This is a genomic window from Microcoleus sp. D2_18a_D3 (genome assembly GCF_036702455.1).
Lineage (GTDB): Bacteria > Cyanobacteriota > Cyanobacteriia > Cyanobacteriales > Microcoleaceae > Microcoleus.
In genome coordinates this window covers 1-57671 of record NZ_JAUBTK010000010.1, presented here as the reverse complement: position 1 = coordinate 57671, position 57671 = coordinate 1, and the positions used below count along the sequence as shown (strand labels likewise).

Sequence of the window (57671 nt, the reverse complement as noted above, 5' to 3'; positions counted from 1 at the left end):
TCGGTGATAATTGTATCGATGTTTAAGGTGGTGGCATATTCGATTTCGGCTATGTTTGTACTGCCGGTATCGCAGGTAATAATTAAGCTAATTCCAGATTTTGCTAAGGCATCTATTCCCGCAATATTGAGTCCGTGAGATTCGGTTAAGCGGTTGGGAATGTAATAAATTAGTTGGTCATTTTGAGCAAAAAATTCTCCCAGTCCGTCCCAAAGTACGGAGGTTGAGGTAATGCCGTCAGCGTCGAAGTCTCCCCAAATTGCTACTTTTTCGCCGCTGTTTCGTGCTTGCTGGATTCTTTCTATCGCCCAGTTCATTTCTAGTCCGAATTCAAAGGGACTTGCTGGTTTGTAAAGTTTGGGATTTAAGAAACCGGGTATTTGTTCGGGGTTTTGAATTCCTCTATTCCACAGAAGTGCGGCGGCATAGTTTCCGGGGAGTTCGGGTGCATGGTTTCTGACAGCTTGGATCAACCAATCTGGGGGCTGAGATAGGGGTTGAGTTGGCAAATTTTGAAGTAGTTCTGTCATAAGTTATTTCATTAATTCCTGTAGGGGCGGGTTTACCAACAATCTTTCATTCACATCCACAATATCTATAAACCCGCCCCCACCGGGCGACTAATAGTTGCATAGTACAAGATTTGAATTAAATAAATATTTCGTCGATTATAGCAAGATTTGGCAACCAATCTGTGGGAGTTTCTGCGGAAAGATTGGGTGAGGAAGCTGTGTTGTCTGTTGTGCGGTTGCAGCGAGTGGCAAATTGACAGGAATCGCAAAGATTGGAACTAATTTCTACTTGGGGTAAGAATTCGCCGCCTTCGGTATAGCGCTGTCGCCACTCGGTTAGCTGCTGCAATAGGTGGGTTAAATCTTGTTTTGTGCGATCGTGTTCTGTTTGGTTGTAATCAAATGTGAGTTTTTGCGGCGGTTCTTCTCCTTGCAATTGTACGAACCAGTATGTCATGGAAACTTGTTCGGGGGAATAGTCGCTGGTTTCTACTAAGACGTATAAATAGAGGCGAGTTTGCCAACTTTCGGCTATCCATTTTGATTTTTGAGGGCGGGGATAGGTTTTCCAGTCGAGAATTTGGGCGGCGTTTGGTTCGGCTATTAGCAAGTCATAGATAACGGTGAATAGGTAGTCTTGTAAAATTAGGGTGCGGGGGTGTTCGGCTTGGCGGAAAATTCTATCGCTATTTTCTGAATTGGCGAAAAGTTCGGGTGCGGTGTTGATAAATGCTGCCACACAGCGTCCCAGTTCGGGGTCTTGTTGGATGATGAATTCAATGGGAAGTCCGAGTTCTCGCTGCTGCATTAATAGGTGAAAGTGGCTTCCCCATGTGAGTTTTTCTTTGTGTTCTGGGGAGGCGGTGGTGGCTAGGAGTTCTAGGTAGCTATGTTGGAATTTGCGGGGGCATTCTTCGAGAATTTTGAGTTGGGTTTGAGAGAGTCGGAGCATTTTCTTAGGATTTTAGATTTTATATTTTTTATGCTGGTAAGCGAGGCGATTAATCTTTTTTTTGACCGCAGATTGAGGCTGATGACGCAGATGGACGCCGATAATTTTGATCGCATTTTTGGAGGAGAGTGCGAGATCCCTACACTTACCATTATATAATGATTCATACCGTTAACGGCGAAGCCAATGCGTTTTGATACCTACATCCAGTCAATTCAGAGCAATCTCCAACGGGGAAGCGAGCGCACCCATTACCCCAGTATCAAGAATTTACTCGATAATCCGGCTGCTAGTTTGGTAGCAATCATAGAAGAAAAAGGTAATAAAGCTGGTGTTCCAGATTTTACTGTCAGGCGCAGGGATTTACTCGTCGGTTATGTGGAAGCTAAGGATGTCGGCTTAGATTTGAATCCTGTTGAAAAAACCGAACAGTTGCAGCGATATCGAGAATCGTTAAACGGTAATTTAATTCTCACGAATTATCTAGAGTTTCGCTGGTATGTTGAGGGGAAAGTCAGATTAACCGCAGTTTTAGCCGAAAGAACAGGAAACGAAATTACTCTCTGCAATTCTGACAAAACTCTTGAATTAATCGAGGGATTTCTTAATTACGCCGGTGCAGCCATTAACAGTCCTGAAGATTTGGCAAGACAGATGGCGCGATTAACCAAATCAATTTTACTCGCTACAGAATCAGCTTTGCAAATCGAAACTGAAACCGGAGAGTTACATCAACTCAAGCGTGGATTTAATGAGATATTGCTGCCGGATCTCAATGATGCGGCTTTTGCAGATATGTACGCTCAAACTATTTCCTATGGTTTATTTGCGGCGCGAGTTGGTCATGCTCAAAATCCCGGAAATCAACTTTTTGATCGCCGGACAGCGGGCACGTACATCCCAGCTACTAATCCGTTTTTGCGCCGATTATTTAACAGTATTATCGAGACGGATTTACTCGGTAAGATTAACTGGGCAATCGATGATTTAGTTGAGCTACTAGGGCGAGTTGACATGACTGCTATTCTGGAAAATTTTGGTAGTCGCACTCGCCAATCCGATCCAGTTGTTCATTTTTACGAAACCTTTCTTGCAGCTTATAATTCAGCTTTGCGGAAAAGTCGCGGGGTTTACTACACTCCTGAACCCGTTGTCTCATATATTGTTCGCTCTGTCGATGCTATCCTGAAAAACCGTTTTAATCTACCTTTAGGATTGGCAGATAATAGCAAAAATCCAGATACGCAACAGCCGCGAGTTCAAATTCTAGATCCGGCAACTGGTACGGGTACTTTTCTTTACGGAGTTGTCGATCGCATTTATCAAAATTTGGAAGATATGGGAATATCTGGGAGTTGGAATCAGTATGTACAGGAGAATTTATTAAACCGATTATTTGGTTTTGAGTTGTTAATGGCTCCCTATGCCATAGCACACCTCAAACTCGGTTTGCAACTGCAAAATCTCGGCTATGAGTTTAGCAGCAAGCAGCGGTTAGGAGTTTATCTCACCAATACATTAGATGAAGCTTTAAAAAAATCAGAGGTTCTCTTTGCTCAATTTGTGGCGCAAGAAGCTAATGAAGCTTCCGCAATTAAGCGGGATGTCCCGGTGATGGTTGTGTTGGGAAATCCGCCTTATTCTGGTCATTCTGCTAATAAGAGTGAATGGATAGCAGGATTGGTAAAAGATTACTATTATGTGGACGGTGTACCGCTGAAAGAGCGCAATTCTAAATGGCTGCAAGATGATTATGTAAAATTTATTCGTTTTGGACAGTGGCGAGTTAGTCAAACGGGGTTTGGTGTTTTGGCTTTTGTGACTAATCACGGTTATCTCGATAACCCGACTTTTCGGGGAATGCGTCAAAATTTGATGCAAACTTTTACGGATATCTATGTTTTAGATTTGCACGGTAATTCTAAAAAGAAAGAAGTTTCTCCTGATGGTTCGCCTGACCAAAATGTGTTTGATATTCAGCAGGGAGTCAGTATTGGCATTTTTATCAAAGAACCTGGTAAGTCTACTCCGGCAAAAGTTCATCATGCCCAATTATGGGGAAGTCGAACTTCTAAATATGAAATTCTCAACCAGTTAGATATCGAGACAACTGAATGGGTGGCTGTTGAGCCTCGCTCACCGGAATATTTATTCATTATACAGAATATCGATTTAAGAACCGAGTATAACAGCGGTTGGAAGTTGACCGATATTTTTCCAGTTAATACGCTGGGATTTCAAACTCATCGCGATCACTTTGCCATTGATTTTACAAGGAAAGAAATGGAGGATAAAATTAAGGATTGTATCAGCAATCAACTCTCAGATGTACAAATAAAGACTAAATATGAACTGAAAGATACTGAAACTTGGAATGTACAAAATGCAAGGATACACGTTCGCCGAGATGAAAACTGGCAACAGTGGCTTATAGAATGTCTTTACCGTCCCTTTGACTGGCGTCTTTGCTATTTTAACACTGTGGCAATGGATCGCCCAAGAACAGTTTTGCAACAGCACATGATGAAAGAAAACCTCTCTCTAAATGTAGTCAGACAAACCAAAGGTGCTGAATGGGGACACGCACTGGTTGCTGATAAACCAACTCCTGCATTATACGTTGAGATCAAAGATGGTTGTAATGCTTTCCCCCTTTACCTCTATCCTGACACGGAAAACGAACAGGGTAATTTATTCACCGATCGCACTCCCAATTTCTCCCAAAACTTTCTCAGTGCGATTCGTGAAAAATTAGGCTATGTACCAACTCCCGAAGCAATCTTTTATTACGCATATTCTGTCTTTCACATTCCTACCTACCGCCAGCGTTATGCAGAATTCCTGAAAATAGACTTTCCCCGCTTACCCTTAACTTCCGACAATGAACTTTTTCAAACACTCGCTAAAAAAGGTGAGGAATTGGTAGCACTGCACGTGATGAAATCGAAAAAATTAAATAAGGTAATTACTAAATATCCTGTCATTGGCGATAATGCTGTTACTCAAGTTACTTACAATGAATCTGAACGGCGGGTTTATATTAACAAACAGCAATATTTTGAAGGTATTACCCCAGAAGTATGGGCGTTTAAAATAGGTGGATATCAAGTATTAGATAAATGGTTGAAAGACCGCAAAAAAGCAAATCGCAGTTTATCTTTTGATGAGGTGCTGCACTATCAGCGCGTCGTGGTTGCTTTGAAAGAGACTATGCAAATTATGGCTGAAATTGATGAGGTGATACGGGATTTCCCTTGGGAATAGATGTTGAGTTATGGCTGGAATGTCCTTGATATCTCACATCTGCCATCCCAAATCCAAAAGTACGCGCGTGCGTAGCTATCCCGTAGGGAATCGCCCTTTGCTTCCCCAAGTGCTATCGCTTTATACATATAAAAGCTGATTAGCGATTTCATCAGCCGTTAGCGTATTTAATAAAATGGCAACCCGTTGAGCAATCTCATAGGCGTTCTTTTGAGGTATCACAATAATCCCAGAATGTTGTTTTCCTTCTGTCATATAATCTAGATGCAGTCGCTCAAAGTCTACGCGATTATGGGTGAGCAAACATCGCTCAATAGATGCTGCGTAAGCTAATTGTTGGCTATCGGATTTACTCAGCATTCCCTGTTCGCTGGTTGTCGTCACATCGAACCCTCTAGCCAGCAGTAAAGTAGCGACAAGCCTAGAAACATCTTCATCGGTATAAATAGTTGCAAACAGTTTCACGGCTTTCTCATTGCAGCTTTAACAGCAGGATGAATCAAGTCTTCAGGAATTCGATTGCGCTCAATATAAGTATTTATTTCTTCCTGGTTATCCAAATAAAAGCTCAGCGCGTCAAAAATTTGAGCTAATTTCAGGTGAGGTAAGTGCATGGGGATTTCTTCAGGAGTAATACCCAAACGCCACAATTCCACGATCGCCCGAACGGAAGTCCTGGTTCCTGCGATTATTGGTTCGCTTTGCAAGATTTCAGGGTGACGTGCGACATAACGCGAAACAGATTGTACATTCATGGCAGATTAACAGGGCAGATATATTTTTATTATATGTTATTATTTAAGCTAAAAGTGTGCCAAATCTTGAGAAGCATTAAGCACGATCGCCCTTTTTTCCAAGTGCGATCGCCCGTTCAGATATATTCAAAGCTAATTAATCTTCCCCTAACTCTGAAAACAATAATTCCAAGTCTCGATCGCCCCGCAGCACGCGAGCAATATCAATCCCGTCCGATCTCGGGTAATAAAAAATTAAATAATCCCTAACAATAAATCCGCGCAAGTTGGGGGATAACCTCTCATAGCGTTTGCCCATATTAGGAAATTCGGCGACAAGTTTACATTTTTGACGAATTGCATCAAAAAGCTCGCTGGCGGCCCTGGAACTATTGCCAGCAATTCACAAATCTCATTCAAGTCTCGGACGGCTTCATCTGAAAATGTATAACTGTTCATGCCCCTGACTGTTCTCTTCGATCTATTTTTTCTTGAATTTTGGCAAACACAAGTTCTCCATCTGTCACTTGTCCCTTAGCAATTTGTGCAGTTCCCACTGCTATTTTCTGGCGGAGTTCTTCGATGCGTTGTTTTCGTTCTCTTAAAAGTGCGATCGCTTCTCCAATTAGTTCTTCAGCGCTGCCATATTTTCCGCTTTGAATTTGCGCTTGAATAAACTCTTCGTATTCCGGCTTTAAGACAATATTCATTGACTTGCTCCTTTAAATCACAGAAAGGTTACTGCACGATAGTGACATCTTTTGTAGATTAGCTTAGCACAAATATCAACATTCTCAGAGATTGTGGCCGCCCTAGAGTCGAGCTTGAAAAAAATATTGTGAATCGCGTGCGATCCTCTTCGTTGGCGTAGCCCCCGTAGGGGCGGGCTTCGCTAACGCACTTTTCGCCAACCTCTCTACAACTTCCCAATTTGTTGAGCAAACCACATCGCCGCCGTGCCATTTCCCTCACCCAAAAGTTTCAAAGTCTCCGATAGTAAAGTAATTGGCAATCCTTCAAGGGCACCGGAAATTTCGCATTCCTGATATTTCCCGTTTTCCTGCAAGCGAAATGCCAAAACTCTCTCGCCCTTAATATCTACTACCCAATACTCAGGAATTCCTAAAGCAGCATAAAGGCGCTTCTTTTCATCTAAATCGCTGGCCAAAGTAGTATCGGCTATCTCCCCGACTAAATCGGGAACTCGCGACTGATTCAGATTAATTCGGCGGGGTTCCCCTTTTTGCCATTGGTGGAAATCTCCGCCGATGTATAAAACTTTATCTGGTGCACCCGCTCCCACTTTAGGTTTCTCAATTACACAACCGCTGAGAGAATCAAAAGTTTGTCCTATTTTGGTAGTAAACCACACGAAAAATATGATAGTAAACAGATCGTTAAATCTGGCGTGCTGAGACCCTTCATTACCCATGTCTATCCAAAGATATCCTTCATAAAAAAATATTCTCGCTTCCTCCAAAGACGGATCTTCGCAGGCTGCTAGATAATCTTCCCACCTCGCGGCTTGCCATTGAGGAATTTCCCCCACTTGAGACACGATGAATTTTGCAGTTGTAGAAGTCATGATTTAAAAGCAAATTGAGGATAAAATTATCCTAACTTAAGTCGCTATTTATAGCCGAAGGAAGAAGGAAGGCACTACAGGGATACACGGATGAATTATCGAGTCTGAGTCATTCTTAAAAAGGAAGAAAATACAAGAAAGATCGACTTGCAGTCAGACGAAGGGGGCGGGCACGGGGGCACCGCCCCTACAAATGGCGATCGCAATCCTTCTGCTTATCGAATTGCTGTGGGCGCCGCAATTGGTACTTCTAAGTCTGGTTGCAAGTCAAAAACTACGACAAGCGTTGCTTGAGGCATGAGTTGACGCAGACACAGCAAGTGCCCCTCAGCATCCGATCGACTGCGAAATCGCCCCACAATCGCCCGCTGCATACTGGGCATGAGTTTGGCGATCGCCCAAGGGTAAAGGCGTTTTTGGTACGCGATCGCACTAGGATTCGCTGCGAATCCCTGTTGATAACCGTTTTGTGGCATAATCGTGTTGTATTCGTAAGGAGTACACAAAAGGCGTTAGTAAGTTTCTTGGCGGGAATGTACTAACGCCTTTTCCATTAAAATTCAAGCACATATCACAAGAATTGTCAATTGTCAATTCTTAACGCTAAGTTTTAACGGTTATTGTATCTGAAGCTTTTATCGGCTAGGGATTTGAGGGTTTTAGTAAGTGTTGAATTGTTTGCCAAAGTGATAGATTTTTGATTTTTAACCGCAGATGCACGCGGATAAACGCGGATGAAGGAAAGATAAATTTAGTATAAGTTAAGGGGCGATCGCACTTAATCACCCATCACAAAATCACTCTTTTGTCAAGACAAAAACACTGTCTTTATTCCCCCGTCCAATCCGCAAATCTTTATCCAAATAAGTGATGTCAAGCCATCCCTGCTGTTCACGAGTATCCAGCCCGAAATCTACAGCAGCGAACTTTTTACCCGACTCAATCTCATCGATAAACTTCCCCGGAAATTCATAGCCAATCAACCTGCTTAAACCTACTATAGACCGCTCAAACTTCACCTGCACTCGCCGTTCGGAAGTTGGCTCAAATCTCGCGGCTACACTGACAATTCCTTCCAAATAAGGCAAGCCGTAAAGTTCGCCAATGTTGTAAATTTTAGATTCTTTGACGCGGATAGATTGATAAATTTGACCCAATTTTACCAAGGGAAAACTGTCAAGATTCAGCAGTTCGCGGCTGGTGGTGTACAATAACCGCCAATCACCATTTAAAAGCTCTGCAGCTTCGACAGGGCGAGGCGTGGGGTTGTAATCTTCCAATTGGGCGATCGCGCTTAAAATCGCTTGTTTGTCGGTGGGAGTAGCCAGCAAACCTCGATTCTTACCAGCAATTATCTCTAATAGTGAAGATTTTCTAAGCATGATTTTTTAAGAAGGAAGAACACGGATTTTGACACGAATACACGGATTAATTATCGAAGGTGAGGCAAAAGTCAGACCGCTCTTTTCTTCTGTCTCAAGCGAGAGGGAGGAAATTTTGTGTAGTAGCGATTTTAATCGCCGAGTCCGCAGAGTATTAACAACTAATAACTAAGATACCAAATTTCACCAAATAAAGCAGAGTCCGATACAGGTAGGCTAATTGTTGCTCGTTTTTAACGTAGCGTCGGATAACTTCCCCCACGCTGATCGCACCTTCCTGCTCGATCGCATCCAATATCTCCATCTGAATGTTAACAGAGATTCTTCTGTCCTGACCGAAGCGGGTAAACCAAATTGTTTGCAACTCTCTGTGCAGTTCTGGTGTGGCGATCGCCCCCAGACTCAGCATCATCTCATTGCTTAAAGTTCTAGTCGCATAATGGCCCAATACCCGAAACGGATCGTCGCCTAGGGGATAAGGTGGCTTCCCAGCTTTTAAAGGTGCTGACTCCGGTGCCCCCAGGCGAATTTCTGCTAATTCCCGCCACAATTGTTCGTAAGCAGCAATTACTACTTTCCAATCATAAATTTCCCACGCCCTTTGTCGGGCATTTTCCCCCATCCGCTTTCTCAATTCGGGGTTTTCAATTAATTGGCACAACGCCAGGGTGCAAGCATCAATGTCAACTGCTGTCGCGAGGGAAGTGTGACCCATGTAAGTTGGCCAATTTAAGCTGTCGTCGAGATAATTTAGGGCTAAATCTAAACAAGATTCGGGGGGCGGGATGAGTGTGGGAATTCGGAAGCCGTCTATTTCGTGGCGTACAGATTCTTTGTATCCGTTCCAATCGGAGACTATGGCCGGCAGTCCGTTCGCCATAGCTTCAATTGGCGTTAGCCCAAAGGTTTCTTGAACGTTGTCCGAAAGCGAAATGAAAATATCGGCCGCCGACCAAATATTAATTCTAATTTCCGGCTTTCTCCCATCTAAAAAAATAGCATTCACGGAGGGACAAAATATTTGCGCGCTATTTTTAAAGTCGGGTTCTTCTCTCGGATCTTCGATCCAACCTGCTTGAATTAAGTGGATTTTGGCTTTTGTCTGTTGTGCCGCGCCCTCTAGGGCGATGTACATCGGTACCGGATGAGCTTTTGCAGAAAAAATCAATCGACCGACAAATAACACAACAATATCTTCGGGAGAAATGCCCAGTTCTTGTCGCAGTTGGCGGCGACTATTAACTGCTTCCACACCCTGCGGAAACGCGCTGCAATCCACTCCTAGGGGAATAACCGGCAATTTGACTAAAATTTCCGGTTTACCGCCGTTGCGCTGGGCTAAATATTCAGACCACTCCGTCATAACTCCTTCTACTGCTGTTTTCACCGCTGCAGAGGTGCAGATCAGGGCGTCCCAAGGCTGCATGGGTGCGGTTATCAAATCGCCGATCGCCCCCATGATGTATTTTGTACCGATCGTGTGAGTAACGCCGCAAACGCTGTAGGCCCGCTGATCGAAAAATCTGCGCGCCCACACCATCTGCGACAGAACCGGATCGGGTCGATAAATTGTGCCCGGTTGAGATAGCAAATCCGGTCGTTCTGTGGGAATCCAGCGGACTTTCCGAGGTTTTTGCAGCCAAGGTTGGATGTGCGAACAAAACTCCTTAAAGGTTGTTTTGCTATCGGCGTAACAGTAGAGAGAGTCAGCGGTTCCGTGTTGGACTAAGCTTTTGAGAAACCCTTCTCCGGCTGAATGACGCCCCAGAAGTTTTTGCCCTCCGGTGTCGTAGCCCTCTTTGTTGTATAAAACCGCTGCCGTTATATCCATTCTGAGATTTATTGCTTGAGAGTTGACTGAAGAAGCCAGAGGGCATTCGATCTCAGGCTTTGATGAAAAACCAGGAGACTGTTGTGAATCAAACCCTTGCCGTTAGCGAAGCTTGCAGAATACGATCGCCGCTTGTCCCGCGATATCTTAAAGACGATCGTCTTAGATTACAATGCTTACGGCTAAAGAAGGATTGGCAAGAGCGGATTTTAGTGTTATCCTCATGCCCATGCTTGGGGGCGATCGCCTTTTCGGTCTCCCATCTTATCCGATCCGGAACCAAACAGTGCCTGTGGTATAATGCTTTAGCCTTGCTAAATGCCCGATTTGCAAGTGCTTGATCAAATGAGCAGTTCGTCGGCAAAACGTTACCTCTACTCGATCGCGTCTTTGTCTTTAAAAACCGATAATCATGTACAACCCATCTCTGCGTCAAATTCCTCGCCACTTACCTGCGGATGTAATTCCATTAAAACAGCAATCTTCTCTTTTAGACTGGTTGGAATCTAACAATCGCCTGTTAGCAAGGGATGTCCAAGAACCCGACTATCTGCACGAAGAAGAAATTTCTGAACTTATGGCAGTTGACGACAGTCCTTACGATGATTTAGAAGAGGAAGTAGAAGAGGATGTGAGTGTAGGCGAAGAATAACGGGTAGAAGGGTGAAGAAATCAACCGGAAACAGGGAAGAAAAACTAAGAGATTTCTCAATCTCCTGTATCGCACCCTATTCCCCATTGTCAATTGCTTATTCTCAAATAGTGTGTGGTGAGGAGTGTTATGGATAACTTTTTGGATGAGAAAATCCCTTTTAGTCTGCCTTTCAAACTTACAGGCAGCAATTTATTCCGGCTGCTGGGTGTGGGACTCTGCACTGTAGCGATCGGTTTAGATGTAGCAGCGGATAGATTTTTGAATTTACCTGCATCGCTATTTATGCCGCTAATTGTTTGTGCTTTAGTTGCGTCGGGGTTGGGCTATGCAGTTGTGCCCGTACTCCAGCAACTAAAAGCAGGACAAATAATTCGCGAAGACGGCCCCCAAGCCCATTTGAAAAAAGCGGGAACGCCGACAATGGGAGGCATCTTTTTTATACCTGCTGGGGTAGCAGTTGCTTTACTTTGGTCTAAGTTTAACTCAGATGTTGTTGCCGTATCGGCTTTAACTTTAGCTTACGGTTTCATTGGCTGGATTGATGACTGGCAAATTCTGCGACGCAAGTCGAACAAAGGTATTTCACCTCGGATGAAATTGGCTTTGCAAATAAGTTTTGCTGCTCTATTTTGTCTGTGGCTGATGTTTCATCAACCAGCAATTTCTACGAATGTTGCTTTGCCTTTCGGTTGGGTATTGCCATTAGGTTTGCTGTTCTGGCCGCTGGCGGGTTTTGTGCTAGTTGCCGAAAGCAATGCTACTAATATTACCGATGGTGTTGACGGGTTGATGGGAGGTTTGGGGGCGATCGCACTTTTAGGATTGGGCGCATCGGTAGCCTCAACTTCGCCAGAATTAATGATATTTTGCGCCTGCACCAGCGGCAGTTGTCTCGGTTTCTTAGCACACAACCGCAATCCAGCCAAGGTGTTTATGGGCGATACAGGTGCTTTAGCTTTAGGCGGTGCGTTGGGTGCGGTAGCTTTATTAACAAATAGCCTTTGGATATTATTAATTATCAGCGGGATTTTCTTTATTGAAACGCTGTCAGTAATTGCTCAAGTAGGTTATTACAAAGCTACAAAAGGCCCGGATGGAATCGGCAAGCGTCTGTTAAGAATGGCTCCACTGCACCATCATTTAGAGTTGTGCGGCTGGTTGGAAACTCAGGTTGTTGGCATTTTTTATATAACTAACGGGGTGTTAGTGTTAATGATTTTGATGTTTACTAGCAACAGTTAACAACGGATTTGGTAACGGATTGTGCAGGGGATGCAAGAGATATTTTCTCCTATTTCAAAGAAACAGGCAAGATGCCTGTTCCACAATAACTGAATGCAGTTGTGGAACAGGCATCTTGCCTGTTTAAGGCTTAAGCAACACGCTTTTGGGCTGTTCCAGATTTCTTAGTCTCTTAGAGAGGGACTTCGTTTCTGTAGTAAGTAGCAGTTTCAACCGCCGAACAATCTATGATATCCCTAGTTAATGCAATGGAAATAAAAAAAATCAGGGGCAATATTGGAAGAATTGTTTCATCTACAAGCCTTCTCTTGCTGGCTGCTAGCTCAGTTTTTTACTGGAACCTCGTTAGGCTGGGTTATGCTGTTCCAATTCCCTACATTTTAGACGTTTTCTGCTTAAATAAATGTCCGGCTGATGAGTTAAATATTTTGCATACCCAATTCCCCCCCGATAATTTATTAAACTACGACAAGCCGCTAAGACAAATTTTAGGCGAACCAGATAAGTTAGATAAAAACAGAATTTCCATCCTAGTTGAAAAATCAAAATACAGGCTGACTGTATACGATAGCAAAAAGCCAGTAAAATCTTATCCTGTAGTATTTGGTGGCAATCCCACAGGTGATAAATTAAAAGCAGGGGATTTGCGGACGCCGGAAGGTGTTTTTAGTATTAAAGATATGTACCCTCACGAAACTTGGTCAAAGTTTCTGTGGCTGGATTATCCAACTAAACAATCTTGGCGCAAACACGTAAAAGCCAAGCAAAACGGTACAATTGGCTGGGGCGATAGCGTGGGCAGCGAAATCGGGATTCACGGCGTTCCTGCTAATTCGGATAATATTATAAAATCTCGATCGAACTGGACTTTGGGCTGCGTTTCGCTGCAAAATAAGGATGTTGAGGAGTTGTATGGGTTTGTGCAGAAGGGAACGGCAGTAGAAATTAGTCCGTAGTCAGCAGTCAGTAGTCATTAGGAGGAAGTACAAACATTAATCCGTGTATCCGTGTCATAATCCGTGTTGTGCCTCCTTCCCCATGAACAACAAAATGTTTTTACCGGAAGTTTCGGTGGTAGTGCCAGTTTACAATGGCGAGATGGATTTGCCGGAGTTGATCGAGTGCCTGCGATCGCAAACTTATCCGCCACACAGTGTAGAATATCTCTTAGTAGACAACAACAGTCGCGATCGCACTTCAGCAATCCTCGAAACAGCAGCCTCTAACCCCCCCTCACTCCCGCCCTTGGTAAAGGGGGGAAGCAATTTCAATCAAATAACCATTCGCCACCTCACCGAAAATCAGATTCAAAGTTCCTACGCCGCCCGCAATCAAGGAATTCGCGCATCCACAGGCGAAATCATTGCATTTACCGATGCAGACTGTCGCCCGGAATCTGACTGGCTGGAAAATTTAGTTAAGCCATTTGTTGACTTAGAAGTAGGAATTAGCGCTGGGGAAATACTCGCATTCCCCGGTAAAACTATTTTAGAACAACACGCCGATCGCCAAAATACTTTATCTCAAAAACATACACTCGCTCACCCTTTTTGTGCTTACGGCCAAACAGCCAACTTAGCTGTACGGAGGCTAGTTTTACAACAAATAGGATTATTTCGCCCTTACCTCAGCAGTGGCGGCGATGCGGACTTATGCTGGCGGATTTTGCGGGAAACATCCTATAAAATGTATTTTGCCGAAAATGCGATCGTCCGACACCGCCACCGTTCTACAATAAAACAGTTGCAAAGTCAATGGTATCGGTACGGCGAATCTAATAAATATTTGCACGAACTCCACGGTGTCGATTTGATGCGAGAATTCACAACAGGGGAATATTTTTATCGCCTGGCTAGGTGGCTGTTAAAGGAATTTCCGGTGGCAGCGGCCAAAAGTGCGATGGCCCAAGCCGATATGGTAGATTTGTTTAATACGCCGATCGGTCTTTTGAATGTTAGGGCAAGGTCGATGGGACAGCGCCAAGCCAAACTTCCCGAATCAGCTTGGCAGATTGAGCGGTTTTAATCGGTTTTAATATTTTAGAGCAATAAATTATTGTGCGATCGCACTTGCGATCGACAAATATTCGTTTGTACACAATCCGCCCTTATATACATATAAGTATAGTTTATCAGTACAGATAAATAAGCTGAATCCGAAATATGAAAATTTAACGCAATACTTAATATAAAATTAATAAGTCTATTCTGAAGCGCTCGGTTTGACGAGGAGAAGAAACTCAGAGGCAAACCCCAAAATTTTCTTTACTTCTGCCTTCGGGCTTTTCACTGCTGTCGTCAGCGCGTTGGGAATTATTCTCATAATTTTAAATTTTTGTAACCTTTACAAGTAATGCCAATGGCTCAAATCTTACTCCAGACCGTTTGGTTTATACCTTGCTATCCACTCATCGGCGGAGTTCTGTCGATGCTGTGGTTTCCGGCAATTACCCGTCGCACGGGGCCAAGACCATCCGGTTACGTGAACGCCATCTTAACCTTGTTCGCTTTCTTACACGGCGTCATAGCCCTGACAGCTATCTGGAACCAACCGGCACAGCACCAGTTAATTCCCTGGCTGAATGTAGCAGGTTTAGACTTAACCATTCCCGTAGAAATCTCTACTGTCACCGTCGGCGCGACAGTTTTGATTACCGGACTGAACTTGCTGGCGCAGATTTATGCTTTCGGTTACATGGAAATGGACTGGGGCTGGGCGAGATTGTTTTCCCTGATGGGGCTGTTTGAAGCAGGGATGTGCGGCTTGGTACTGTGCAATTCCCTGTTCTTCAGCTACATGATTTTGGAAGTTCTGACTTTGGGTACTTACCTGCTAGTCGGGCTGTGGTTCAATCAGTCTTTGGTGGTGACAGGAGCCCGCGACGCTTTCTTAACAAAGCGGGTGGGAGATTTATTCCTGCTGATGGGAGTAGTCGCAATTCTGCCGCTGGCTGGAACTTGGAATTTTGACGAGTTGGCTGTTTGGGCTCAGACTGCAAAGCTTGACCCTACTGTAGCGACGCTGTTGAGCTTAGCCTTGATTGCCGGCCCGATGGGCAAATGCGCCCAGTTTCCCTTGCACCTGTGGCTGGATGAGGCGATGGAAGGCCCGCTACCGGCGACAATTTTGCGGAACACCGTAGTTGTGGAAACTGGTGCTTGGATATTGATTAAGTTGCAGCCAGTGATTGCTTTGTCGCCGATCGGACTGAAGACAACTATTATTGTAGGCGCTGCGACGGCGGTGGGTGCTTCATTAATTGCGATCGCCCAAATCGACATTAAGCGCACGCTTTCCTATATAGTCAGCTCATACATGGGCTTAGTATTTATCGCCGTCGGCACCGGACAAGCCCAGACAGCCCTGACATTGATATTTGCCTACACCTTGGCAATGGGTTTGTTGGTGATGAGCATCGGTTCGGTAGTTTGGAACAGCATCACTCAGGATGTCCGCTCTCTCGGCGGTTTGTGGGGAAAGCGGCCAATATCGGCAATATCGTTTATTGTCGGTAGCGCTGGATTGGTGGGACTGCCGCCCTTCGGCTGCTTCTGGGCTTTAGAAGACTTCACATCCGGGCTTTGGCAAACTCACCCTTTCTTGTTAGGAATAGTGCTGTTTGTAAACGGCGTCACTGCTTTTGGCTTGGTGCGCGTCTTCGGTTTAGTTTTCGGCGGCAAACCAAAGCAAATGACCGAACGCTCGCCGGAAGTTCACTGGCCTTTTATCTTACCGATGACTGTTTTAATGGGCTTTACTTTGCACGTTCCGCACTTGCTGGCTGCGTGGCATTTATTGCCGGGGGCAAGTTTGAATTATACCGCAACTGGACTGCTAGTTTTGTCAACCGCGATCGGCATCGGTGCCGGAGCATTTGTTTACCTGAACGAGAAATGGGAAAAACCAGTGCGAATTGGTTCTCAAGCCCTGCAAGACTTTTTTGCTTACGACTTTTACACCGCCAAACTTTACCGCGTGACAGTGATATTTGCAGTTGGTTTGGTTTCGCAAATCATCTCCTGGGTCGATCGCAATATTGTTGACGGTTTCGTGAACTTAATCGGTTTTGCAACGGTTTTCGGCGGGCAGAGCCTCAAATACAACGTTAACGGTCAAACTCAATTTTACGCCCTGACAATTCTGTTCGGTGTTGCACTTTTGGGACTGCTGATAAGCTGGCCGCTGCTAGCTCGTCTGTCGCTGATTGTAGGCGGCTAAAAAGATATAAAATTTAAGATTTTAGGTGACAGTTTTAATCTAAAATCTTAAAAACATGAAGTCTTGAACAAAGATTTCACACTCGTTCAAATAAGGCATCATACATGAACTTAAACCACAGACAATTCAATCTTTCCCGACGCAATTCCCTCAAATTTGTCGCAGGTGCCATTGGTACAGGGATACTCGCAGCAGGAGCAGGCGCTGATTTGGCCGCACCCGAACCGGCAATTGCTCAAAATGACTTGAGTCCCGATGGAGCTCTGCAAAAGTTAATGGAGGGGAACAAGCGGTTTGTTAACAGAAAACGCCAAAGTCCCAACCAAGACTTACCCCGCCTCGTCGAAGTCGCCAAAACTCAAAAACCCTTTGCTGCTATTCTCGGCTGTGCAGATTCTCGCTTTCCTTCCGAGATTATCTTCGATCAAGGATTGGGAGATTTATTTGTCTGTCGCGTGGCCGGAAATGTTGCTACTCCAGAAGAAGTTGGCAGCCTGGAATTTGGCACGCTGGTATTGGGGGCAAAAGTGCTTGTGGTAATCGGGCACAAAAGGTGCGGTGCGGTAGAGGCTACCATCAAAGGGGCTCAAGTTCCCGGTCAAATTGGCAGTTTGCTGGACGCAATTAAGCCTGCTGTCGAAAGCTCGAAAAACCAAGCGGGCGACAAGCTAGAAAATGCCTGCAAAGCCAATGTTGTGCTGCAAGCTAACAAGTTGAAAGCCTCTCCAGTTATCTCTCAGTTAATTGCGGAGAATAAACTGAAAGTTGTGGGTGGATATTACGATTTAGACACGGGCGCAGTCAATATTTTGGTTGAGTCTTGAGGCAATTTGAAATTGATAATTGGGGAAAAACTAACATTTAAACTCTCAAGTTATCAAACCATAAAAGCGTGCTAAATTGAGAGTTAATATCAAATAAGTTAGCATCGGAATAGTAAATTCGAGTTAACTGTCAACCGTCAACCGTCAACAATTATTCCGGTGCAACCGGAATTGATATTACTCTTCACTCTTCACACATTATGCTTAGTGCCTTGCTCTGGTTGCCCGCCTTGGGCGCTGCGGTAGTCGGGTTCCTGCCCGGAAATATCAATGGGATGCGTCTGCGTTCAATAGCCTCGGCTTTTGCTGCAGCTATTTTCATTTTGAATATCTGGCTGTTGACTCAATTCGATCCAGCAAATTCGGGACTGCAATTTCAAGAATATTTACCTTGGATTCCACAATTAGGTTTGAGCTACAACTTGGGCATTGACGGCTTGTCCTTGCCTCTGCTGGTTTTAAGTGCTTTGCTGACGCTATTAGTCATTTATGGCACTGGCGAAAAGATGGAGCGCCCCCAGCTTTACTACGCTTTGATTTTGCTAATCAATGCGGGTGTGGCGGGAGCTTTGATGTCTCAAAATTTGCTGCTGTTTGTACTGTTTTACGAACTAGAATTAATTCCTTTTTACCTGTTGATTGCGATTTGGGGCGGAAAGCAGCGGGAATACGCTGCCATGAAGTTTTTGATCTACACGGCAGTTTCGGGACTTTTAGTGCTGGCAGCATTTTTGGGTGTGGCTTGGCTGAGCGGTTCTTTAAATTTCGATTACAGTGCCATTACCACTCAAGAATTGCCGAGAAATTTGCAGTTAATCCTGCTAACAATTTTGCTAATTGGGTTGGGAATTAAAATTCCTTTGGTGCCGCTGCATACTTGGCTACCGGATGCTTACGTGGAAGCTTCGCCAGCAACAGCAATTTTGCTGGGAGGGATTCTGGCGAAGTTGGGAACTTACGGTTTAGTGCGGTTTGGCTTGCAGATGTTTCCCGAAACTTGGTCGATTATAGCTCCCGGTTTAGCGATTATCGGGACTGTGAGCGTGATGTACGGGGCTTTGAGCGCGATCGCCCAAAAAGACATCAAACGCATGGTAGCCTATAGTTCGATCGGGCATATGGGTTACATCCTCGTTGCCTGCGCCGCAGGTACGAAGCTGGCATTAATCGGCGCTGTCGGGCAAATGGTAAGCCACGGCTTAATTTTAGCTTTGCTGTTTTATTTGGTAGGTATCATAGAAACCAAAGTTGGCACGCGGGATTTGGACGTGCTCAATGGTTTGATGAACCCGATGCGGGGTTTACCTACTGCCAGTTCCCTGTTAGTTTTGGGCGGCATGGCAAGCGCTGGAATTCCCGGTTTGGTGGGTTTTATTGCTGAATTTTTAGTATTTCAAGGTAGTTTCTCAGCATTTCCAATTCCAACTTTACTGTGCATTTTAGCCTCCGGGTTAACAGCAGTTTACTTTGTAATTCTGCTCAACCGCACCTGTTTTGGGAAGTTGGACAATGCCACGGCTTACTACCCTCCAGTTACCTTTGGTGAAAATATGCCGGCGCTGGTTTTGGCGGGCGTCATTTTTGTGTTGGGAATTCAACCTGCTTGGCTGCTCAAGTGGAGCGAATCTACTACAAATGCGATCGTAGCCACTCTGCCGGTTGACAGAAATACCCAAGTTGCTATTAGCTATCCCCTTGAACACTCGGATATGGAAATCGCATCTACACAAACGAAGTCCGCCTCCACGGACTAAGAAATTAACTTCCCGGCATAGCCCATTGGTAACAACTTAACGTTCAACCGACCGTCTCTATTGTTAGTGTCGAAGTCTAGATCCCCCCTAACCCCCCTTAATAAGGGGGGGACAAGATTCTTCTCAAAGTCCCTTAATAAGGGGGACAAAATTATTCTCAAAGTCCCCCTTATTAAGGGGGATTTAGGGGGATCGAGACTCAGGTAAAAGCGAAATTTATCAGGGGTTTCAGTCTTAATTTGTCACCAATAGGTAGAGCCTGGAAGTAGAATGAGTAGATAAATCTTCAATTTCACTCAATCAAAGGAAGAAACAATGGTACAAACCCCTAATAAACCAGCAACTAAACTACCTCCTTCCAAACACGAATTTGCCGAAATAATTCACAGGCTAGAAGCTGGCGGCGCAATGATTCCAGATACGCCGGAAAATCTGATGCAAATCATCGCTATCTGGAAAGCTTACGCGGTGCCGATGGACTTTTACTGGCGGGATTTGCTTTACATCGCCGAACGGGTATTTTTACACCCGCTTCCCTTCTTTAAATACTTCTTGCCCCAGGAGTATTTAGACTTGCAAAATCACTATTCGGGCGACGGTGCAGATTTGCGGGTGTGGCGGGGGACTGGAAGCGCCCACCCGGAACTTTTGGAGTTCATGGAAAAGGGAGAAACTGGCAAACTCCCGCGGCTGTTTCACCATTTGTGGCACGATCGCATTAACATGGAATTTGCGGAAGAGTGCATGAGGGCGATGCTGTGGCACCGGGGCTTGTACGTCCCAACCAATCAATTCGACCCTTATTTGGACAGTGACGAATATAAGGCGAATGCCGATCGGGCAATTAAAGCTTACTTCAAAAAAGACCCGTTCATGCTGGCACTGCACAAAGCATTTCCAGAAATGTTTTTAGAACAGTGCCGCCAAATGTCTTATTACAGCAATCTCGGTTTATTCTGGGAAGTCATGGCGCCGGTGTTCTTTGAGGTTTCCGACTTGTACGACGAAGGGAAAGTTACCACTGTCCCGGAGGCGATGAATTTCCTAGTAAATGGCATATTTGCGATCGCCGGACGCCCGATTTACCACCACGTTTACATCGACGGCGAGAAGTACGAAATTATCCCCAAATCTAAAGGTTTCACTTGGCTTTACGAAGCAGCGTTACCTTACGTAGAAGCTGTATTTTATCGCACTTCGCCATTCCGAGGCACCAAATCTTACAACGCTCAAGCTAGAGAAGTTCCTGACGACCAAAAAGACTTCCACTACGGAGTGCTTTATGCAGACAAATTCCCCGTAGGTACGGCGGGGATTCCGCCGACTTTGCTAGCACAAGATATGCTGCATTTCCTGCCGCCTTATTTGAAGGATTTCTACAAACAGCGCTGTCGCGGCGAAGATGATATCCTCAATCAAATTGGGGTGACATTTCAGCGATCGATGTATTGCGTAACTTCGGCGGTGATTCAAGCTTTGCGGACTGCTCTTTTGTATCCTTTAGATGATCCGAATCCAAAGCATTTGAAGGCAAATCGGGCTTTCTTTGAGTCTCAGATCGATCGGTTCTGTCGCCCGGAATACGGCATGAAATATGCTGCGAAGTTGAATAATATTCAGACTTCGGATTATAGGTAGTCATCGGGCATGGGGAATGGGGCATCGGGCATCGGGAATTTGTTATTGCAAAAACTCCTAAGCTGTTCGGCATTTAAAAGACGATAGTATGGTGCGTCAGTACAGAAGTGTTTCCCGCATAAGCGCGTAAGTATTCACTCCTGACGCACCCTACAAGCCTCGTTAGTGGTTTAAATGCTCCACAGCTTAATGATTACCGATTACTATGCCCCATCCGATTTTAGATTAAAATTACCAATTGATCTAAAATGTAAAATTGTCCAATGTCCAATGCCCGATGCCCGATGCCCTATGCCCCTTCCCCAATAACTATGGACAGCAAACAGCTAGCCAAATATATCGAAGCAACCGATGGGATTTCCAAACCTTGGCTGTTGGTGCAACTGCGGCTGAAAAAATTGCAAGAAAGGCGATCGGAGATTTCTGCTGAAGAGTATATGACAGAACTTACGGACATTCACAAAGACTTAATGAATCTGGGGGAATGGTGGCTGGGAATCGAAGATGAAGTGTTTTAAAATTTAATTGAAAGTTCAAGTAGGATTAAGTCGATCGCACTTTAAAATTTCTCCATCAAATCTTTTTCTTGGGCATAGACATCTCGTAGCTGTTGCAGCGCGGCCCCAGAAATGACCGATTTAACCGTAGCTACCAATTGGCCCCACTCCAGCAAGCTGTCAACTGAAACAGCTTTTTTGAACTTGTGGGTGTAGAATTTCGTCCAAAATGCTGGTGCTTGCTTGCTTTTCCAGCGTTTGTACCATCTGCCAAAATCTTGAGGTGCGATCGGCTGTACTTCCAAAATAGGGGGAAAATCGGCGTAGCTGACAAAGCGGCTGATGCCTTTGGCGTGCACGTAAACCATGTAGCGACAGCATTCGATGCGGTAAATCTCGTCTGCTGCGATATTGAACAGGAGTGCAACTGTTTCTTCGGTAACGAATCTCGCCAGCGGATGCAGGATTGGCGATTTGTGAATTATTCTCGATTCTGCGATCGTCCGCGATTTTGCCGGAGTTTCTGATATCATAATAGACGCATCTCTTGATTGTAGGTGTGTACATCTTTTTGGTGTAGATGTGGAGGACAGAGATTATCTGTCCTGATTAGGTTTAATAGACGATCGCCCCTTAGTTTTCCAGGCCGGGGGGCGATCGGCTTTTTAGATGAATTTATTGTAAGGTGTTATAGCACCCATTGTCAAGCATGGGTTTAGTAAGAATTAAAGTCAGAGAACTAGCCGCAGAGAAAGGTTGGACATTCAAGGAAGTTTCAGAACGTTCTGGGGTGGTGTACAACACTGTCAAGCATTATGCCCGCTGTCCAGGGCTGACAACGGTTGACTTTACTTTGCTGCTGAAATTAGCTCGCACTTTTGATGTGATGATTGAGGATTTGGTTGAGGTTTTGGAGGAATAGGTTGATCGACCTTTCGACTTTTCCACTCTAAACCGTTGTGTTTCGTCTTGTCAAGACGCGCTTAAGCAGTTTGCATCGCAGATAAAAGCTCAGCTTAAAGGTGCTAAGATTTAGTCAAAGTTGTTAATCTCCCGTTACCTTTGTGACTAGAGCCAGTACCGCCATTGGGGTTAGCCCCATAATTAAGGAACTTGTGCAGAAAAAGGCGCTAGCAACCAGGCTAACGCTGAAGGAAATCATCTATGTCGGGATGCTGGCGATCGACGAGTTGGACGAAAAGCGCCTGCAAGAGTTGGCAGATAAAGTGCATCAGATGCAGGTGAATGGTGAAATTTGAGGGGATAATGGCGATCGCCATTTTGGTGAAGTGAGGTTCGGGGCGATCGCATATTCAAAAATTTTCCCGCCTATATTTTTCGTATAAATAAGCATCTCGCAGTTGTTGCAAAGCTGTTTCTGAGAATAGGGATTTGACTACAGCTACCAAGAGGCCCCATGCAAGCTGTTTATCCGCAGTAGTAGCGTATTTGAATTGATGTATATAAAATTGTGTCCAAAAATCAGGTGCTTTTTTGCCTTTCCAGCGTTTGTACCATCTGCCAAAGTCTTGAAGTTTCGATAATTCTACTTCTAAAATTGGCGGAAAATCGGCATAACTGACAAACCGACTGATGCCTTTGGCGTGGACGTAGACCATGTAGCGACAGCATTCGATGCGGTAAATCTGGTCTGTTGAGATATTGAACAGCAGTGCAACAGTTTCTTCTGTGACAAATCTTGCCAGCGGATGAAGGACTGGGGACTTGTAGATAATTTTGGAGCAGGCGAAGGTGCTTGATTTTAGCTGGAATGCTGCTATCATGGTGGATAACTTAGACAGTTGATACCTGTCTACATAAGTTTTAAAGGCGATCGCCCTTAAGTTGTCTAGACCGGGGGCGAGCGCTTTTTTGTATTTTTTACACTATAGCATGATTAACTGTAGTTACTCCAACATCATTGTACTTAATCGGATTGAGGATGCTAACATCAAGGAAAGTTGTTATTAATAGTTGATTATTCTTCGTGGCTAAAACTAATACTGCGATCGCGGTCAGTTCCGTGATCAAGGAAGTCATTCAAAAACAAGCGCTAGCGACCAGACTAACTCAGAAGGAAGTAGTGTATTTGGGAATGCTGGCAATTGATGCACTCGATAAGGAAAGCCGCCAAGAGTTGGCAGACAAGGTGCATCAAATGCAGATGAATGGGGAGATTTGAGGGGATAAGGGCGATCGGGCTTTTGGTGACGTGAGGGGCGATCGCTCCTACAGCCACTATAGTTGTAAGAACCATGCCATAACCTTTCGCTTCACCCATCACTGATACCTTATTGGTTCCAACAGACAACCTTAATGCGGTCGGATGCAAGCGGGTTGTTAGGTTCCCTGTACCTCTCGGTTATTACGAACTGAGTAACTCCAACCACTATTGATATATCCTTTACTTTCCTTACTTTTTCTACTTTCAGTTGTCTCCTCTGAAAAATCGATTATCAATTCATCTTCGTTTTGGTAAGTTGATGCCTCATAATACTCAGCAGCAAAGCGATTTAGCACATTATCATACGTTCTAAATTGCTTTTGTCGGTCAACAGCAGTCGCCAGTATTAGGATGTCATTGATAGTGTTACGAATATTGCCTTTGCAGTTATGTTTAGCAGCAAACTCAGAAAACAGAGTCAGCCCAATTTTTATTGTCGCTCTAGTTAGAGAGTAACAACGATAATTGTTATCCAAAATGTATTTCAACCGTTTTTTGAGGTACTTCTGCTTTTGTTTAGATAAATGAGAAACACTGAGTTCATATACGCCATAGTTTTTTTTGTTAATAACCTCAGCAATTGCTTCGTTTCCAAACTCACGATATGCAGAGAACTGACTGCCAAAGTCGATAATCACTTGGTCTGTCCGACAACCACCTCCCTTGGCCCATTTAGGATTTCCAAAATGCTCGGGAATACCAAAATCACACTCTTCTGAATTTAGTACCGAGTATCTAGCTGGATGAAGAATGTAGTAGTCAGGTTGCTTTAAGTCTCTGGGCTGAGCCAGTAAAAATTCATTAGCTGTAATTGATGAAATAGCTCGGCTTCCGTCGTGGACATCGTTCTCAATCTCCTTGAAACGATATGAAAGCACTTGTGTGTCAATAATTGTATTCACAACCCAGTCCTCTCGATAAACCACTTATCCCGGAAACTTGGGAACCTAACTACTAATTTTACCCCGCTCGCACTATAAATTTTTCTGTAGGTGCAAATTACCGCAAAAAGCTTTGGCCTGAAGGTTTTTAGGACTGATCGATCGCACTTTTCTTCCTGCTTGACAGACTCAGCCAACCACTTTGCATTGTCCCACCGATGAACATTAATCGAACTGCATTTTGCTTCGACCCATCGATCTTATTCCATCCATCCGTTACATCCGTTACACAATCCGTTGCCGAACTTCCTTCTGCTATACAAAAAAATCCCCCGCCAGAAGGCAGGGGATTTGATTTAATTACCTACAAAACCAGAGTTCAGAGTTACCCGAACTTCCCGGCTGTCGAGGCAATTACAAAGGCCGCGTAAGTGAGGACGTTGCCCACAGTAAAGTGAACTAAGCCAACCAAACGACCTTGGACGATCGACAAAGCAACAGGCTTGTCTTTCCAGCGAACCAAGTTAGCCAAAGGAGTGCGCTCGTGAGCCCAAACCAAAGTCTCGATCAACTCTTGCCAGTAACCTCTCCAAGAGATCAGGAACATGAAACCAGTTGCCCAAACAAGGTGTCCGAATAAGAACATCCAAGCCCAGACTGACAAGTTGTTAGTACCATACGGGTTGTAACCGTTGATCAACTGAGAAGAATACAGCCAGAGGTAATCGCGGAACCAGCCCATCAGGTAGGTAGAAGACTCATTGAACTGAGCCACGTTACCTTGCCAGATGCCCAGGTGCTTCCAGTGCCAGTAGAACGTTACCCAAGCTAGGGTGTTCAACATCCAGAATACAGACAGGTACATCGCGTCCCAAGCAGAGATGTCGCAAGTACCGCCACGGCCGGGGCCGTCGCAAGGGAAAGCATAACCGAAGTCTTTTTTGTCCGGCATCAGCTTAGAACCGCGTGCATCCAGAGCGCCCTTGACCAAGATCAAGGTGGTGGTGTGCAAGCCTAGTGCGATCGCGTGGTGAACCAAGAAATCGCCAGGTCCGATCGCCAAGAACAGAGAATTAGTACCGCTGTTAATCCCGTCCAACCAGCCTGGGAGCCATACGTTGCCGTAGTTCGGCCAAGCGGTAGAAGCAATGCTGTCAGGGTTAGACAACAGCACGTCCATGCCGTAGAGAGCTTTTCCGTGAGCAGCTTGGATGAACTGTGCGAACACTGGTTCAATCAAGATTTGCTTTTCAGGAGTTCCGAAAGCGACTACAACGTCATTGTGAACGTACAAACCGAGAGTGTGGAAGCCCAAGAACAGCGACACCCAGCTCAAGTGAGAGATAATCGCTTCTTTGTGCTGCAACACGCGATCGAGCACGTTGCCTTTGTTTGCTTCAGGATCGTAGTCCCGCACCAAGAAGATAGCTCCGTGGGCGAAAGCGCCGACCATGATGAATCCAGCAATGTACTGGTGGTGGGTGTAAAGCGCAGCCTGAGTCGTGAAGTCCTTACCTATGAAAGCGTAGGGAGGCATCGCGTACATATGCTGTGCTACCAAGGAGGTAATTACGCCCAAAGCAGCGAGGTGAAATGCCAGTTGGAAGTGCAGGGAGTTGTTGTAGGTTTCATACAAGCCTTGGTGAGGCAAGTTGAACTGTCCTTCACTCTTGCCGCCGACCAAACCAGCCTTAGAATCCAACATCTCTTTGATGCTGTGACCGATACCGAAGTTAGTCCGGTACATATGACCGGCAACGATAAACAGAACGGCGATCGCCAAGTGGTGGTGAGCGATGTCTGTCAGCCACAGGGATTCTGTTTGAGGGTGGAAGCCACCCAAGAAAGTCAGAATTGCGGTTCCCGCGCCTTCGGAAGTACCGAAGACATGGTTCGCTGCATCTGGATTCTCGGCGTATACGCCCCAGTTACCACTGAAGAACGGAGCCAAACCGGCCGGGTGAGGCGGGGTAGACAGGAAGTTGTCCCAACCTACGTGCTGTCCGCGAGATTCGGGGATAGCAACGTGAACCATGTGACCAGTCCAAGCCAAAGAGCTGACACCGAACAAACCAGCCAAGTGGTGGTTGAGGCGAGATTCAGCATTTTTGAACCAAGACAAGCTGGGGCGGTACTTGGGTTGGAGGTGCAACCAACCTGCGAACAGGAATACAGCCGCCAGTAGTAGCAAGAAGATAGCTCCTTGATACAGGTCGGCGTTTGTCCGAATCCCTTGGGTGAACCACCAATGGTAGACACCGGAGTAAGAGATATCCACCGGGTTAGAAGCGCCCCCTTGAGTGAAAGCTTCTACTGCAGGAGCGCCGAATTGCGGGTCCCAAATCGCGTGAGCGATCGGGCGGACGTTGAGAGGGTCTTTAATCCACTGTTCAAAGTTACCTTGCCATGCTACGTGGAACAGGCTGCCCGATGTCCACAAGAAAATGATTGCTACGTGGCCGAAGTGAGAAGCAAAAATCTTTTGGTAAAGATTTTCTTCGGTCATGCCATCGTGGCTTTCAAAGTCGTGTGCTGTGGCAATCCCGTACCAGATCCGCCGTGTGGTCGGGTCTTGGGCAAGGTCTTGGCTAAATTTTGGAAATTTCGTTGCCATAAGCCTTGATTAATCCTGAATCCTGAACAAAATTGAAGGGATTCGGTTCGGAGTTTGGATTCTCGATTTGAGATTCCTCCCAAATCGAGAATCCAAAACCTAGGGGTAGTTTACCCTACCGAAATGATTCGCGCTAGGAAAAATGCCCACGTAGTGACAATTCCTCCTAGGAGGTAGTGAGCTACACCCACAGCCCGACCCTGAATAATGCTCAGAGCGCGAGGCTGAATCGACGGAGCTACCTTGAGCTTGTTGTGAGCCCAAACAATCGACTCAATCAGTTCTTGCCAGTAGCCGCGGCCGCTGAACAGGAACATCAAGCTGAAGGCGAAGACGAAGTGTCCAGCTAGGAACATCAGACCGTAGGCCGACAGTGCCGAACCGTAGGACTGAATCACCTGAGAAGCTTGCGCCCACAGGAAGTCCCGCAGCCAGCCGTTAATCGTGATCGAACTTTGTGCGAAGTTGCCGCCGGTAATGTGAGAAATTGTGCCGTCTGACGATACTGTTCCCCACACGTCCGACTGCATTTTCCAGCTAAAGTGGAAAATCACGATCGAGATGCAGTTGTACATCCAGAACAAGCCTAGGAACACGTGATCCCAACCAGAAACTTGGCAGGTGCCGCCACGGCCGGGGCCGTCGCAAGGGAACCGGAAGCCCAAGTTGCCTTTGTCAGGAACCAAGCGAGAACTGCGTGCAAACAACACGCCCTTCAAGAGAATCAGGACTGTAACGTGAATGGTGAAAGCGTGGATGTGGTGGATCATGAAATCCGCCGTACCCAACTCGATCGGCATCATCGCTACTTTGCCGGCGACTACTACTGCACCGCCGCCAAAAGCGTGGCTGACGATTTCCGTAGCATTAGGCGCTGTTGTGCCCGGAGCCAAAGCGTGGATGTTTTGCACCCACTGGGCAAATATCGGACGCAACTGAATCCCGGTATCCGAGAACAAATCTTGAGGACGACCGAAAGCGCGCATCGTGTCGTTGTGAACGTACAAACCGAAGCTGTGGAAGCCCAAGAATATACAAACCCAGTTCAGGTGGGAAATGATCGCATCTCTATGACGGATCACGCGATCCAACAAGTTGTTGACATTTCCAGCGGGATCGTAATCCCGAACCATGAAGATTGCTCCGTGAGCGGCTGCTCCAACAATCAGGAATCCGCCAATCCACATGTGGTGGGTGAACAGGGATAGCTGAGTCGGGTAGTCGGTCGCGATGTACGGATACGGAGGCATCGCGTACATGTGGTGGGCGACGATGATGCTCAGAGAGCCCATCAGTGCCAAGTTAATCGCCAGTTGCGCGTGCCAAGAAGTAGTCAGGATTTCGTAGAGACCTTTGTGACCTTCACCAGTGAAGGGGCCTTTGTGGTTCTCTAGGATTTCTTTCATGCTGTGGCCGATGCCCCAGTTCGTGCGGTACATATGACCAGCCACGATGAACAGCACTGCCAAAGCCAAGTGGTGGTGTGCTGTATCAGTCAGCCACAAACCGCCTGTGGTGGGGTTCAGACCGCCTTTGAAGGTCAGGAAGTCTGTGTATGCGCCCCAGTTGAGGGTGAAGAAGGGGGTTAAACCTTTAGCGAAACTCGGGTAGATGTCAGCCATCAAGCCCGGTGTCAAAATCCACTCGTGCGGCAGGGGGATGTCGGCAACTGTTTTGATCAGCTTACCGCCGACTGTCAGCGGTGCACCTGCATCGATCGCGTCCATGCAAGCATTGATCGGCAGAGCAACGTGAATTTGTTGTCCTGCGAAGCCCAAGCACCCGCAGCCTAACAAAACTGCCAAGTGGTGGTTCATCATCGATTCCACGTTCTGGAACCATTCCAGTTTCGGAGCGCGGACGTGATAGTGGAACCAACCGGCAAACAGCATCAAAGCTGCCATTACCAGGGCGCCGATCGCAGTGCAATATAGCTGGTATGAGTTAGTGATGCCGTTGGCGCGCCACAGTTGGAATAGACCAGAGGTGATCTGAATCCCGTGAAAGCCGCCGCCTACATCTGCATTTAAAATTTCTTGACCAAAAATCGGCCAGACCACTTGAGCGCTGGGCTTGATGGCTGTAGGATTTGTCAGCCAAGCTTCGTAATTGGAAAATTTAGCGCCGTGGAAATATGCGCCACTCAACCATACGAAGATTACTGCCAAGTGGCCGAAGTGAGCGCTAAAGATTTTGCGCGAAACGTCTTCTAAGTCACTTGTATGACTGTCAAAGTCGTGAGCGTTAGCGTGGAGGTTCCAAATCCAAGTGGTGGTTTTTGGCCCCTTAGCTAGAGTGCGATCAAAATGACCGGGTTTTGACCACTTCTCGAAAGAAGTTGGAACCGGATTCTTATCGACTACTACCCTAGCTTTTACCTCTCGCTCTGGAGGACTAATGGTCATGAAGACTCTCCTCTCGGTAAGACAAGGAACGAGAACTGAACACTGTACCGGACACTCCCCACGCTTGATTAGGCGGGGGATTCTCGAAAAAGCCGACACTACACGGTACTTTACTCTTTGCAGAGCTAGACGCAGGTGCATCGTCTCCCCAAGCATTTTGCTTCTGTGAAGAAGCCAGTTTCCCAGTGTCGCTAACAATGTGCCTGGGTACTGCCAACTCTTCTCGCTATCTGGAGCCGCCGATCGCGTCCTTGATTCAGACTTGATACGCCTGCTCCTTTTGAGGGAGTTTTATGAATTATAAGCTTGCTAGAGGAGTATTAATCGCTTGTTAACAATACTTAAAAAAGGCTCAATTCTTGATGTAATAACGCCTTTAAATCCCACAGTCCCTCGAAAAAGTCAAGGGGTACTGCCATTAACTTTACAAAACTCAAAGATAAGGTAATTTAGGAATACTCATTTGTAGATATATGTTTGGGAAAAAGGCTGCGGCAATTAAGAGTGGGAGAGGATGGGTTGCCCGCTGCTGCCTCAATCCGGGCTCCTACGCGGCTTTGGAATTCCAAAGCCGGCAATTCCCCAATACTAAATTCATTTTTGGGCTATAGTTCCCTATGAGAAGGCTTCTAGGAGTATGGTTGCGTGATTGGGATCAATTGGCACAGAACGGTTGCGGGCAGGCTGCTGGCATTGTTGGCAGTAGCAGTATTAATGTTGGGTTTAGCAAGTTGTGGCGCGGGCAATCCCGAATTGCCCAAACCAGGGAACAAGAGCGGCTCAGCTACAGCCCCAGTAAACAGAATCTCAGAGGTTTCTCCCCCAGAAGCCATTCAACAACTGCGTCAGGCTCTAGAAATCTACCAGCCTCAAATTAGTATTTTGAATCCAAAACCTGACGAAGTGCTTCAGGATATAAATGTGTCTGTTCAGTTCCAAGTTAAGGACTTGCCCATTTTCAAAGATGCAAACTTGGGTTTGGGCCCCCATCTGCAAGTTTTATTAGACAACCAACCTTATGCAGCAGTTTACGACATCAACCAACCTTTAACCCTCTCCGACTTAGAGCCCGGAACCCATACCCTGCAGGTGTTCGCCGCCCGCCCTTGGGAAGAAAGCTTTAAAAACGAAGGTGCCGTGGCTCAAACCACCTTTCACATTTTTACCAAAACAGACGACAACAATCCCGATCGAACATTGCCCCTATTAACGTACAACAGCCCCCAAGGCAGCTACGGGGCAGAGCCCATCCTGCTCGACTTTTACTTGACAAATGCCCCCCCGCACGAAGTGGCGCAAGAAAATTCCCAAGATGAAATACTCGATTGGAAAATTCGAGCCACAGTCAACGGCGAAAGCTTTGCGATCGACCAGTGGCAACCTATATATCTTAAAGGATTCAAACCAGGGAAAAACTGGGTACAGCTAGAATTAATTGACGAACGGGGAAATATCGTCAAAAACGCCTTTAATAATACAGTCAGACTGATAAATTTCCAGCCGCTTGGCCAAGAGCCTCTTTCTAAATTAGTACGGGGCGAACTAACAGCAGCAGAAAGTCGCAGTATAGTCGATCGCACCTACCAAGCCCCCGCACCCACACCAACCCCAACCCCCGAACCAACACCGACACCTGCATTAGAAAAAACACCAGTTGTCCAACCCTCACCAGCGGTTCCAGAAACCCCTGTTACCCAACCAAGCTTACAGCCAACAGTCGCTCCCGAAATTGCTCCCATTCAAGTAATAGAACCAACACCGACAGCAACCCCCCAACTCGAAGCGCCGAAAATTGTAGAACCAATTCAAGCAATAGAACCGACACCGACAGCAACCCCCCAACTCGAAGCGCCGAAAATTGTAGAACCAGTTCAAGTAATAGAACCGACACCGACAGCAACTCCACAGTTAGAAACCCCGAAAGTTGTTGCACCAGTTAAAATAATAGAACCGACCCCAACAGCATCTCCCCAAACAAAAAAACAGGAATATAAAGGATACTACAATCGGTTCCGCAACTTCTTGCGTGAAGAACAGCAACCTGCTAATCCTTCAGAGCCACCAACCCTGCCAGAAATAACAGGAAAAGCTCCAGTACCAAAAGTAGTTGCTCCCGCAATACCAGAACAGTCTCCCAATCTTGTACCGCCAACGCCACCAGTTGCCGCTGAAACTCCTAACCAGCCAACCAGCGAATTAGCCCCTCCCGAAACAACAGTTTCCCAACCAGAAAATCAGCCCAAATCCGAACAAAAAGTCGAATTTGCCACCTAACAAAAACTTTCTGGGCTTCGTGGCATGGGCGTCCCGCCCGTGATCCATCTGCGGTCAAAAATCAAAAATTAGGACACTAAAAAATGACCTACCTCGAAACAGCCGCCAAATTCTACAGCGATGTTGCCGAAACACCCCAAATCGGACTTTGTTGCGTCCAAAGCAGTCCATTGCAATTGCCAGGATTAAAAATTCCCGAACAAATGCAAGAAATGAATTACGGCTGCGGCACAACCGTTCACGCCGCCGAACTCGTCGGCAATCCCTTCGTGCTTTATGTAGGCGTCGGCGGCGGCTTGGAAGCACTACAATTTGCATATTTCTCTAGACACAAAGGATCGGTTATTGCCGTCGATCCGGTTCCAGCAATGCGAGAGGCGGCTGCACGAAACCTGCAACTAGCCGCCCACGAAAATGATTGGTTTGAGCCGAGTTTTGTAGAAATTTGTGAAGGCGATGCTTTTGCGTTGCCGGTGCCGGATGCTTCTGTAGATGTTGTCGCCCAAAACTGCTTGTTTAATATCTTTGAACCTGCGGATTTAGCTAAAGCATTAAAAGAGACTTATCGGGTGTTAAAACCCGGTGGCAGATTGTTGATGAGCGATCCGATCGCAACTCGACCCATTCCGCAGCATTTGAAGGAAGACCAACGCTTGCGGGCCTTGTGTTTGTCCGGCGCTTTGACATACGCAGAATACGTTCAACACCTTGTAGACGTTGGTTTTGGGCAAGTGGAAGTGCGGGCGCGCCGTCCTTACCGATTGCTGGACAAACACAATTATCAATTGGATGCGGATTTGCTGTTAGAAAGCCTGGATTCGGTGTCTTTCAAAGTGGATGTACCGGATGACGGAGCTTGCATTTTCACTGGCAAGACGGCGATTTATACGGGGTCTGAAGAGCTGTTTGATGACGGGGCAGGCCACGTTTTGCAGCGGGGAGTTCCGGCGGCGGTGTGCGATAAAACTGCTGGGAAGTTGGGCGGATTGATGCCGGATAAGGTGTTAATTACGGATTCGACTTGGCATTATAACGGCGGCGGTTGCTGTTAATTTTTGGGAATGAGGAGGTAGCCTTCACCGCATAGATAGCTGCCTCTTTCAACTCTTTCTGCTAATAATTATCTTGGCAATGTGCCTCAAAAAAAATATTAGAGGAGTTATTGTATGAGTATTTTTGAGGTGTTAAAGAAGGAGAGATTCTAGGTGAGTATGAAAAATATTTTTTGCGAAGAACATCTAGATCGTGAACTTCTAAATCTCATCCTGTCATTCCTAGAAAATAATATAATTGACCTTCGAGTATTTGATGCAGTCATTGCAGTCTTTTATGAAAGGTGGGAGAAGATTACTCTGAAAATAGGGGAATTGTTGAATGCAGATAGAGCCACAATTTTTCTATTCGATGAAGAGCCGAATGAACTCTGGGCAATTGTAGCCAAAGATGAAAATGGCAAAAGCCTAGAGATCCGAGTTCCCGCCCATCTGGGCATTGCGGGAGAAGTAGCCACGCATAAAAAAGTGGTGAACATTCCTTATGATTTTTATAACGACCCCCGCTCGGCTAACGCCCAAAAAATTGACCCCAAAAATGGATATCGCACCTATTCGCTGCTGGCTATACCCTTGTTAAATGACGAAACAGGCAATTTAATCGCAGTAGTCCAACTCATTAATAAACTCAAGCCGAACCACAAATATTATGATACTTTAGACGAACAGATTGACAAAGTAGGGTTTACTCAAGCAGACGAACAAATTTTTCGAGAATTTGCCCCGTCGATTCGCCGAATTCTTGAGTGTTCTCAATATTTCTATGCAGCAACTCAAAGACAACGGGCCGCGACAGCGCTGACGGCGTGCATCAGCGCTCTTTCTCAGAGCAGTCTAGACTTAGATGATACCCTCAAGCGGGTGATGGATCAGGCCCAAGAACTGATGCAAGCCGATCGCAGTACCTTGTGGCTGATCGACGAAGATAAAGACGAACTCTGGACGAAAGTCCCGATCGGCGGCAAACTTCAAGAAATTCGCATACCTAGAACCGCCGGTTGGGCAGGCATCGTCGCCCAATCCACCGAACCCCTGCTGATTCCCTTTGACGTGTACGACGATCCCCGCGCTGCCATCTGCAAAGAAATCGATCAAAAAACTGGCTACCGCACTTGCAGTATGCTGTGTATGCCAGTGTTTAACTCAGACCGAAAATTGATTGGCGTCACCCAGTTAGTTAATAAAAAACGAAAAGGAGAATTCCCCCCCTACAACCCGGAAGATTGGCCACAGGCCCCCGACCAGTGGAAAGCGAGCTTCAATCGCAACGACCTGGAATTTATGAAAGCGTTTAACATCCAAGCAGGAGTCGCCTTGCAAAACGCTATCCTGTTTTCCGAGGTCAAACAACAAGAAACAAGACATAAAGATATAGTGCGATCGCTCCCTAACGGCGTCATCTCCACAGATAAAAAAGGTAAGATTATTACCGCTAACTATCGGGCTAAACAATTGGTAGGTGCTAGCGAGGGAGAAGTCGTAGAGGGTGTATTTTTGGGTGATTTAATTAACATCGAGAATGAGAGTTTTAGTCAATGGTTAAACAGTGCTTTGTCACCGGAAGGCGATCGAGATAGAGAGCAATATTACCCCAATCTAGTTCTATTGCCTTTGCAAGGAGAACCGCAGAATATCAATCTGTGGGTTAACTCGATCGCAAGTGCGATCGACCCGACCAAAATTAACGGTGTCTTGGTTATTTTGGAAAATAATTGCAGGGAAAAGCAAGCATAAAATTTCGATCAGCAAGAGAGGCGAGTTTGTGAACCTGTTAATTCTCTGGTTCTTCAGAGAGAATTTACAAGGGTGGCGACATCTGCCCGTTCTTTGATTGGAGATACTGGTATACTACGATCGACAGTTAGTTATTTAAGAATTTGTAGTCATGGTAAATATGTCAAGCATCTCCAATATGGCATCGGGAGTGGAAAGTGACTTTCTGGGAGAGATTGATAACCTTGACAGGCAATTACACGATCGCTTTCAAGACAAGTTTCTAGTCCAGCCCTCCCTGACCAGACTTTTGGTTAGTTTTCAGGCTAACAAAACTCGACCAATCTATCGATGGTACAAGTACAAGGAAGCTTTTTCCGCTTCACTGGTCGAGTTTTTATTCCAAAAATATCAAGTCATTCAAGGCAAGATTTTAGATCCTTTTACAGGTAGTGGAACTGCTCTATTTGCTGCTAGCGACTTGGGAATAGATGGTGAGGGGATTGAATTATTACCTATTGGTCAACATATAATTAATACCAAAATTATTTTAGACACTGCCTTCACTATTGATGATTTTCAGCGGCTAAAGACATGGTTTAATTTGCAAATATGGAAACAATTTCAAAACCCAGTCACTCTGCCAGAATTGAGAATCACTAAAGGGGCTTACTCCGAAGAAACTAAAATAGAAATTGAGCAATATCTTGGAGCTTGTTATCAAGAAAATACCAAGGTTCAATCAGTTTTAGTCTTGACTTTACTGTGTGTTTTAGAATCCGTAAGCTATACACGCAAAGATGGACAGTATCTTCGTTGGGATTACCGTTCGGGTCATGGCACGTCAAAGAAGTCCTTCAATAAAGGTGAGGTTCTGGAGTTCAGTCAAGCTATTACCAAAAAATTTAATGAACTTGTTAACGACTTAGAACCTCCTACACAACAACTTGAGCTTTTTCAAACTCAGAATAATCAACAAGGCAAAATTAATTTGCATCAAGGTTCTTGTCTGAAGATAATGCCCGATTTGCCGGACTCTACCTACGATGCAATCATCACATCTCCACCCTACTGCAATCGATATGACTATACTCGCACCTATGCACTAGAGCTAGCTTTACTAGGAATTTGTGAAAAGGAATTAATTAATCTGCGTCAGGAAATGCTAAGTTGTACGGTTGAGAATCACCCCAAAGATTTATTGGCTATTAATCAGGATTGGGAAGTAGCTTTAAGTATTGCTAATTCGCAAACTCTCTTGCAGGCTATCTTAAGATATTTGGACACCCAAAAGTCACAGGGTATATTGAACAACAATGGTATACCAAGAATGGTAAGAGGATATTTCTATGAAATGGCTTGCGTAATACAAGAAAGCTTTCGTATCCTTAAACCCGGGGCATTTTTGTTTATGGTTAATGACAATGTGCGCTACGCAGGTATAAGTATTTCAGTGGACATGATTCTTTCTGATTTCGCTGAAAAAGTCGGCTTTATTACGGAAAATATTCTAGTTTTACCAGGTGATAAGGGGAATAGTAGTCAACAGATGGGAAACTATGGACGCGCTCCTTTGAGGAAGTGCGTTTATGTATGGAAAAAACAATAACTGGATACCTATGTGTGCTTATCGTAACCACCTTCAATCCAGTGACGATCTTGTCACAACCTATGAAGACACTCGTGCGGGTTTTGTGGCACTTGCCCTTGAAAAAAATCGACGCGCTACCCCTTACCTCGCCCAAGCAAGAGCACTTCAAGAAGCTGCGGGTCAAGCTGCGAGTCCTGCTGATTTGTTAAATGTTAAGGGCATTGAAATGGGATTGTTGACTGCTGCAGGATTATCTGACAAGTCTCTTGCTCATTTGATGCCAAAGGATAAGAGTGAAGCTATCAATGGTCTAATCAGGAATTTTCTTGAGCCAGCAGGCACAAATTTTGTGGAGGAATTGGTGTTTAGATTTCTACTGACTCGTGGTGACACGCTTGGTGGCTCAATGCGTAATGTTGGCGGAGTATTGGCACAAAGGAAACTAACTCGTGCTATCCTCTCGACTCTCACAATTGCTAGTAAGAGATATTATTGGCAAGACTCAAAGACAAAAAAGTGGATAGCCATGACAAATGATGACACAGAAATTGAGTTGTCTTTACGTGGGATAAGTTGGGAGAGCGAGCTGGGTAATCGCACATTGATTTATAACCTAACTGTTCCACTTGTCAGGAGCAATGTGGATTTATGTTTATTTAATCTTGCCCCGACGGAGTTGGTAGCTAATAAATCCAGCGCAATTGAGCCATCTATCGTGGCACCCTATGTTATTGCATTGGGCGAACTTAAAGGTGGAATCGATCCTGCAGGTGCAGATGAGCATTGGAAAACGGCACAAGCGGCCCTAAATCGCATACGTGAAGCATTTTCCACAGTTGGACACTCACCTCTGACTTTCTTTGTGGGCTCGGCAGTTGCAAGAAGGATGGCGGGTGAAATCTGGCATCAACTGGAAAACGGGACTCTCAGTAATGCTGCAAATCTGAATCAGGAGAATCAACTTGCATCTATTTCTCGTTGGTTATGTAATTTATAAAAGCAACAACCGTTTTGACTCCGTGTCGGTTTTACCATCCTCCCTCGCCCCCCTCTTGTGCCACAGCCATGTTCGCTATCTCCAAAAACCCTGGTTTAATCAGCTTTCTTCCCATCCTGCCAAACTTCCCGCTAAATTAAAGAAGTAAAAAAATCATCCACCCCCTACCAGGAGATGCCATGCCTCGCGTCAGAGCACCAGAATTCCCCGGAAACTACCCCTGGCTGAACACCGAAAAACCTTTATCCATTGAATCCTTAAAAGGGCGCGTCGTCCTCCTCGACTTCTGGACATACTGCTGCATCAACTGCTTGCACGTCCTCCCAGACTTAAAATACCTCGAACAAAAATATAAAGATTCCCTCACGGTTATCGGCGTTCACTCGGCTAAATTTGAAAACGAAAAAGAAGTAGAAAACATCCGCCAAGCTATCCTCCGCTACGATATCGAACATCCTGTAATCGTTGACAGCGGCATGAAAGTTTGGCAAAGCTACGCGGTTCGCGCTTGGCCGACTTTAATGGTGATCGATCCTGAAAGTTATGTCGTTGGCTTTGTTTCCGGCGAAGGCAATAGAGAAGCACTTGACGAGTTAGTTGGCAAGTTAATTGCTGAATACAAAGATAAAAATGCACTCAACTTTAAACAACTGCGTTTTACCTTAGAAAAACAGCGCAAACCTGTCTCAACACCGCTGGCTTTTCCCGGTAAAGTGCTGGCATTTGCGATCGCTGCAACGGAGGCAAAACAGCTTCACCAACAGGGCGCGCTTTTGGGCGAAATGAGTCAGGAAAATGAATCTGTAGATGAAACTGTATTGCCCGGACCGGCTAATTCAGTCATACAAAACTTAGTGGGTTCTTGCTTATTTATTGCCGATTCCGGCCACAATAGGATTGTTGTCAGCACCCTCGAAGGTGAGGTGCTGCACGTTATCGGTAGCGGTAAACCGGGTTTAACTGATGGGAACTTTGAAGAGGCTGAGTTTTATGCACCTCAAGGTATGGCTTTTGATGCAGAAAGTCAAATTCTATATGTTGCTGATACGGAAAATCATGCTCTCAGAAAGATTGATTTTACGACTCAACGGGTGGAAACTGTTGCTGGTACCGGCGAACAAAGTCACGAAATTTCTCCCCGCAGCGGCAAGGGTTTAGAAACGCAATTGAATTCGCCTTGGGATTTAGAAAGAGTTGGAAATAGACTTTTTATTGCAATGGCGGGTTCCCATCAAATTTGGGAAATGCAGTTAGACACTGGCACGATCGGCACTTATGCAGGTATTGGCCGAGAATCCTGTGTGGACGGAAGTCTTGCAGAATCTGCTTTTTCTCAGCCCAGCGGCCTGTCTACGGATCGATCGGAGTTGTTTGTTGCTGACAGCGAAATTAGTTCGATTCGCGCTGTGGGTATTGATGAAGACCCGAAGGTGCGTACAGTCTGCGGTAGCGGTGAATTGTTTGGTTTTGGAGATAAAGATGGTCGCGCTGAGGAGGTAAGGTTACAGCACTGTTTAGGTGTTGAATACGCTCAAAATTACCTCTGGGTGGCTGATACTTACAATCACAAAATTAAGCGGATCGACCACCGGGGCGGTACGTGCAGAACAATGATTGGAGATGGTACAGCAGGTTTGGTTGATGCTAAAGGTCTCAAGGCTCGATTTTTTGAACCTTCAGGGTTGAGTGCGATCGGGCCTCATTTGTTTGTTGCTGATACGAACAATCATGTAATCCGAAGAGTTGAGTTGGATACGCTGGAAGTCACAACTTTGGATTTCCCCAGTTTGTGCGCCCCGGATGTTTGTCTTCCTGATTAAGTCGATCGACTTTTTTTACTTCAGGCAGGGTTTTCAATTCTCGTGATTGCCAGATTGATTGTGGTAAAGTAGGGTGCTCTTCGGCGCACCTTACCACAATTTTCAAGCCAAGTAAGTTAACCTAAAACCGCGATCGCCCCTATTAAATAATCGCAAAAATCCTCGCCCCAATCTAAAATTCCGCATAGCTCAGCAGCCGCACTATTTTTTCATTATCGTTCAATTCGCCGACAATTCGTCGCACGGGTTTCGGCCAGATTTTAATCAAAGTAGGAGTTGCTGAAATCTGATCTGCCTCAGCTTGGTCTGGATGTTTCAAAACATCAATTACTTTTAAAGTGTAGGGACGATCGAGACATTGCTCTAAAAACTGGTGTAAAGTTTCGAGGGTGCGTTCGGTGCTGGGGTTGCTGCCGGAAACAAACAGACGCAAAACGTACCCTTGAGTTTGTGGTGGTGGGGTGAGTGCTGTTGGTTTGGGAAGCCGAGTCTGCTGCGGTTGCGGAAAGCCCAAGGGAGTTACTATGGAACTGCTCCAGTCCCATCGAGCTTCGGGGCTGGCATACTGTACAACTAAGTCGTGATTTTCCCAAAGTTCGGGGAATTGTTCGTGATAAGTAGCGATTGCCATCGGTTCGCACATTTCTTCGCTGCGGGGATGCCACACTAAGTCGCCAGTCCCAAAAATGGCGTTCAGCAGCGTTTGATGTCGCAGCACAGGGGGGTAAGCCTCGGCAGCAACCCGCACCTGCCGATCGCCGGGATCGAGCCAGGAGTCAACGGTTGCCGTGTAGCAAGGTATCAGAAAATGCGGCGGTTCGGACAAACCGAGGAGCTCCTGTAGAGCTACGCACAACTGCAAGTGCCAGTGAGTTTGCTTGCGGGGGTCTATGCAATAGATTAAGTCTCCCCCTGGTGTAAACAGCGCAATGCCTTTGAAAATTTCTGGCAAAATCGGGCGATCGACTTTCAATTCAGTACACCAATAAAAGTTAACAGTTAACTGTTAACAGTTAACTGTTAACACTCGACATTTAGACTCGACCTCGGAGCATCTGAGCCATTTCGTTCGGGAACGGCGAGTTCTCTACACAAAGTTCTTCAGTAATCCGACCTTCTTGATAAAGACCGTAGAGCGACTTATTCATCGTCGTCATGCCTTCATAAGTATCTTTGATCATGATTTGATTGATTTCCTCATTCTGGCCCTTCAGAATGTATTCCTTAACCACGTCGGTATTGATCATAACGTCGTGGAAAGCAGCCCGCTTCCCATCTGTGGTTTTGCACAGCAGTTGAGCAATAATCGCCACTAGGGATTCGGAAATTGAAACCCGTATGGCATCCTGTTCTTCCGCCCCGAACATATCAAGAATCCGGTTCAGGGTCTTAACCGCACTGTTGGTGTGCAGTGTTCCTGCAACTAAGTGACCGGTTTGAGAGGCTTTGAGGGCGATTTCCACCGTCTCTCTGTCCCGAATTTCTCCTACTAGCAGCATATCCGGGTCTTGTCGCAGAGCGCCTTTGAGAGCGCTCATAAACTTGAGGGTGTGCCTGCCGACTTCCCGGTGCTTGATCAAGGATTTTTTGCTTTCGTGTACAAATTCTACCGGGTCTTCGATCGTGATGATATTGTAGGCTTTAGTCTTATTGATGTAGTCGATCATCGCGGCCAACGTGGTAGACTTACCCGAACCTGTCGGGCCTGTCACCAAAATCAGCCCTTTGTGGTAGCCACATATTTTCCTAAATACCTCCGGCAGTTTCAATTCCTCCAGTGTCATTATTTTGGCAGGAATTAGCCGCAGCACCATTGCCGGGCCGGCCAAGGAGTCCATGCAACTAATCCGAATGCGGACGAACCCAAAGTCGAAAGCGCCGTCAAAGTCTAGGGTTTTTTGGAAAATTTCAATTTCTTCATCGCTCATGCACTCCCGCAACCAGCCAAAAAACGTATCTAAATCGGTCGGTGGATAGCCGATGTCGGCAATCTCGCCCCGCGTGCGGAAGCGGGGAACTTCGTTTACTCCGAGGTGAAGGTCGGATACTCCTTCTTCTTTGGCTCGGATTACTAGCTCTTTCAAAGTCGGAACTCCGCCGCTGCTAGAGCTGGGGCCTTTAGGTGTGGCGAAGGATTGCGGCGGCGGTGCTGGTGCTGGTGCTGGTGCTGGTGCTGGTGCCGGGGGCGGTGCTGGTGGCATTCCTGCTGCTCTGGGGGGCATTCCGGGAGCAGGAGGGCGGGGCATTCCTGGCGGTGGGGGGGCTCCGGGTACGGGCGGGCGAGGAGCTGGCGGATGCTGTTGTGTCATATGCGCTACCTTAAGTTGGTGAGAAGGCTGACTCGAACAGATGATTTGTGGGAGTTGAACAATGCCGATCGCCATTGTGCGCGTCTTGCACAAAAGCTTAACTGTTGTACTAAGTCTATCCTAAGAGGGGGTCATAATGCTGCACTACTAAGGAAATATTCTGCCAATTGGAGGATGCGATCGCTCTTGCCCTACGAGCCAATATGGATTTTCTACTTTGTGGGAGAATTTTTGTTAAGGAAAAGAGTTTTCCGCAGCCACGCAGTATAAATTGATACTTTATCCAAATATTAAGGACTTAAACCGATGAATTCTGCCGATCGGGCTTTTACTCCAGCTCTGGAGTTGGCGGAGTCGATCCGCACCCTGGAAGTGTCGCCTTTAGAAATTGTCAATCTCTACTTGGAACGCATTGAGCGATTAAACCCTGAGCTGGGCAGTTATTTTACTGTAACGGCCGAGCGGGCGATCGCCCTAGCTAAATCTCAAACCGAAAAACTAGCTGGATTAAACAAGCCACAGGAATTGCCACCTTTTTTCGGAGTGCCCATCGCCATTAAAGACTTGACACCTGTTACCGGCGTTCCGTGTACATACGGCACTCAGGCTTTGCTGGGTAACATCTCTGCCTACGACGAGTCAGTAGTATGGCGGATCAAAGCAGCGGGATTTAACATTCTGGGCAAAACAGCCACCTCTCAAATTGGCTCATTACCTTACACCGAACCCGAAGGTTTCCCGCCCGCGCGCAATCCCTGGAATTTAGACTATACACCCGGAGGTTCCAGCGGTGGCTCAGCGGCGGCTGTAGCAGCGGGTTTGTGCGCGATCGCCCAAGGTTCAGACGGCGGCGGTTCGATTCGGGGGCCGGCTTCCTGCTGCGGTTTAGTGGGCATTAAACCATCGCGGGGGCGAGTTTCCTGGGCACCTGTCGGAGATTACCTCAGCGGCATTTCTGCCAACGGCCCACTGGCGCGCACTGTAGCTGACGCCGCCGCACTTTTGGATGTAATGTCAGGCTACACAACAGGCGATCCGTACTGGCTACCCGATTCAAATCCGACGTTTTTAGAGGCTTCCCGTCAACAGCAGGGCAAACTGCGAATAGCGTTTTCTACGACTATTTCCCCTGTGGGCGAGGCTGCGCCTATCTGTCAGCAAGCGGTACTCGAAACAGTAAAATTATTGACAGATTTGGGCCATGATGTCGAACCTGGATGCCCGGATTTTACGGGTTTAATCGAACCGTTTATCGCAATTTGGCAGTCGGGGGCGGCTGCAAGTGGCATTCCCGGCCCTGCTTTGGAACCGATGAATCGCTGGCTGTTAGAAAGAACTGTTTCGGCTGGGGAATATTTGCGGGCGGTGAATCAAATGCAGGTGATTTCACGGCGGATTGTGGGATTCTTTGAAAAATTTGATGTGTTAGTTTTGCCGACTTATATGCACTCGCCAATCCGGGTTGGGGAGTGGGCGGATTTGAGTTTTGAAGAAACTTTGCAGCGCATTATTAATTGGGTAGCTCCTTGTCCGCCATTTAATGCTAGTGGTTTGCCTGCGATCGCACTTCCTGCCATTTTAGATGACAACGGTTTGCCCGTGGGAATTCAAATTATCGGGCGACCGGCGGCGGAAGCAACTTTAATTGCTTTAGCGGCGCAGATGGAAGCGGCGAAACCTTTCCCGGTTTTAGATTTTAAATAGAGAAGAGCAAGGGATAAAATCACATTTCCCTTTTTTAGGGGTATGCCAAATCAGGATTTGTGTGCGGGGAACTAGAAATCCGGTTTTTCGCATAAATTTCTATTGACTGTTGACAATCAAGCATCCAGGATACAAGCCCCCGGATTCATCCGTGGGGTCAATGCTTCAATTCTTTAATCTAAAATCTAAAATCTAAAATCTAAAATCGATTGACTGTTTGACATTTGAACAATACCGATGCAACGGCCAACGAGAGGATGGAGAAAGGGGACAAATTTCAGGTTTAATCTTGGTAAAGAAATATAAAATACTTCTTAAGGTACTTGACAGTTTTGGAAAAAAGGATAAAATAACTTCAAAATTATTCCCGATGGCGGGTGTATCTAAAAAAATAGCTTATGTTTAACACAGCAGGACTATCTGGAGAAAATCCGAGTCTGGGAAATGTTGCGGGTGTTTCAGCGGAAATACTAGACTTATTTGGCAGTAAGTTCGATCGCTTAAATCGGATCGGCCAAAGTGCCGTCGGCGATACCAATGGTTTATTTGATAGCTACGATTTGGCTCAAAAATCAGATTTGGCTGCTGCTGCGGCTGGTAGTGCGATCGGCCTTTTGGAGAAATTAACCGACTTCAGTCTCCCATCGTCAGGAGGCGACAATCTTAAATTTGATAGTAGTCTAAAATCCCCGACCGCTGCCTCCACTCAAGGTGAGATAGACGAACTGACAGGGATGGCTTTACCTGTTGGTGAACTCTCCCTATTCCAAACTTTTTCCCTATTTCCTGATGAAAACTGGGCTTTCAATTTTAAAGATTACACCATCGAACACCAAGGTTTAAACACCCTCAACCTGAAAGTTGGTTACGGGTTAAAACCGGGAATTACCCCGAACGAATATCCCGATTTTGTACCCATTTACCAAAGTATTGATAATTTCCTAGTTAACTACCCGAACGAAACTGATTTTTGGGAAATTGTTAACAAAAATTTGACGGAAAAGGTGCTTACTGAAAATCCGGTACTGACAGATGTTACGATTCAACTGGAAGTTTTGCCAACGGAGAGATTGCCCTACGAGCGCGCCAGTACAGTTTTCCGCAGTCAATCGGGCACAATCACAGAAGATTGGAATTTTTCAGTCAAAGACTACGCAATCAATCACCAAGGATTGAACAAGCTCAATCTCGATATAGATTACCAGTACAAGCCGGAAATCGCTCCCAATGAATATCCCGATTTTGTGCCAATCTACAAGAGCATTGATAACTTTTTAACCACATATCCGAACGAAACTGATTTTTGGGAAATTGTCAATAAAAACTTGACTCAAAATATCCTCAACGAAAATCCTGCCTTGGCGGCAATTAAGATAGATTTCAACGTTCTGCCAAGCCAAACCTTGCCCTACAACCGCACCAGCAAAGTTACTCGCACTCAACCCAGCAATCCTCAAGGAACTTTCCTAGTTGGCAATAGCCGGGGAAATAATGTACTTCGGTTTGACGGCAATACCGGCAATTTTCTAGGCGAATTTATTCCACCGGGAAGCGGCGGTTTGTTCAATCCAGATACGATCGTTTTTGGGCCAGATGGCAATGGCGATGATAAGTCGGACATTTACGTTAGTAGCGGCGATAAGCCCGGAAATTCCGGAGAACCGACAGCCTCTGCGGTATTGCGGTATGACGGAATTACTGGCGCATTTATTGACAAGTTTGTAGGCGATAATCCGAACACGGCGGTCGATGAAACTGGCGGATTGTTTCGCCCTTACGGTTTAGCTTTTGGCCCTGACGGTAATTTTTATGTCAGCAGTTTTTTGAGTGACCAAATTCTGCGATATAACGGCAAAACAGGACAGTTTATTGATGTATTTGCTTCGGGAAATCAGCAAGCGGGAGGATTGAATGGCCCGAACGGTTTACTGTTTGCTCCTGACGGCAATTTGTATGTGACAACGCAGGGGAGTGTTGCTCGCAATGGTAAAGCAGATTATAGCGCCGGTTTCCCCAGTCAGGTGCTGCGTTACAACCCGCAAACCCGGCAGTCAAGTATCTTTGCTTCGCCCGATCCTTCGCCTCGGAGTCAGGGATTTGCAAGTCTTTTGGGAATGGCAATCGGGCCCGCTGACGGCGACCTTTATGTCAGCGATTTTGCTAACGATATCAGGCGCTACAATTTAAGAAGTGGGGAATTGGTCAAGGTTTTATCTACCAATTATACTGATACTTCGCCCAGTAGCAATTATGTAGGTAGTTTGGCTTTTTCGCCGATCGGCAATTTGTTTGCAGTTGGCTTTGACAACCGCCCCAATGCTAACGGTGCCGGCGCTGTTTTGCGGTATAATGGCAAGACTGGCGAACCGCTGCCAATATCGGGAAATCCTGGATCGAGTAACAGTTCTATTTTTGTCCCTCCCGACAGCAAGCTACAGCGTCCAATAGGAATTGCTTTCTTTCCGTCCGATGCTCAACTGACGCAGAAATGGAATTTTAGCTTGGCAAATTACCCAATTAATCATCAAGGGTTAAACAACCTGAATATTGATGTAAATTATAAGTACAAAGACGGGATTCAAAATTATCAGTATCCTGATTTTGTGCCGATTTACAAGAGCATTGACAATCTTTTAGTTAACTACCCGAACGAAACTGATTTTTGGGAAATTGTTAACAAAAATCTGACCGAAAAAGTGCTCGCTGACAATCCGGCACTTTCGTCGGTGACGGTTAATTTGGATGTTTTACCGACGAACCGATTGCCTTACGAGCGCAGCACTACCGTTACTCGCACTCAAGATGGTAAATTAGGCGAAGCATGGGATTTCAAGATTCCTAATTACTCGATCGATCACCAGGGTTTGAATAACCTCAATATTGATGTCAAATATCAGTACAAACCAGGAATTACGCAGGATGAGTATCCCGACTTTGTGCCGATTTACAAAAGCATCGACAGTTTCTTGACTAATTATCCCAATGAAACGGATTTCTGGGAAATTCTTAATAAGAGTTTGACGCAAAAGCTGCTAGCCGAAAATCCGGCTTTGGATTCGTTGCAAATTAATCTGGATGTTTTGCCGACAAACAGATTGCCTTACGAGCGAGCTAGCATTGTGTCGATCGCTTAGCCTATCATTGAAAATTAGATGGACAAATCTTGACAAGAAATACATACTTAGCTACCGTAAGGGTACGGTTAAGTACGTTGCGTAGAAACCAGGTTTTTTCGCGTCCAAGACTAACCCATTTAAATTGTCTGTTGTGGTGAAAAACCCGGTTTTTTTAAGAAACCGGGTTTCTGAATTAGGAGCGAGTTTGCCACGCTCCATCTGGGGATATAGATATGTGTCCCCCTGCATTTGATACCTACATAGTGGTGGACGCAAATAGGATAAAAAACCAGGTTTCGGCGTTAAAGTCGATCGCTCACAACCTGTTATTTTGATTCTTAACCGGGTTTTTGTGCCTCCCAGACTGAAAAAGATAGTTTTTTTATCGGAGTTCGTGATGCACTCAATTTCTAGTCATCAAACCCATATTTTACCCATAATCCCCGTTGCTCCCGCCCAGGCTTACTTCTTAAAAATTACGCTGTCGATTATTGATAATACCTCTTTAGATTGATAGACATTTTGATTATTTCCTTTTAAATATGGTAGCAGTTCGCTGCCAATATTTAGGGAAAAATTTTTATGTTTACTTCCGGGCCGATTACCGCTCCCGTTCCCGTTTTCCTGCTTCTTTTAGCAATCATGCTAATCGCCCCGCTGGTATTTGAGCGCTTGCGACTACCGGGAATAGTGGGTTTAATTATTGCTGGCGTAATTGTCGGACCCAACGGTCTAAATTTGCTGCAACGAGACGCTACTATTGTTTTGTTAGGTACTGTAGGATTGCTGTTTTTGATGTTCCTAGCGGGACTCGAAACTAGCCTCGATGACCTAAAACTCAATGCGGACAAAGCTGTCATATTTGGGCTGGCTACTTTTTCGCTACCGATGATATTGGGGACAGTAGCAATGCTGCTGTTGGGATATAGCTGGCTGGCTGCAATTTTAGTCGCTTCTTGTTTTGCTACGCACACGCTTTTAGCGCTGCCAATTCTCACAAAATTGGGATTGATGCGAACTCAGACTATTACTGCGACTTTGGGCGGGACGTTAATTACGAATGTGTTGGGACTGTTGGTGCTGGCAATTGTTGTCAAAGCTTTCAAAGGAAATCTCACTCTCGAATTCTGGCTGTTTCTAATTCCATCTCTTGCTATCTACACTTTTGGTACTTTGTGGGGCGTTCCCAAAATCGGTCGCTGGTTCTTTAAGAAATTTGGACACGACGAAAATGCCGAATTTATATTTGTATTGGCAACCCTATTTCTAGTTTCTTACGCAGCAGAACTAATTGAAATTGAGGCAATTATTGGTGCATTTTTATCGGGAATTGCCATTACTCAAATTATTCCCAAAATGAGTCCGCTGATGAATCGGATTGAGTTTATTGGCAATACGTTGTTTGTGCCGTTTTTTCTGATTTCTGTGGGGATGTTAATTGACCCGCTAATTTTGGTGAAGCAGCCGCAGTCTTTGCTGGTGGCGGCGGTGATGATTTTAGCAGAGGCGGTGAGCAAGTTTTTGGCAGCTTGGATACCGGGGAAATTATTTGGTTTTGAGTTTCCGAACATTATGGTAATGTTCGGTCTTTCTGGTGCTCAAGCTGCTTCTACTTTGGCGGCGATTACTGTTGCTTTTGACATTAAATTGGTCGATCGCGTAACGGTGAACGGCATCATTGCCATGATTTTAGTAACTTGTGTCGCTTCTCCTTGGATTGTATCTCGGTGGGGTCAACAAATGCAGCAGCCGGGGTCGAGTTTGCCGGTGGCTACTTCGGGAAAGCATTCATGGGGACAACGAGTTTTAGTACCTGTTGCTAATCCGAATACGGAAGATAATTTGCTGCGTTTGGCTTTGATTTTAGCAAAAAGATATCAGGGAACTTTGCTGCCGCTGCATATTTTGTCCGATCGCGGGGAAGCAATTTCACCGGCAGATAAAATGCAGCAAACTCAACTTTTGACGGCTGCGGAAACTGTGGCTAACGCGGCTGCTTGTGCGGTTGAACCGATCGCGAGGATAGATGATGCGATCGATCGCGGAATCCTACGGAGTGCAACCGAACGCGAGGCTAGTTTAATTGTTTGCGGTTGGAAGGGATTTTCCACAACTCGCGACAATTTTTTTGGCAGCATCATTGATACTGTGATCAGGCGATCGCCCGTACCCGTACTGATCGCTAGATTTCCCGATCCTCTCCAGAATACAGCCAGAATAATTTTGGCGGTAACTGACAGCGAGTTGACTCGGTTTGGATTTCAGGAAACCGTGGATATTGCTAAGAGTTTGGCCGAGGAACTTAAGGCGAGTTTGCAAGTGTTGTTGGTGACGACACAACGGGAAAAAAGCAACCAAAGTGCGGCGGAGGTGGAAATTCTCTCTGAGATACCAGTAAATCGGGTGTGGGGAAATTTTATCAAGCTAGTTTCGCAGAATTTGTTAGAACACGATTTGCTGATTTTAACAACAATTTCTCAGCAACAGAATTTGTGGGACAAACCTGGAACTCTCAAAGAACCGGAAGCGATCGCCCGGACTCACCAAAATATTTCGATGCTTGTTGTTTATTTTCCTGTATCTTGAGGAAGATTTTAACCGCAGATTACGTTATGAATCTGCATTCATCTGTGGTTAATATTTTAGGACTAAAGCCAACTGGCACATTAAAAAAAGGGATGTAGTTGCGCTCGACTCGCTCTTTCCTAACTAAGAGCGGACAAGCGCAACCACATACCTAAAATTTAAGCTTTATTTGTGACAATTGTGTAAGTCTTATATTTAATCCTAATCCAACGGAATTGCTCGCAAAATTTCCGCACCTTGGCGCGGTTCGAGAATATACTCGATCGCTCTTTTCACTCGTGAAGTTTGTATTTTTTGGGCTGCTGATTAAAAAATCCTTCAACTCATCATCATTAGCACCCGCACAAGAAGTGCACTTAAGTACCGAATGTGCGATCTGCCAGTAAATATGCGTAGAGACCTTGACAATCGCACCCCGATAAAGGCAATTTCTCGGCATCTAGGATAAATTCTCGGTATCTGGGAGAATTTTGAGAAAATGGTGATATATCTCCTCTAGTTCAATAAGGTAAAAATGAGCATCAGACCAAATTTCAGATGGTTTTCTTCAGTGGCGAGTGTTTTGGGTTCGATTTCGATCAGCCCTTTGAGCGGCGCGACATCCTCTGTAAAAGCAAAAGCAGCAGAAACGGTTGTTGTCCGCAAAGGTATTTTAGAATCGTCAATATCGGTTGCAGATTTGCGCGAACTCGCAGAAACAGGAAAAGTCCCCGCCAAACTGCAAGCTTATGCCAATCTCTTGTCTGACGAACAGCGCAGTAAAATTTTTCGGGCGCTGAAAGCGAAAATTCCCCTCAATGTAGTCGGCCTGAGCAACTTGCTAAATACGGGCATCGGCACTGCCATCCTGACGGATTTGACTACAGTGATACCCAGGCGCGACGGTGGGGGTGTGGAAGCGCTCCGATCGGCTCTGGTGCAGGGAGCAAAGGCGCCGGAAGGCTTATCGATATTGAGTTTCATTGAATCTTATCCGAGCTCGCGGGTGGTGGTGGATCTCGATCGAGCTTTCGCAGTTTTGGGAAATATGAACGTAAGTTTTTGGCAAACTCAGCGCTTTATGGCGGCGATCGCACCTCAGTTAGCAGCGGTTAAACCCGCGTTTAAGCTGCCTTTCGATCCCACCCAGCCAGGCCCTAATCTCGTGCAGGTACGGGCGCTAGATTTGAACGATAGCGCGCGCAATCGACCTATTCCAGTTGATGTGTATTGGTCGGAAGCTGCGACAGCCGACAAACCGACGATCGTCTTTTCTCACGGGTTGGGTTCCGTCCGCACGGATTTGCGCTACTTAGCCGAGCATTTGGCTTCTCACGGCTATGTGGTAGCAGCTTTAGAACATCCCGGCAGCAACGAGACGAATACCAATGCTGCGATGGCGGGGAAGTGTCCCTTGCTAGTTCCTCAAGAGTTTTTAGACCGTCCCAAAGACATCAGTTTTGTGCTCGACGAACTGACAAAATTGAACCAAACTGATGATAACTTGCAGGGGAAAATGGCGATCGACCCAGCGGTGATCATTGGTTATTCCTTCGGCGGCGCTACAGCCTTGTCCGTGGCCGGGGCCGAACTGCAATTGAGCGGACTCAAACAAAGGTGTCAGGGGGATTTGATTGGGTTCAGCTTAGGCGAAGCCATTCAGTGCACGGCGGCCGGATTGCCCGAAGAACGGTATCAATTGCGGGATGGCAGGATTAAAAGGGCGATCGCCATGAATCCGATCGCATCATTACTATTTGGAGAAACGGGCTTAAGTAAAATTAAGATTCCCACCTTAATAGTAGCATCTTCTGCCGACAAAACAACTCCCGCCTTAGCAGAACAAATTGCCGGCTTTCCGAAAATTCCCTCTCCTAAATGGCTAGTTGGTTTTGTTGGAGGAACGCACTTAAGCGTCAAAGATCCGAGTACAACTTTAAACCAAGTTCGCAGGCCGAGCACAGGAATTACCGGCGATGAAGTTGTCGGCGACCAAGCTGTTAGCATACGCAATTATATTAAAGCTGTAAGTTTGGCTACCGCCGCTCAACTGACTGCTGAAGCTGACAAATATGCAGTTTTTCTAACGCCTGAATACGCGCAATTTGCTTCCACATCGGCAATCCCGGTGCGGCTAGTAACAGAAATTTCCCCGGAAACTAATGCAATCGTGCAAACTTTTATTCAACGGAATAAGTAGTCCTTATTCATTAGTCGTTAAGTAGGTAAGCGCCAAAAAACCATAGTATTTTGTAGAGTTCTCGACGGAGAACATAATTATGTAGGGTTCGCAGTGCGAACCTTAGCACTATTAGTCATTAGCTAATAATCTGATGTCCGCTCGAAGACCTATAATAAAGGTGTTTGTAGTGGTAGTTCGAGGGGACATGATATTGGGACTAGCAGTTTTTTCTTGTGTAGGCGGCGCCCCTTAGCCCCCAGGGGTGTATTTTCTTCTTAAGCTGTTTCTGATATTTTTGGTCCGTGCAAGGGCAAAATATAACCAAGCGCTTTCACAAACTCTACTCCCAAACTGCCATGCCTAAAAAAAATCTAATCCCGCTGTTGCTTCTGTTTATAGCCCTGTTTACCCTTTACGGTGACACTTTAACTTTTCTCCCCAAACCTGTAAGAGATACTAGCGTGGCAAGTCGAAAGTTCTTCGTCGGGTTGTGGCCAGATTGGTTGAGGCCGAGAGATTTCAACGAGAAAAGGCAACAGGATCTGGATAAATTGCAAAAAACTCCTAGCCCGAGTCGATAGTTTTGAGCTACCAGCGAGAAACCCGGTTTCTCTAACAATACTTAGCCATTTTCTTGTAGGTTGGGTTAAGCGAAGCACAACCAAACATGACGATTTTAGATTTTGGATTTTAGATTTTTCCTCCAATCTCAAATCGATTAAACTTGAGATTTTAGATTTTCCTCCCAGCCGTAAGGTGTGCAATGCACACCCTACAGATAGAGGTTATGCCTCCAGGACTGTTTTAGATTGGTCTTCCCATCTAAAATCTAAAATCTAAAATTGATTAGGCGTGCTTTTTCAACCAGCTAAACATAGCTCGCAAATCTTTACCAACTTCTTCAATAGGATGTTCTGCTTCCTGACGGCGCATGGAGGTAAAGCCTGGTTTGCCGGCTTGGTTTTCCAGAACGAATTCGCGGGCAAATTGGCCGGATTGAATTTCGCTGAGAATTTTACGCATTTCGGCGCGGGTTTGATCCGTGACGATGCGGGGGCCGCGAGTTAAATCGCCGTATTCTGCGGTATTGGAGATGCTGTCGCGCATTTTGGCGAGGCCTCCTTCTACTACTAAGTCAACGATAAGTTTAACTTCGTGCAAACATTCAAAATAAGCTAATTCCGGTTGGTATCCGGCGTCAACTAAAGTTTCAAATCCAGCTTTAATTAAGGCGCTCAAACCGCCGCACAAAACTACTTGTTCGCCAAAAAGATCAGTTTCTGTTTCTTCGCGGAAAGTGGTTTCCAGGATGCCGGCTCTGGTGCCGCCGATACCTTTAGCATAGGCCATTGCCCGATCGCGCGCTTGACCGGAAGCATCTTGATATACTGCAAACAAACTCGGAACACCTTCCCCTTGTTCGTAAGTCCGTCGCACCAAGTGTCCGGGGCCTTTGGGGGCAACCATTACTACGTCTACATTGGCAGGGGGAACAACTTGGCCGAAGTGAATGTTAAAACCGTGAGCAAATGCTAAAACATTTCCTTCAGAAAGGTTCGGTTCGATTTGTTCTTTGTAAATAGTTTTTTGAACTTCATCGGGCAATAAAATCATGATGAAGTCAGCAGCGGCGGCTGCTTTGTCTACCGGGTGAACTGTTAAACCCGCGTCGGTTGCTTTGGCGGCAGATTTGCTACCGGGATACAAACCGACAACGACATTCATGCCACTGTCTTTGAGGTTAAGGGCGTGGGCGTGTCCTTGGGAACCGTAACCGATGATAGCCACCGTTTTGTTGGCTAAGAGGTCTAGGTTCGCGTCGGTGTCGTAATACATACGGGCCATAGTGCTTGTCTCCTGAGATGCAAATTGGGTGATTGACTGCAAAACTCTCATTTTATCAAAGTAGGGTACTTTTTTTGCTGAAATTTTTAGGTTAAGATTTGGGCGAGGGAAAATTTAGGGCGCTCGCGCTGAATTTAGCAGTGTTTCTCGCAGAGTCTGCGATCGTCAAATATAATTGTCAATAGCGTGCTGTGCATTTGAAAAAACCTCACATCTTGCACGATTCTCAAGAACAGGCAAGATGCCTGTTCCACAAGAAAATTCACTCTTTGTGGAACAGGCATCTTGCCTGTTCCTAAAAAGCTTATTGAGAATGGTGCAACATCTCATAAAAACGCAACTAACTAACTTTTGTAAGATGAAAATAAAAGCAATACATCATGTGGCGATTATTTGCTCGGATTACGAAGCCTCGAAAAAATTTTATGTAGAAGTATTGGGATGTTCCATTATCAAAGAAACTTTCCGAACCGAGAGGAATTCTTACAAACTAGATTTGCGAGTCGGAAACGGCGACACCATCGAGCTTTTCTCATTTACCCATCCTCCTGAAAGAATTAACAATCCTGAAGCTTGCGGTTTGAGACATTTAGCTTTTGCAGTGGAGGACATAGAAGCATCCGTTGCTTACTTAAAATCCCAACAAGTAGAAGTAGAAGAAATTCGCCTTGACGAGATTACAGAAAAACGCTTTACCTTTTTCCGAGATCCCGACAACTTACCCTTAGAAATCTATGAAATTTAAGGAGTATCCCAATTTTTTCACGTCGCTCTTAAGTCAATAGGTGGGGTGTGCATTGTCCTAAAAACTGCATGATTCATTCCCAATCTAAAATCTAAAATCTAAAATCTAAAATCTAAAATCTAAAATTGTATAATGGACTCTATTATCAGAAACACAATCACGGTCGGATTGCCTGCTTTAATGCTATTTATAGCCATAGTAGCTACAGGGAAAACAGGTAACGCAGCCGTTTGGTCGGGTTTGGTTAAAGTCGGCGGTTCCTTTGGTATCCTGGTCGGTTTAGGTGTGTTGGTATTTGTAGGATTTGTTGCCAATTCTGTTAGTTATTTTGTGGTAGATAGCTTGCTAGTGAGATTTTATCAAAAGCGGCGAGTGTTGGAACAGCCAGAACAACTGGTAACAGAAATTGATAAATTGCCGATTACCAACGACCTTAAAATTAAGCTCAAATGGGCGGTGATGCACAGCAGCAACTACAAAATCATTAGCTTGAAGCACGTAATTTTAAAAGGGTTTATTATCGCCGCAACTGTAAATGCCGTATTGTCAATAGTCGGTTATTTGGGAGAATTCAACATTTTTTTTGAATTGAGTTCTCATTTTAAACTACAATATCTGGTGGTGGGTTTCTCTACTTTTATATTCTTCGCTCTCGTGCGCTCAAAAAAAATATGGTTGCTGGTGAGCGCATTTTGCATTATCATTAATTTGGCGGAAATTCTTCCTTGGTATTTTCCAGCGCCAGCAGTTGCCGGAGCAACTCCCGGACACAACTTGCGGATTTTGCATTCAAATGTTTTAAGGGCTAATCGGCGATATTCTGAGGTGATATCGCTGGTTAAAGCAGAACAACCTGATCTCGCGGTTTTTGTAGAAGTCAACTCAACTTGGGCAAAACAGTTATCGGTTTTAAGCGAGATTTTTCCTTACTCTTCTACCCAGCAAGAATCTGAGAGATTTGGCAGTGCAATATACAGCAAGCTGCCTTTAGAAAATTCTTCTGTTAAAGCCTTTTCAAATCAAAGAAAGAGCTTGGCGGCGGATGTTAAATTTCAAGGTAAAATCATTACTCTGATTCTTGCTCATCCGACTGTGCCGATCAAACAGGAGAGTTTTATCAATCGTAATAAACAGCTAGCAGCCATCGGCGAGTATGCAGCCCAAGTAAAAAATCCGCTGATTGTGGTTGGGGATTTAAATACCACAATGTGGTCGCCATTCTACAAAAATATGGTAAAAACCGGAAATTTGCGAAATGCGCGATCGGGCTTTGGCATTTTACCGACTTGGCCGACTTTTATGCCGCTGGCTTATATTCCGATCGATCACTTTCTAGTCAGCAAAGAAATTGGTGTTTTGAAGATTCGTACTGGCCGAAATGTCGGTTCGGATCATTTGCCGTTAATTACAGATTTGGTCATTTGAAGGCAGGATTCGATATTTTCTAACAAATTATTGATTAACTGTATCTGGTATTGCTGAATATTTGTCTGTAGCGGCTCTTTGCTGTCTTGAAAACTGATAACTTTTCCGGCGATTTCCTTGTAGTGTTGCAGCATGGAAAAAGTATCGGTGCTGAAGCGAGCGAGATAGTTTTTAGCAGCCTCACTGCAAATTTCCCTTACTTGATTTAGATAAGCTTCTGACGATTCAGGCGGCTTTTCATACCCAGTTCTTTTATTCAAAATATAGCTAGCACCGCCGACTACTGCGGCTCCCACAGGCCCGCCCAACAGCCAACCTAAGCCAGTGGCGATCGCCACTGGAGCCACTTCGCGGTCGTTCGACTTTTGAGCTGGAGGTGGTGGCGGCTCCGGTAAACTGACTTGTGGGGATGGAGGAAAGGAAATCAAAAGTGCGATCGGCTGTTCTTTCTCAAAGAATTCGCAAGCTTTATTTACCCATTCTGCGATCGTTTGCTGCTGCTTCAACACCTCTCGCTGAAATTTTAGGTTCCACGCATCAAAACTCCCTTCCTGGAGCGACAGCGCCATTTCCGATTGATACCGCTGCAAAAGTGTCGGCTGGTAAAGCCAAATCTCGAAATCGGAAACGCTGGCTTGAAAGCCTTTTGATATCAGTTTTTCTGCTTTTTGTTTAATTTCAATTTTGTCTTTATGCTTTTTTTGAGCAGCGGCTATTTCTGCGGTGACATTTTCAGCTTTGGCTCGGAGAGATTGGCAAATTTTAGTAGCTATAGCTTCAATTCTGGGCAACTTAACTGCTAGTTGTTCCTGTTGAGCTGCCACAATACTTTGCAAAGCCGATTCAAAGCTGGCAATTCCTGTAGTTTGGGCGGCCGCCACATCTCCTTTCAGCCTAGCCCTCAAAGCCGGCAAAGCATCGACGCGGTAGATATTGCTGATATTGTTCGGCAAATTGGAGCGAAAACTTTCGGCAACAAACAACAACCGATTGTAAACTTGTTTTTGGTCGTCTGGTTCGAGTAGATTGAGAAAATTGGCCACAAAGACGACAGTGTTGATGTTGCGATCGCTCAACCAATCTCTCAAGTTCTCCCGTTCGCCTAAAGTCATCAATTTGCGAGCATCTAAAACCTGCACAACTAAATCCGCCGTTAGCAATTTATCCCGAACCAAATTATCCTGTTCTTCCCGATCATTGGTTCCCGGCAAATCCAGCAATTCCACACCGGTTTGCAGGAATGGATGGGGACAGTAAACATTAACGGCCGCCACATCATCCCGCATTTGTCTCGCGTCGTCAAGGATGGCGTAGCGTTTCAAAACATCAGTCCCCCGTTCGCTAATTTCCGTGCCGTCTTTCAGGGTAATTTTTGCGTGCAATTCCTCACCGTAGTTGACATAAATGGCAGCACCTGTAGTGGGTACGAGGTCGATCGGCAAAGCACGATTTCCCAGTAAAGCATTCAGCAAAGTTGACTTGCCGTAATTAAACGGGCCAAAAACAGCAATTTGAAAAGTTGGTTTGGCGAGATAGTCGCAGATTGAGGTGGTATCTCGATAAAGTTGGGAGTTTTTGTCAAGTTCGAGAATACCGAGTGCTGATTTAAGATTGTCGGTCAGGTCTTGATAAATTTCGGGTTGTTGCATATTGTTTTATCCTCGTGAGCTGTAGGTTGGGTTGAACGAAGTAAAACCCAACATTTTTTGTAGATTTGTTGGGTTTTGTAGATTTGTTGGGCGAAGCGAAGCGTAGGGTTCGTTCCAAGAGTCCAACCTACATATATTATAAGCGATCGATCGATCCTGATATTATTTATTCTCGTGAACCTGTAGGAGGTTCAGTAAATTCTAGTTAGTTCTAATAAGTTTTCTGGGAAGAGAGACAAGAAAACTTTCCCAAGGCGATATGCTGGTCCATTATCAGGAGTCCAAGCATCCAACCACTTGTATTTTCCTTGATTCCAGCCTTCAAACACCCACCTCGATCCATCCAAACCCCAAGACAAATCCCAAGTAATGGAAGGCCAAAATTTATTCTCATTGATGGCTGTCAGTAATTCCAAAGATTTTGCTTCTGTGAGCATCCAAGGCTCTTCACTCCCTACCTTGCTTCCTACTTTTGTAACAGCCTGCAAGCAAGGTCTACTCAGTGTATCTCCCCAAACTCGAATGACTAAGCTGGGGTGAAAACTAGGTATATAAATAAAGCGATAGGCAGTTTGTATCTTCTCCCGATCGGCCCAATTTGATAAACCTGGCTCTTCAAATGCAGCTAATGTATCTGAATACCAGCTCTTTCTAAACTGCATTCCTTGTACTTGTTTATGAGAAAAATCTGGGGGAGTAACAATATAGTGTTGATTGATGAGGTCGATCCCCCAATCTCTATTATCATATCGAGAACAGGCCAGATCGTACAATGCAGTATTTCTGTGTTCTATCTGCTCAATTCTTAGAGCAATTTGAAGAGCTTGCTTGTATTCCTCTTCTGAGATTTCTTCATATATGACTGGAATAACTCTTGAATCATCTAGCCATTTTTCAGGCAATAATTCATGGGAACGAACGAGTTTCCTCTCTAATTTTGTTTTTACCAGATGGACTAATGTTCTATCTTTTTCTTCTATATCTTTAATTATTTCTGCAACCAAAAGTGCCTCTTGCCAGAGATGATTTTTCTGATTTGGTTCTTGGATGAGATTGGCAATTTCAATTAAGGTAGCTGCCTTTGTATAGCCATTTGTCAATCTTTGAGTAATTTCGATCGCCTCTTGAAAACGACCTAGTTGCTTAAGTATATCTATCTTTTCAGGGCCATCTGGAAGATTTTGGTTAAGCCTGTTGTTCAGCAGCTTTTGATTAATTAGGGTTGCCTCTTGCAACAAGCCAAGTTTTTGTAGCAAACAAACCTTATCATAGCTATCCGAAAAGTTTTGGGTAAGTTCTAAGGCTTCATGATAAATTTCCTCAGCTTTCTCAGGGCGATCGACAAGTTCAAACTGTTGAGCCATGTTGATAAGTCGGTTGATTTTGGCAATGATTGGGAGCGTGTCACTTTTGCGATGAGTATAAATACTCGTGAACCCAGAATGACTTTTTTATCGATCATCAGTATCAAT

At 45.5% G+C, this 57671-nt stretch carries 45 protein-coding genes and 1 pseudogene (1 of these 46 running past the window's edge); 25 read left to right on the top strand and 21 right to left on the bottom strand.

From position 1 onward, the window contains the following. A protein-coding gene (locus tag QUB06_RS07140; RefSeq protein WP_333434702.1) for a DHH family phosphoesterase crosses the window boundary here: on the bottom strand, positions 1-530 show its start. Its footprint begins 2026 nt before the window's first position; the window shows 530 of its 2556 coding nt (coding positions 1-530); its start codon is at positions 528-530; its stop codon lies off the left edge, out of view. Between the two features lie 118 nt (positions 531-648). Further along, entirely contained in the window at positions 649-1464 is an 816-nt protein-coding gene (locus QUB06_RS07135) for a PD-(D/E)XK nuclease family protein (protein WP_333434701.1), read from the bottom strand. A gap of 186 nt (positions 1465-1650) precedes the next feature. On the opposite strand from QUB06_RS07135, the gene QUB06_RS07130 reads away from it, so the two are divergent. Then, positions 1651-4728, top strand: coding sequence for a type ISP restriction/modification enzyme (locus QUB06_RS07130; protein ID WP_333434699.1), 3078 nt, complete (start codon positions 1651-1653; stop codon positions 4726-4728). 120 nt (positions 4729-4848) lie between these two features. On the opposite strand, the gene QUB06_RS07125 is transcribed toward QUB06_RS07130, so the two are convergent. The 8 genes from QUB06_RS07125 to QUB06_RS07090 all read right to left on the bottom strand — a co-directional run bounded on the left by QUB06_RS07125 (position 4849) and on the right by QUB06_RS07090 (position 10260). After that, positions 4849-5193: a DUF5615 family PIN-like protein gene (locus tag QUB06_RS07125; protein ID WP_333434698.1), complete on the bottom strand. Its 345-nt coding sequence runs from the start codon at positions 5191-5193 to the stop codon at positions 4849-4851. After that, positions 5190-5483, bottom strand: coding sequence for a DUF433 domain-containing protein (locus QUB06_RS07120; protein WP_333434697.1), 294 nt, complete (start codon positions 5481-5483; stop codon positions 5190-5192). Before QUB06_RS07120 ends, QUB06_RS07125 begins: the two co-directional genes overlap by 4 nt. Positions 5484-5619: 136 nt before the next feature. After that, the gene (locus QUB06_RS07115) at positions 5620-5820 is read right to left on the bottom strand and encodes a type II toxin-antitoxin system RelE/ParE family toxin (protein ID WP_333434752.1); all 201 of its coding nucleotides are present in this window, start codon (positions 5818-5820) and stop codon (positions 5620-5622) included. Positions 5821-5917: 97 nt separating this feature from the next. Continuing rightward, complete coding sequence (locus tag QUB06_RS07110) at positions 5918-6172, bottom strand: type II toxin-antitoxin system ParD family antitoxin (protein WP_333434696.1); 255 nt, start codon at positions 6170-6172, stop codon at positions 5918-5920. Between the two features lie 206 nt (positions 6173-6378). Then, a complete protein-coding gene (locus QUB06_RS07105) occupies positions 6379-7047 on the bottom strand; it encodes a Uma2 family endonuclease (protein ID WP_333434695.1) in 669 nt (222 codons plus the stop codon). A gap of 215 nt (positions 7048-7262) precedes the next feature. Beyond that, positions 7263-7553 (bottom strand): hypothetical protein, encoded by a 291-nt coding sequence (locus QUB06_RS07100; protein WP_333434694.1) that lies wholly within the window; start codon positions 7551-7553, stop codon positions 7263-7265. Positions 7554-7844: 291 nt separating this feature from the next. Further along, on the bottom strand, positions 7845-8429 hold the full coding sequence (locus QUB06_RS07095; protein WP_333434693.1) for a PAP/fibrillin family protein: 585 nt from the start codon (positions 8427-8429) through the stop codon (positions 7845-7847). Between the two features lie 154 nt (positions 8430-8583). Continuing rightward, positions 8584-10260 carry a glycosyltransferase family 4 protein gene (locus QUB06_RS07090; RefSeq protein ID WP_333434692.1) on the bottom strand — a complete coding sequence of 559 codons (1677 nt, stop codon included), beginning with the start codon at positions 10258-10260 and terminating at the stop codon, positions 8584-8586. 412 nt (positions 10261-10672) lie between these two features. Between QUB06_RS07090 and QUB06_RS07085 the strand changes: the two genes are divergently transcribed. The 9 genes from QUB06_RS07085 to QUB06_RS07045 all read left to right on the top strand — a co-directional run bounded on the left by QUB06_RS07085 (position 10673) and on the right by QUB06_RS07045 (position 21109). Then, a complete protein-coding gene (locus QUB06_RS07085) occupies positions 10673-10912 on the top strand; it encodes a DUF3134 domain-containing protein (RefSeq protein WP_006631296.1) in 240 nt (79 codons plus the stop codon). A 129-nt stretch (positions 10913-11041) separates the two neighbouring features. Continuing rightward, on the top strand, positions 11042-12157 hold the full coding sequence (gene mraY / locus QUB06_RS07080; RefSeq protein WP_333434691.1) for a phospho-N-acetylmuramoyl-pentapeptide-transferase: 1116 nt from the start codon (positions 11042-11044) through the stop codon (positions 12155-12157). A 248-nt stretch (positions 12158-12405) separates the two neighbouring features. After that, a complete protein-coding gene (locus tag QUB06_RS07075; protein ID WP_333434690.1) occupies positions 12406-13113 on the top strand; it encodes a L,D-transpeptidase in 708 nt (235 codons plus the stop codon). Between the two features lie 82 nt (positions 13114-13195). Further along, positions 13196-14182 carry a glycosyltransferase gene (locus QUB06_RS07070; protein ID WP_333434689.1) on the top strand — a complete coding sequence of 329 codons (987 nt, stop codon included), beginning with the start codon at positions 13196-13198 and terminating at the stop codon, positions 14180-14182. Between the two features lie 333 nt (positions 14183-14515). Further along, a complete protein-coding gene (locus QUB06_RS07065) occupies positions 14516-16375 on the top strand; it encodes an NAD(P)H-quinone oxidoreductase subunit F (protein WP_333434688.1) in 1860 nt (619 codons plus the stop codon). Positions 16376-16479: 104 nt separating this feature from the next. Continuing rightward, positions 16480-17199, top strand: a complete 720-nt coding sequence (locus QUB06_RS07060) for a carbonic anhydrase (RefSeq protein ID WP_333434687.1) — start codon at positions 16480-16482, stop codon at positions 17197-17199. A gap of 200 nt (positions 17200-17399) precedes the next feature. Then, positions 17400-18953: an NADH-quinone oxidoreductase subunit M gene (locus QUB06_RS07055; protein ID WP_333434686.1), complete on the top strand. Its 1554-nt coding sequence runs from the start codon at positions 17400-17402 to the stop codon at positions 18951-18953. A gap of 315 nt (positions 18954-19268) precedes the next feature. Continuing rightward, the gene (locus QUB06_RS07050; RefSeq protein WP_333434685.1) at positions 19269-20591 is read left to right on the top strand and encodes a CO2 hydration protein; all 1323 of its coding nucleotides are present in this window, start codon (positions 19269-19271) and stop codon (positions 20589-20591) included. Positions 20592-20902: 311 nt separating this feature from the next. Beyond that, a complete protein-coding gene (locus tag QUB06_RS07045) occupies positions 20903-21109 on the top strand; it encodes a hypothetical protein (protein ID WP_333055353.1) in 207 nt (68 codons plus the stop codon). Positions 21110-21150: 41 nt separating this feature from the next. On the opposite strand, the gene QUB06_RS07040 is transcribed toward QUB06_RS07045, so the two are convergent. After that, positions 21151-21621 (bottom strand): hypothetical protein, encoded by a 471-nt coding sequence (locus tag QUB06_RS07040; protein ID WP_333434684.1) that lies wholly within the window; start codon positions 21619-21621, stop codon positions 21151-21153. Between the two features lie 176 nt (positions 21622-21797). Here QUB06_RS07040 and QUB06_RS07035 point away from each other — a divergent pair, with 176 nt between their 5' ends. Next, positions 21798-22010 carry a helix-turn-helix domain-containing protein gene (locus tag QUB06_RS07035; protein ID WP_006631306.1) on the top strand — a complete coding sequence of 71 codons (213 nt, stop codon included), beginning with the start codon at positions 21798-21800 and terminating at the stop codon, positions 22008-22010. Positions 22011-22152: 142 nt separating this feature from the next. Then, a complete protein-coding gene (locus QUB06_RS07030) occupies positions 22153-22347 on the top strand; it encodes a hypothetical protein (protein ID WP_190744088.1) in 195 nt (64 codons plus the stop codon). A 54-nt stretch (positions 22348-22401) separates the two neighbouring features. On the opposite strand, the gene QUB06_RS07025 is transcribed toward QUB06_RS07030, so the two are convergent. Then, positions 22402-22872, bottom strand: a complete 471-nt coding sequence (locus QUB06_RS07025; protein ID WP_333434683.1) for a hypothetical protein — start codon at positions 22870-22872, stop codon at positions 22402-22404. Between the two features lie 203 nt (positions 22873-23075). Between QUB06_RS07025 and QUB06_RS07020 the strand changes: the two genes are divergently transcribed. Then, positions 23076-23270: a hypothetical protein gene (locus QUB06_RS07020; protein WP_333211449.1), complete on the top strand. Its 195-nt coding sequence runs from the start codon at positions 23076-23078 to the stop codon at positions 23268-23270. Between the two features lie 158 nt (positions 23271-23428). Here QUB06_RS07020 and QUB06_RS07015 read toward each other — a convergent pair whose 3' ends face one another. The 3 genes from QUB06_RS07015 to psaA form a co-directional block, all read right to left on the bottom strand. Next, the gene (locus QUB06_RS07015; protein ID WP_333434682.1) at positions 23429-24214 is read right to left on the bottom strand and encodes a hypothetical protein; all 786 of its coding nucleotides are present in this window, start codon (positions 24212-24214) and stop codon (positions 23429-23431) included. 364 nt (positions 24215-24578) lie between these two features. Beyond that, entirely contained in the window at positions 24579-26807 is a 2229-nt protein-coding gene (gene psaB / locus QUB06_RS07010) for a photosystem I core protein PsaB (protein WP_333140504.1), read from the bottom strand. A 110-nt stretch (positions 26808-26917) separates the two neighbouring features. Then, the gene (gene psaA, locus QUB06_RS07005; protein WP_333140502.1) at positions 26918-29212 is read right to left on the bottom strand and encodes a photosystem I core protein PsaA; all 2295 of its coding nucleotides are present in this window, start codon (positions 29210-29212) and stop codon (positions 26918-26920) included. A gap of 645 nt (positions 29213-29857) precedes the next feature. Here psaA and QUB06_RS07000 point away from each other — a divergent pair. The 6 genes and pseudogenes from QUB06_RS07000 (at position 29858) to QUB06_RS06975 (ending at position 38659) form a co-directional block, all read left to right on the top strand. After that, positions 29858-31486: a hypothetical protein gene (locus QUB06_RS07000; RefSeq protein ID WP_333434681.1), complete on the top strand. Its 1629-nt coding sequence runs from the start codon at positions 29858-29860 to the stop codon at positions 31484-31486. Positions 31487-31569: 83 nt separating this feature from the next. Next, positions 31570-32538, top strand: coding sequence for an arsenosugar biosynthesis arsenite methyltransferase ArsM (arsM, locus tag QUB06_RS06995; RefSeq protein WP_333434680.1), 969 nt, complete (start codon positions 31570-31572; stop codon positions 32536-32538). Between the two features lie 198 nt (positions 32539-32736). Next, positions 32737-34266: pseudogene (locus QUB06_RS06990) on the top strand (GAF domain-containing protein); the annotation flags it as partial. 157 nt (positions 34267-34423) lie between these two features. Beyond that, the gene (locus QUB06_RS06985; protein ID WP_333434678.1) at positions 34424-35860 is read left to right on the top strand and encodes a site-specific DNA-methyltransferase; all 1437 of its coding nucleotides are present in this window, start codon (positions 34424-34426) and stop codon (positions 35858-35860) included. Next, entirely contained in the window at positions 35841-36839 is a 999-nt protein-coding gene (locus tag QUB06_RS06980) for a type II restriction endonuclease (protein ID WP_333434677.1), read from the top strand. Before QUB06_RS06985 ends, QUB06_RS06980 begins: the two co-directional genes overlap by 20 nt. A gap of 179 nt (positions 36840-37018) precedes the next feature. Further along, positions 37019-38659 (top strand): thioredoxin-like domain-containing protein, encoded by a 1641-nt coding sequence (locus QUB06_RS06975; protein WP_333140480.1) that lies wholly within the window; start codon positions 37019-37021, stop codon positions 38657-38659. Positions 38660-38831: 172 nt separating this feature from the next. Here the strand turns inward: QUB06_RS06975 and QUB06_RS06970 are convergent, their stop codons facing one another. After that, the gene (locus tag QUB06_RS06970) at positions 38832-39632 is read right to left on the bottom strand and encodes a circadian clock KaiB family protein (protein ID WP_333434676.1); all 801 of its coding nucleotides are present in this window, start codon (positions 39630-39632) and stop codon (positions 38832-38834) included. A gap of 61 nt (positions 39633-39693) precedes the next feature. After that, positions 39694-40968, bottom strand: a complete 1275-nt coding sequence (locus tag QUB06_RS06965) for a type IV pilus twitching motility protein PilT (protein ID WP_333434751.1) — start codon at positions 40966-40968, stop codon at positions 39694-39696. 306 nt (positions 40969-41274) lie between these two features. Between QUB06_RS06965 and QUB06_RS06960 the strand changes: the two genes are divergently transcribed. The 4 genes from QUB06_RS06960 to QUB06_RS06945 all read left to right on the top strand — a co-directional run bounded on the left by QUB06_RS06960 (position 41275) and on the right by QUB06_RS06945 (position 50553). Further along, a complete protein-coding gene (locus QUB06_RS06960) occupies positions 41275-42672 on the top strand; it encodes an amidase (RefSeq protein ID WP_333434675.1) in 1398 nt (465 codons plus the stop codon). A 398-nt stretch (positions 42673-43070) separates the two neighbouring features. Next, positions 43071-45806: an NHL repeat-containing protein gene (locus QUB06_RS06955; protein ID WP_333434674.1), complete on the top strand. Its 2736-nt coding sequence runs from the start codon at positions 43071-43073 to the stop codon at positions 45804-45806. A gap of 564 nt (positions 45807-46370) precedes the next feature. Continuing rightward, entirely contained in the window at positions 46371-48374 is a 2004-nt protein-coding gene (locus QUB06_RS06950) for a cation:proton antiporter domain-containing protein (RefSeq protein ID WP_333434673.1), read from the top strand. 514 nt (positions 48375-48888) lie between these two features. Continuing rightward, complete coding sequence (locus tag QUB06_RS06945) at positions 48889-50553, top strand: alpha/beta hydrolase (protein ID WP_333434672.1); 1665 nt, start codon at positions 48889-48891, stop codon at positions 50551-50553. An 828-nt stretch (positions 50554-51381) separates the two neighbouring features. On the opposite strand, the gene ilvC is transcribed toward QUB06_RS06945, so the two are convergent. Both ilvC and QUB06_RS06935 read right to left on the bottom strand, forming a co-directional pair. Beyond that, positions 51382-52431 (bottom strand): ketol-acid reductoisomerase, encoded by a 1050-nt coding sequence (gene ilvC / locus QUB06_RS06940; protein WP_333434671.1) that lies wholly within the window; start codon positions 52429-52431, stop codon positions 51382-51384. A gap of 83 nt (positions 52432-52514) precedes the next feature. Next, positions 52515-52664 carry a hypothetical protein gene (locus QUB06_RS06935; RefSeq protein ID WP_333434670.1) on the bottom strand — a complete coding sequence of 50 codons (150 nt, stop codon included), beginning with the start codon at positions 52662-52664 and terminating at the stop codon, positions 52515-52517. A 74-nt stretch (positions 52665-52738) separates the two neighbouring features. Here QUB06_RS06935 and gloA2 point away from each other — a divergent pair, with 74 nt between their 5' ends. Beyond that, a complete protein-coding gene (gene gloA2 / locus QUB06_RS06930; RefSeq protein WP_333434669.1) occupies positions 52739-53125 on the top strand; it encodes an SMU1112c/YaeR family gloxylase I-like metalloprotein in 387 nt (128 codons plus the stop codon). Between the two features lie 132 nt (positions 53126-53257). Then, positions 53258-54550 (top strand): endonuclease/exonuclease/phosphatase family protein, encoded by a 1293-nt coding sequence (locus QUB06_RS06925; protein ID WP_333434668.1) that lies wholly within the window; start codon positions 53258-53260, stop codon positions 54548-54550. On the opposite strand, the gene QUB06_RS06920 is transcribed toward QUB06_RS06925, so the two are convergent. Both QUB06_RS06920 and QUB06_RS06915 read right to left on the bottom strand, forming a co-directional pair. Continuing rightward, complete coding sequence (locus tag QUB06_RS06920) at positions 54517-56199, bottom strand: dynamin family protein (protein WP_333434667.1); 1683 nt, start codon at positions 56197-56199, stop codon at positions 54517-54519. The genes QUB06_RS06925 and QUB06_RS06920 overlap by 34 nt on opposite strands. A gap of 191 nt (positions 56200-56390) precedes the next feature. Continuing rightward, positions 56391-57563, bottom strand: a complete 1173-nt coding sequence (locus QUB06_RS06915) for a hypothetical protein (RefSeq protein WP_333434666.1) — start codon at positions 57561-57563, stop codon at positions 56391-56393. Between the last annotated feature and the right edge of the window lie 108 nt (positions 57564-57671).

Excerpts from the sequence above, each read along its gene's own strand:
- QUB06_RS07135 (WP_333434701.1), bottom strand. The coding sequence starts at position 1,464 with ATGCTCCGACTCTCTCAAACCCAACTCAAAATTCTCGAAGAATGCCCC.
- QUB06_RS07130 (WP_333434699.1), top strand. The coding sequence starts at position 1,651 with ATGCGTTTTGATACCTACATCCAGTCAATTCAGAGCAATCTCCAACGG.
- QUB06_RS07120 (WP_333434697.1), bottom strand. The coding sequence starts at position 5,483 with ATGAATGTACAATCTGTTTCGCGTTATGTCGCACGTCACCCTGAAATC.
- QUB06_RS07110 (WP_333434696.1), bottom strand. The coding sequence starts at position 6,172 with ATGAATATTGTCTTAAAGCCGGAATACGAAGAGTTTATTCAAGCGCAA.
- QUB06_RS07105 (WP_333434695.1), bottom strand. The coding sequence starts at position 7,047 with ATGACTTCTACAACTGCAAAATTCATCGTGTCTCAAGTGGGGGAAATT.
- QUB06_RS07095 (WP_333434693.1), bottom strand. The coding sequence starts at position 8,429 with ATGCTTAGAAAATCTTCACTATTAGAGATAATTGCTGGTAAGAATCGA.
- QUB06_RS07090 (WP_333434692.1), bottom strand. The coding sequence starts at position 10,260 with ATGGATATAACGGCAGCGGTTTTATACAACAAAGAGGGCTACGACACC.
- QUB06_RS07085 (WP_006631296.1), top strand. The coding sequence starts at position 10,673 with ATGTACAACCCATCTCTGCGTCAAATTCCTCGCCACTTACCTGCGGAT.
- mraY (WP_333434691.1), top strand. The coding sequence starts at position 11,042 with ATGGATAACTTTTTGGATGAGAAAATCCCTTTTAGTCTGCCTTTCAAA.
- QUB06_RS07075 (WP_333434690.1), top strand. The coding sequence starts at position 12,406 with ATGGAAATAAAAAAAATCAGGGGCAATATTGGAAGAATTGTTTCATCT.
- QUB06_RS07070 (WP_333434689.1), top strand. The coding sequence starts at position 13,196 with ATGAACAACAAAATGTTTTTACCGGAAGTTTCGGTGGTAGTGCCAGTT.
- QUB06_RS07065 (WP_333434688.1), top strand. The coding sequence starts at position 14,516 with ATGGCTCAAATCTTACTCCAGACCGTTTGGTTTATACCTTGCTATCCA.
- QUB06_RS07060 (WP_333434687.1), top strand. The coding sequence starts at position 16,480 with ATGAACTTAAACCACAGACAATTCAATCTTTCCCGACGCAATTCCCTC.
- QUB06_RS07055 (WP_333434686.1), top strand. The coding sequence starts at position 17,400 with ATGCTTAGTGCCTTGCTCTGGTTGCCCGCCTTGGGCGCTGCGGTAGTC.
- QUB06_RS07050 (WP_333434685.1), top strand. The coding sequence starts at position 19,269 with ATGGTACAAACCCCTAATAAACCAGCAACTAAACTACCTCCTTCCAAA.
- QUB06_RS07045 (WP_333055353.1), top strand. The coding sequence starts at position 20,903 with ATGGACAGCAAACAGCTAGCCAAATATATCGAAGCAACCGATGGGATT.
- QUB06_RS07040 (WP_333434684.1), bottom strand. The coding sequence starts at position 21,621 with ATGATATCAGAAACTCCGGCAAAATCGCGGACGATCGCAGAATCGAGA.
- QUB06_RS07035 (WP_006631306.1), top strand. The coding sequence starts at position 21,798 with ATGGGTTTAGTAAGAATTAAAGTCAGAGAACTAGCCGCAGAGAAAGGT.
- QUB06_RS07025 (WP_333434683.1), bottom strand. The coding sequence starts at position 22,872 with ATGATAGCAGCATTCCAGCTAAAATCAAGCACCTTCGCCTGCTCCAAA.
- psaB (WP_333140504.1), bottom strand. The coding sequence starts at position 26,807 with ATGGCAACGAAATTTCCAAAATTTAGCCAAGACCTTGCCCAAGACCCG.
- psaA (WP_333140502.1), bottom strand. The coding sequence starts at position 29,212 with ATGACCATTAGTCCTCCAGAGCGAGAGGTAAAAGCTAGGGTAGTAGTC.
- arsM (WP_333434680.1), top strand. The coding sequence starts at position 31,570 with ATGACCTACCTCGAAACAGCCGCCAAATTCTACAGCGATGTTGCCGAA.
- QUB06_RS06985 (WP_333434678.1), top strand. The coding sequence starts at position 34,424 with ATGGTAAATATGTCAAGCATCTCCAATATGGCATCGGGAGTGGAAAGT.
- QUB06_RS06980 (WP_333434677.1), top strand. The coding sequence starts at position 35,841 with ATGTATGGAAAAAACAATAACTGGATACCTATGTGTGCTTATCGTAAC.
- QUB06_RS06975 (WP_333140480.1), top strand. The coding sequence starts at position 37,019 with ATGCCTCGCGTCAGAGCACCAGAATTCCCCGGAAACTACCCCTGGCTG.
- QUB06_RS06965 (WP_333434751.1), bottom strand. The coding sequence starts at position 40,968 with ATGACACAACAGCATCCGCCAGCTCCTCGCCCGCCCGTACCCGGAGCC.
- QUB06_RS06960 (WP_333434675.1), top strand. The coding sequence starts at position 41,275 with ATGAATTCTGCCGATCGGGCTTTTACTCCAGCTCTGGAGTTGGCGGAG.
- QUB06_RS06955 (WP_333434674.1), top strand. The coding sequence starts at position 43,071 with ATGTTTAACACAGCAGGACTATCTGGAGAAAATCCGAGTCTGGGAAAT.
- QUB06_RS06950 (WP_333434673.1), top strand. The coding sequence starts at position 46,371 with ATGTTTACTTCCGGGCCGATTACCGCTCCCGTTCCCGTTTTCCTGCTT.
- QUB06_RS06945 (WP_333434672.1), top strand. The coding sequence starts at position 48,889 with ATGAGCATCAGACCAAATTTCAGATGGTTTTCTTCAGTGGCGAGTGTT.
- ilvC (WP_333434671.1), bottom strand. The coding sequence starts at position 52,431 with ATGAGAGTTTTGCAGTCAATCACCCAATTTGCATCTCAGGAGACAAGC.
- QUB06_RS06935 (WP_333434670.1), bottom strand. The coding sequence starts at position 52,664 with ATGCCTGTTCCACAAAGAGTGAATTTTCTTGTGGAACAGGCATCTTGC.
- gloA2 (WP_333434669.1), top strand. The coding sequence starts at position 52,739 with ATGAAAATAAAAGCAATACATCATGTGGCGATTATTTGCTCGGATTAC.
- QUB06_RS06925 (WP_333434668.1), top strand. The coding sequence starts at position 53,258 with ATGGACTCTATTATCAGAAACACAATCACGGTCGGATTGCCTGCTTTA.
- QUB06_RS06920 (WP_333434667.1), bottom strand. The coding sequence starts at position 56,199 with ATGCAACAACCCGAAATTTATCAAGACCTGACCGACAATCTTAAATCA.
- QUB06_RS06915 (WP_333434666.1), bottom strand. The coding sequence starts at position 57,563 with ATGGCTCAACAGTTTGAACTTGTCGATCGCCCTGAGAAAGCTGAGGAA.